The organism is Phenylobacterium sp. NIBR 498073 (assembly GCF_027286305.1).
In the GTDB taxonomy this organism is placed as follows: Bacteria; Pseudomonadota; Alphaproteobacteria; order Caulobacterales; family Caulobacteraceae; genus Phenylobacterium.
In genome coordinates, this window is sequence record NZ_CP114599.1 from 108,518 (window position 1) to 164,659 (window position 56,142).

The 56,142-nt window shown below is 69.2% G+C and carries 52 protein-coding genes and 1 pseudogene (2 of these 53 only partly in view); 40 read left to right on the top strand and 13 right to left on the bottom strand.

The window, feature by feature from the left end; all coding sequences use genetic code 11:
• Positions 1-117, top strand: the 3' portion of a protein-coding gene (locus O4N75_RS00585; RefSeq protein WP_269627478.1) for a serine hydrolase domain-containing protein. The gene continues 1,026 nt to the left of window position 1, outside the view; 117 of the gene's 1,143 nt are visible here — the last part of the coding sequence; the start codon falls outside the window, past its left edge; it ends in the stop codon at positions 115-117.
• Positions 118-157: 40 nt separating this feature from the next.
• Here the strand turns inward: O4N75_RS00585 and O4N75_RS00590 are convergent, their stop codons facing one another.
• On the bottom strand, positions 158-2,557 hold the full coding sequence (locus O4N75_RS00590) for a DNA translocase FtsK 4TM domain-containing protein (protein ID WP_269627479.1): 2,400 nt from the start codon (positions 2,555-2,557) through the stop codon (positions 158-160).
• Positions 2,558-2,701: 144 nt separating this feature from the next.
• On the opposite strand from O4N75_RS00590, the gene O4N75_RS00595 reads away from it, so the two are divergent.
• Positions 2,702-3,082 (top strand): hypothetical protein, encoded by a 381-nt coding sequence (locus O4N75_RS00595; protein WP_269627480.1) that lies wholly within the window; start codon positions 2,702-2,704, stop codon positions 3,080-3,082.
• A gap of 11 nt (positions 3,083-3,093) precedes the next feature.
• Here the strand turns inward: O4N75_RS00595 and O4N75_RS00600 are convergent, their stop codons facing one another.
• Positions 3,094-3,705 (bottom strand): alpha-ketoglutarate-dependent dioxygenase AlkB, encoded by a 612-nt coding sequence (locus O4N75_RS00600; RefSeq protein ID WP_269627481.1) that lies wholly within the window; start codon positions 3,703-3,705, stop codon positions 3,094-3,096.
• A 19-nt stretch (positions 3,706-3,724) separates the two neighbouring features.
• On the opposite strand from O4N75_RS00600, the gene O4N75_RS00605 reads away from it, so the two are divergent.
• The 4 genes from O4N75_RS00605 to O4N75_RS00620 all read left to right on the top strand — a co-directional run bounded on the left by O4N75_RS00605 (position 3,725) and on the right by O4N75_RS00620 (position 8,273).
• Entirely contained in the window at positions 3,725-4,237 is a 513-nt protein-coding gene (locus O4N75_RS00605; RefSeq protein WP_269627482.1) for a hypothetical protein, read from the top strand.
• Between the two features lie 177 nt (positions 4,238-4,414).
• The gene (dnaK, locus tag O4N75_RS00610) at positions 4,415-6,319 is read left to right on the top strand and encodes a molecular chaperone DnaK (protein ID WP_269627483.1); all 1,905 of its coding nucleotides are present in this window, start codon (positions 4,415-4,417) and stop codon (positions 6,317-6,319) included.
• Positions 6,320-6,484: 165 nt separating this feature from the next.
• The gene (gene dnaJ, locus O4N75_RS00615) at positions 6,485-7,636 is read left to right on the top strand and encodes a molecular chaperone DnaJ (protein WP_269627484.1); all 1,152 of its coding nucleotides are present in this window, start codon (positions 6,485-6,487) and stop codon (positions 7,634-7,636) included.
• A 40-nt stretch (positions 7,637-7,676) separates the two neighbouring features.
• Positions 7,677-8,273, top strand: coding sequence for a TetR/AcrR family transcriptional regulator (locus tag O4N75_RS00620; RefSeq protein WP_269627485.1), 597 nt, complete (start codon positions 7,677-7,679; stop codon positions 8,271-8,273).
• Here the strand turns inward: O4N75_RS00620 and O4N75_RS00625 are convergent.
• Entirely contained in the window at positions 8,270-8,785 is a 516-nt protein-coding gene (locus O4N75_RS00625; RefSeq protein ID WP_269629410.1) for a GNAT family N-acetyltransferase, read from the bottom strand. The two genes, O4N75_RS00620 and O4N75_RS00625, sit on opposite strands and share 4 nt — an antisense overlap.
• A 122-nt stretch (positions 8,786-8,907) precedes the next feature.
• On the opposite strand from O4N75_RS00625, the gene mutS reads away from it, so the two are divergent.
• Positions 8,908-11,592 carry a DNA mismatch repair protein MutS gene (gene mutS, locus O4N75_RS00630; RefSeq protein ID WP_269627486.1) on the top strand — a complete coding sequence of 895 codons (2,685 nt, stop codon included), beginning with the start codon at positions 8,908-8,910 and terminating at the stop codon, positions 11,590-11,592.
• Between the two features lie 8 nt (positions 11,593-11,600).
• Positions 11,601-12,182, top strand: a complete 582-nt coding sequence (locus tag O4N75_RS00635; protein WP_269627487.1) for an HAD-IA family hydrolase — start codon at positions 11,601-11,603, stop codon at positions 12,180-12,182.
• On the opposite strand, the gene O4N75_RS00640 is transcribed toward O4N75_RS00635, so the two are convergent.
• Positions 12,179-13,660, bottom strand: coding sequence for a globin-coupled sensor protein (locus tag O4N75_RS00640; protein ID WP_269627489.1), 1,482 nt, complete (start codon positions 13,658-13,660; stop codon positions 12,179-12,181). The genes O4N75_RS00635 and O4N75_RS00640 overlap by 4 nt on opposite strands.
• Positions 13,661-13,921: 261 nt before the next feature.
• On the opposite strand from O4N75_RS00640, the gene O4N75_RS00645 reads away from it, so the two are divergent.
• From O4N75_RS00645 to O4N75_RS00725, 17 genes and pseudogenes are all read left to right on the top strand, one after another.
• Complete coding sequence (locus tag O4N75_RS00645; RefSeq protein WP_269627490.1) at positions 13,922-16,741, top strand: [protein-PII] uridylyltransferase; 2,820 nt, start codon at positions 13,922-13,924, stop codon at positions 16,739-16,741.
• Between the two features lie 82 nt (positions 16,742-16,823).
• The gene (gene murJ, locus O4N75_RS00650) at positions 16,824-18,413 is read left to right on the top strand and encodes a murein biosynthesis integral membrane protein MurJ (protein WP_269627491.1); all 1,590 of its coding nucleotides are present in this window, start codon (positions 16,824-16,826) and stop codon (positions 18,411-18,413) included.
• A 146-nt stretch (positions 18,414-18,559) separates the two neighbouring features.
• Positions 18,560-19,594 (top strand): tryptophan--tRNA ligase, encoded by a 1,035-nt coding sequence (gene trpS / locus O4N75_RS00655; RefSeq protein ID WP_269627492.1) that lies wholly within the window; start codon positions 18,560-18,562, stop codon positions 19,592-19,594.
• A 62-nt stretch (positions 19,595-19,656) separates the two neighbouring features.
• On the top strand, positions 19,657-20,130 hold the full coding sequence (locus O4N75_RS00660; protein WP_269627493.1) for a universal stress protein: 474 nt from the start codon (positions 19,657-19,659) through the stop codon (positions 20,128-20,130).
• 80 nt (positions 20,131-20,210) lie between these two features.
• Positions 20,211-20,968, top strand: a pseudogene (locus O4N75_RS00665) (IS5 family transposase).
• A gap of 132 nt (positions 20,969-21,100) precedes the next feature.
• The gene (locus tag O4N75_RS00670; protein ID WP_269627494.1) at positions 21,101-21,448 is read left to right on the top strand and encodes a hypothetical protein; all 348 of its coding nucleotides are present in this window, start codon (positions 21,101-21,103) and stop codon (positions 21,446-21,448) included.
• Positions 21,449-21,495: 47 nt separating this feature from the next.
• The gene (locus tag O4N75_RS00675; protein ID WP_269627495.1) at positions 21,496-22,068 is read left to right on the top strand and encodes a NifU family protein; all 573 of its coding nucleotides are present in this window, start codon (positions 21,496-21,498) and stop codon (positions 22,066-22,068) included.
• A gap of 10 nt (positions 22,069-22,078) precedes the next feature.
• Positions 22,079-22,609: a hypothetical protein gene (locus O4N75_RS00680; RefSeq protein WP_269627496.1), complete on the top strand. Its 531-nt coding sequence runs from the start codon at positions 22,079-22,081 to the stop codon at positions 22,607-22,609.
• The gene (gene tsaB, locus O4N75_RS00685; RefSeq protein ID WP_269627497.1) at positions 22,609-23,244 is read left to right on the top strand and encodes a tRNA (adenosine(37)-N6)-threonylcarbamoyltransferase complex dimerization subunit type 1 TsaB; all 636 of its coding nucleotides are present in this window, start codon (positions 22,609-22,611) and stop codon (positions 23,242-23,244) included. The genes O4N75_RS00680 and tsaB overlap by 1 nt, the downstream gene beginning before the upstream one ends.
• Positions 23,241-23,693, top strand: a complete 453-nt coding sequence (rimI, locus tag O4N75_RS00690) for a ribosomal protein S18-alanine N-acetyltransferase (RefSeq protein WP_269627498.1) — start codon at positions 23,241-23,243, stop codon at positions 23,691-23,693. Before tsaB ends, rimI begins: the two co-directional genes overlap by 4 nt.
• A 42-nt stretch (positions 23,694-23,735) precedes the next feature.
• A complete protein-coding gene (locus O4N75_RS00695) occupies positions 23,736-24,143 on the top strand; it encodes a Fur family transcriptional regulator (RefSeq protein ID WP_269627499.1) in 408 nt (135 codons plus the stop codon).
• 73 nt (positions 24,144-24,216) lie between these two features.
• Positions 24,217-25,557, top strand: coding sequence for a tRNA (N6-isopentenyl adenosine(37)-C2)-methylthiotransferase MiaB (gene miaB / locus O4N75_RS00700; protein ID WP_269627500.1), 1,341 nt, complete (start codon positions 24,217-24,219; stop codon positions 25,555-25,557).
• The gene (locus tag O4N75_RS00705; protein WP_269627501.1) at positions 25,554-26,507 is read left to right on the top strand and encodes a PhoH family protein; all 954 of its coding nucleotides are present in this window, start codon (positions 25,554-25,556) and stop codon (positions 26,505-26,507) included. The genes miaB and O4N75_RS00705 overlap by 4 nt, the downstream gene beginning before the upstream one ends.
• Positions 26,504-26,968: an rRNA maturation RNase YbeY gene (gene ybeY, locus O4N75_RS00710; RefSeq protein ID WP_269627502.1), complete on the top strand. Its 465-nt coding sequence runs from the start codon at positions 26,504-26,506 to the stop codon at positions 26,966-26,968. The genes O4N75_RS00705 and ybeY overlap by 4 nt, the downstream gene beginning before the upstream one ends.
• Entirely contained in the window at positions 26,961-27,833 is an 873-nt protein-coding gene (locus tag O4N75_RS00715; RefSeq protein ID WP_269627503.1) for a hemolysin family protein, read from the top strand. The genes ybeY and O4N75_RS00715 overlap by 8 nt, the downstream gene beginning before the upstream one ends.
• 40 nt (positions 27,834-27,873) lie before the next feature.
• A complete protein-coding gene (gene lnt / locus O4N75_RS00720; protein ID WP_269629411.1) occupies positions 27,874-29,418 on the top strand; it encodes an apolipoprotein N-acyltransferase in 1,545 nt (514 codons plus the stop codon).
• Positions 29,419-29,470: 52 nt separating this feature from the next.
• Positions 29,471-29,896 (top strand): helix-turn-helix transcriptional regulator, encoded by a 426-nt coding sequence (locus O4N75_RS00725; RefSeq protein ID WP_269627505.1) that lies wholly within the window; start codon positions 29,471-29,473, stop codon positions 29,894-29,896.
• Positions 29,897-29,905: 9 nt separating this feature from the next.
• On the opposite strand, the gene O4N75_RS00730 is transcribed toward O4N75_RS00725, so the two are convergent.
• Both O4N75_RS00730 and O4N75_RS00735 read right to left on the bottom strand, forming a co-directional pair.
• Complete coding sequence (locus O4N75_RS00730) at positions 29,906-31,444, bottom strand: hypothetical protein (RefSeq protein ID WP_269627506.1); 1,539 nt, start codon at positions 31,442-31,444, stop codon at positions 29,906-29,908.
• Position 31,445: 1 nt separating this feature from the next.
• Positions 31,446-32,885 carry an MBOAT family protein gene (locus tag O4N75_RS00735; RefSeq protein ID WP_269627507.1) on the bottom strand — a complete coding sequence of 480 codons (1,440 nt, stop codon included), beginning with the start codon at positions 32,883-32,885 and terminating at the stop codon, positions 31,446-31,448.
• Between the two features lie 218 nt (positions 32,886-33,103).
• Here O4N75_RS00735 and metK point away from each other — a divergent pair, with 218 nt between their 5' ends.
• On the top strand, positions 33,104-34,324 hold the full coding sequence (metK, locus tag O4N75_RS00740; RefSeq protein WP_269627508.1) for a methionine adenosyltransferase: 1,221 nt from the start codon (positions 33,104-33,106) through the stop codon (positions 34,322-34,324).
• Between the two features lie 74 nt (positions 34,325-34,398).
• Positions 34,399-35,076 (top strand): tRNA (guanosine(46)-N7)-methyltransferase TrmB, encoded by a 678-nt coding sequence (gene trmB / locus O4N75_RS00745; protein ID WP_269627509.1) that lies wholly within the window; start codon positions 34,399-34,401, stop codon positions 35,074-35,076.
• Positions 35,077-35,119: 43 nt separating this feature from the next.
• Here trmB and ppa read toward each other — a convergent pair whose 3' ends face one another.
• The gene (gene ppa / locus O4N75_RS00750) at positions 35,120-35,671 is read right to left on the bottom strand and encodes an inorganic diphosphatase (RefSeq protein WP_267233587.1); all 552 of its coding nucleotides are present in this window, start codon (positions 35,669-35,671) and stop codon (positions 35,120-35,122) included.
• Positions 35,672-35,930: 259 nt separating this feature from the next.
• Between ppa and rimP the strand changes: the two genes are divergently transcribed.
• The 12 genes from rimP (at position 35,931) to O4N75_RS00810 (ending at position 48,930) form a co-directional block, all read left to right on the top strand.
• Positions 35,931-36,476, top strand: a complete 546-nt coding sequence (gene rimP, locus O4N75_RS00755) for a ribosome maturation factor RimP (RefSeq protein ID WP_269627510.1) — start codon at positions 35,931-35,933, stop codon at positions 36,474-36,476.
• A 14-nt stretch (positions 36,477-36,490) separates the two neighbouring features.
• Entirely contained in the window at positions 36,491-38,179 is a 1,689-nt protein-coding gene (gene nusA / locus O4N75_RS00760; protein WP_269627511.1) for a transcription termination factor NusA, read from the top strand.
• 6 nt (positions 38,180-38,185) lie between these two features.
• Complete coding sequence (locus tag O4N75_RS00765; protein WP_269627512.1) at positions 38,186-38,866, top strand: RNA-binding protein; 681 nt, start codon at positions 38,186-38,188, stop codon at positions 38,864-38,866.
• Positions 38,867-38,940: 74 nt separating this feature from the next.
• Positions 38,941-41,997 carry a translation initiation factor IF-2 gene (gene infB, locus O4N75_RS00770; RefSeq protein ID WP_269627513.1) on the top strand — a complete coding sequence of 1,019 codons (3,057 nt, stop codon included), beginning with the start codon at positions 38,941-38,943 and terminating at the stop codon, positions 41,995-41,997.
• Between the two features lie 111 nt (positions 41,998-42,108).
• Positions 42,109-42,651 carry a lipocalin family protein gene (locus O4N75_RS00775; protein WP_269627514.1) on the top strand — a complete coding sequence of 181 codons (543 nt, stop codon included), beginning with the start codon at positions 42,109-42,111 and terminating at the stop codon, positions 42,649-42,651.
• Entirely contained in the window at positions 42,651-43,160 is a 510-nt protein-coding gene (locus tag O4N75_RS00780) for a DUF2939 domain-containing protein (protein ID WP_269627515.1), read from the top strand. The genes O4N75_RS00775 and O4N75_RS00780 overlap by 1 nt, the downstream gene beginning before the upstream one ends.
• Before the next feature lie 42 nt (positions 43,161-43,202).
• Positions 43,203-44,000 carry a dienelactone hydrolase family protein gene (locus tag O4N75_RS00785; protein ID WP_269627516.1) on the top strand — a complete coding sequence of 266 codons (798 nt, stop codon included), beginning with the start codon at positions 43,203-43,205 and terminating at the stop codon, positions 43,998-44,000.
• Positions 44,001-44,086: 86 nt separating this feature from the next.
• The gene (rbfA, locus tag O4N75_RS00790; protein ID WP_267234277.1) at positions 44,087-44,524 is read left to right on the top strand and encodes a 30S ribosome-binding factor RbfA; all 438 of its coding nucleotides are present in this window, start codon (positions 44,087-44,089) and stop codon (positions 44,522-44,524) included.
• On the top strand, positions 44,524-45,468 hold the full coding sequence (gene truB / locus O4N75_RS00795; protein WP_269627517.1) for a tRNA pseudouridine(55) synthase TruB: 945 nt from the start codon (positions 44,524-44,526) through the stop codon (positions 45,466-45,468). Before rbfA ends, truB begins: the two co-directional genes overlap by 1 nt.
• Positions 45,469-45,471: 3 nt before the next feature.
• Positions 45,472-45,741, top strand: a complete 270-nt coding sequence (rpsO, locus tag O4N75_RS00800; protein ID WP_267234279.1) for a 30S ribosomal protein S15 — start codon at positions 45,472-45,474, stop codon at positions 45,739-45,741.
• A 246-nt stretch (positions 45,742-45,987) separates the two neighbouring features.
• A complete protein-coding gene (gene pnp / locus O4N75_RS00805) occupies positions 45,988-48,132 on the top strand; it encodes a polyribonucleotide nucleotidyltransferase (protein ID WP_269627518.1) in 2,145 nt (714 codons plus the stop codon).
• 198 nt (positions 48,133-48,330) lie between these two features.
• Positions 48,331-48,930, top strand: coding sequence for an SOS response-associated peptidase family protein (locus tag O4N75_RS00810; protein ID WP_269627519.1), 600 nt, complete (start codon positions 48,331-48,333; stop codon positions 48,928-48,930).
• A 4-nt stretch (positions 48,931-48,934) separates the two neighbouring features.
• Here O4N75_RS00810 and O4N75_RS00815 read toward each other — a convergent pair whose 3' ends face one another.
• Complete coding sequence (locus O4N75_RS00815; protein ID WP_269627520.1) at positions 48,935-51,253, bottom strand: PAS domain-containing sensor histidine kinase; 2,319 nt, start codon at positions 51,251-51,253, stop codon at positions 48,935-48,937.
• Positions 51,254-51,371: 118 nt separating this feature from the next.
• Entirely contained in the window at positions 51,372-52,151 is a 780-nt protein-coding gene (locus O4N75_RS00820) for an SDR family NAD(P)-dependent oxidoreductase (protein ID WP_267232175.1), read from the bottom strand.
• Between the two features lie 57 nt (positions 52,152-52,208).
• Here O4N75_RS00820 and O4N75_RS00825 point away from each other — a divergent pair, with 57 nt between their 5' ends.
• The gene (locus O4N75_RS00825; RefSeq protein WP_269627521.1) at positions 52,209-52,637 is read left to right on the top strand and encodes a YkvA family protein; all 429 of its coding nucleotides are present in this window, start codon (positions 52,209-52,211) and stop codon (positions 52,635-52,637) included.
• On the opposite strand, the gene O4N75_RS00830 is transcribed toward O4N75_RS00825, so the two are convergent.
• The 4 genes from O4N75_RS00830 to O4N75_RS00845 form a co-directional block, all read right to left on the bottom strand.
• A complete protein-coding gene (locus O4N75_RS00830; RefSeq protein WP_269629412.1) occupies positions 52,634-53,506 on the bottom strand; it encodes a DMT family transporter in 873 nt (290 codons plus the stop codon). The genes O4N75_RS00825 and O4N75_RS00830 overlap by 4 nt on opposite strands.
• A gap of 53 nt (positions 53,507-53,559) precedes the next feature.
• The gene (locus tag O4N75_RS00835) at positions 53,560-54,414 is read right to left on the bottom strand and encodes an SDR family oxidoreductase (RefSeq protein ID WP_269627522.1); all 855 of its coding nucleotides are present in this window, start codon (positions 54,412-54,414) and stop codon (positions 53,560-53,562) included.
• Positions 54,415-54,507: 93 nt separating this feature from the next.
• Positions 54,508-55,509 carry an NADPH:quinone oxidoreductase family protein gene (locus tag O4N75_RS00840; protein ID WP_269627523.1) on the bottom strand — a complete coding sequence of 334 codons (1,002 nt, stop codon included), beginning with the start codon at positions 55,507-55,509 and terminating at the stop codon, positions 54,508-54,510.
• Between the two features lie 104 nt (positions 55,510-55,613).
• On the bottom strand, positions 55,614-56,142 hold the 3' portion of the coding sequence (locus tag O4N75_RS00845; protein WP_269627524.1) for a hypothetical protein. 2 nt of this gene lie beyond the right edge of the window; only the last 529 of its 531 coding nucleotides appear in the window; only part of the start codon is in view: it crosses the right edge, with 1 base visible at position 56,142; the stop codon is at positions 55,614-55,616.

The following is a 56,142-nucleotide window of genomic DNA, read 5'->3' on the forward strand; positions in this document are numbered from 1 at the left end:
CAGATCGTCCCGGACCGGGAGACGACGGTCGTGGCCCTGACCAACACCGCCATCGAGGGCATGAGCGGGGTGTTCCCCGGCGAGCTCGGCGCGGCGGTGGCGCAGGCTGTGGGTTGAGGACCGTCATTTCCCCTCTCCCTTGTGGGGAGGGAGAAGTCTACGGCGGCGCGCCGACCAGGACCTCGCGCTTGCCGGCGTGGTTGGCCGGGCTGACCACGCCCTCGTTCTCCATCCGCTCGATCAGCGAGGCGGCGCGGTTGTAGCCGATCTGCAGCCGGCGCTGGACGTAGCTGGTCGAGGCCTTGCGATCGCGGGTGACCACGGCCACGGCGCGGTCGTAGAGGTCGTCGCCCGACCCGCCACCCTCGTCGCCGAAGGCCTCGCCGCCGCCGTCCTCGTCGTCGCCGCCGGCGGTGACGTCCTCGAGGTACTGCGGCTCGCCCTGGTCGCGCAGGAACTTGGCCACCGCCTCGACCTCGCCGTCGGACACGAACGGCCCGTGCAGGCGGGTGATGCGGCCGCCGCCGGCCATGTAGAGCATGTCGCCCTGGCCCAACAGCTGCTCGGCGCCCTGCTCGCCCAGGATGGTGCGGCTGTCGATCTTCGAGGTGACCTGGAAGGAGATCCGGGTCGGGAAGTTGGCCTTGATGGTGCCGGTGATGACGTCGACCGACGGGCGTTGCGTCGCCATGACCAGGTGGATACCGGCGGCGCGGGCCATCTGGGCCAGGCGCTGCACCGCGCCTTCCACGTCCTTGCCGGCGACCAGCATCAGGTCGGCGACCTCGTCGATCACCACCACCAGGTAGGGCATCGGCTTGGGGTCGATCCGCTCGCTCTCGTAGATCGGCCGGCCGCTGTCGTCGAAGCCGGTCTGCACGGTGCGCTCGAAGTGCTCGCCCTTGGCGGCCGCCTCCTTGGCGCGCTCGTTGTAGGAGGCGACGTTGCGCACCCCGATCTTCGACATCAGCCGGTAGCGGTCCTCCATCTCGCGCACCGTCCACTTCAGCGCGACAATGGCCTTCTTCGGGTCGGTGACGACCGGGGCCAGCAGGTGCGGGATGCCGTCATAGACCGACAGTTCCAGCATCTTCGGGTCGATCATGATGAACCGGCACTGATCCGGCGGCAGCCGGTACAGGATCGACAGGATCATCGCGTTGACGCCGACCGACTTGCCCGAGCCGGTGGTGCCGGCGATCAGCAGGTGGGGCATCTTCGACAGGTCGGCGATGTAGGGCTCGCCGCCGATGTTCTCGCCCAGCGCCATCGGCAGGGCCTGGGTCGAGCGCTCGTACTCCGAACTGGCCAGCAGGTCGCGCAGATAGACGGTCTCGCGCCGCGCGTTCGGCAGCTCGATGCCGATGGCGTTGCGGCCCGGCACGACGCTGACTCGGCAGGCGGCGACCGACATCGAGCGGGCGATGTCGTCGGCCAGGGCCACGACGCGGGCCGACTTCACGCCGGCCGCCGGCACCAGTTCGTAGAGCGTGACCACCGGGCCGGGGCGGATCTGGTCGATGGCGCCGCGCACGCCGAATTCGGCCAGCACGCTTTCCAGCAGCTGGGCGTTCTGGCGCAGGGCGCCTTCGTCGAACATCGAGGCGCGCGGCTTGGGCTTGGCCAGCATGGCCAGTTCGGGCAGCGCGAAGCCGCCGGACTTCACGAAGTCGAACGCGCCCTGGGCCTCGCGCTGCTCGCGGCCGGATTCCTTCGGCGCGGGCTTGGGTTGCTTGATCGCCACCGGGCTGGCGACGGTGTCGCCGTCGTCGAGATCGTCGGCGTCGTCGGCATAGGCCATGGGTTCCACGGTCGGCGCGGGCTGCGCCGGGCGCTGGGCGGGAGCCGCCGCCGGTTCGGCCGCGGGGGTGCGGCGCGCAGTCGGCGCGCGGGCCGGCTTGGTGGGCGGGGCGGGGGCCTGCGGCGCCTGCTGAAGGGCGTTGCGGACCCACTCGATGCTGGCGGCCAGCTCCGAGCGGCGCACGCCGATGGCGAAGCCCAGGCCGGCTGCGGCGGCGGCCAGCAGCAGCAGCGAGGCGATGAGCACGCCGCCTGGAATGTGGGCGTAGGCGAACAGGCCGGCGATCGCGTGCAGCAGGCCGTCGCCCCAGAACCCGCCCAGGCCCTTGGCCAGCGGCCAGGCTGCAGGTGCGGGGGGCGCGCTCAGCAGGCCGGCCAACGCCATCACGCCGAGCAGGCCGATGGCGGCGCGCAGGCGCACCTTGCGGCGGGTCAGGTCCGGTTGCGGGGTGGTGGCGCGGCCCAGCCCGAACACCACCATCAAGAGCGCCCCGACGCCGGCGGCCAGGCCCAGCGACTGGATCCCGACGTCGGCGGCGGTCGCCCCGGGCGCGCCCAGGGCGTTGGTCGGCGACAGGGCCGAGGCGGCGTTGAGGCTCGGATCGGCGGCGTTGTAGGTCGCCAGCGCGATGATCAGGGCGATGCCGGCCGCCGCGACGATGCCGCCGCGCAGCCGCGCCGTGGCTGGATGCGACCAGGCCAGGCCGGCAATGTGCATCCCCAGCTCGACACCCGTCTTTCGCGCCGCCCGCGCCATCCCGAACTCCTGATTTCAGAGACCCCTTGTTTGCCCGGACGAGGGTTAAGAGGCGTTTACCAAGCCCGGCCGTAAGCGCCGCCGTACCCGCAAAATCCCGTTTCCGTTTTGGCCAAGCCCATCTAGGTTCGCCGCATGTGGAGCATGCCTCGAAGCGTCCTGCGGTTCGTCGCCGTCATCCTCGGCCTCTGCGCCGTGGGCGGGTTCATCCTCGGCGTGCGCGGCGCTCCGGAACGAGCTCGGCTGCCCGGCGAGGCGGCCGGCGGCGGCGCGCCGATCCAGGCCAGCGACGCTCAGCCGCTCGACGACCTGGTGCTGACCCCTTCCGAACTCGCCCCCGAACCGAAGAAGGAAGAGGAAAAGCCCGCCGAAGAGGCCGAACAGGCCCCGACTCCAGTGGAGAAGGCGCCTGAGCCCAAGGCCGCGCCGGCGCCCAAGGCGCCGACCTCGCCGCCGCCCGAGGAAGACCGGGTCGGCGACCTGATCGACGGCCTGACCCCGCCGCCCGAGCAGCCGCCGTACTAGGCGGTTATGCACTAGGCTGGCGCGGCCCGCCGCAGGGTCAGGTTGAACCGACCGCCGCCCGGCACCAGCCGCGAGGATCCCGGCAGGATGCGGTCGACCCCGTGATGATAGAGCCGCGCCTCGCCGGCCAGCAGGCAGACGTCGCCTGACGACAGCCGCACCGAGGTGGTCGGATCGCTGCGCTTGAGACCGCCGACGCGGAACACCGCCGTGTCGCCGAGCGAGACCGACAGCACTGGAAACCGGAAGTCGGCCTCGTCCTTGTCCTGATGCAGGCCCATCTTCGCCTGTGCGTTATAAAAGTTGATCAGGCACGCGTCGGGCGGAACCTCAGGGTCGGCCAGTTCGCGCCAGAGCTCCGTCAGGATGGTGGGCATCGGCGGCCAGAACCTGCCGGTGGTCGGGTGCCGCGGCTCGTAGCGATAGCCCTTGGCGTCGGTGGTCCAGCCGAGCGCGCCGAAGCTGCTCATCGCCACGCTCATCGGCTTGCCGCCGGGCGTCGACTGGTGGACCAGCGGCGCATCGGTCAGGCCGGCGGTGATCTGCGCCAGCAGCTCGGCCTGGGCGGCGGGCGACAGCCGGCCAGGCAGCAGGCGAAATCCACTGGTCGTCGAAATGCTCATCGGTGCTCATATAGGCGCAATGACGATCCGCGCCGCCAGCGACCTGTGCATGCCGCCCCTGCGCGCGCGCCGGCTGACCTCCGGCGAGCGGGGCCTGTGCGGGCAGGTGTTCGGCGACGGGCTCGACCCCGCGCGGGTGCGGATCCTCAGCCTGCCGGTCTGGCCGCGACCTTTCGTCCCGTCGGCCGGGCTGGTGGTCTGGCCGGCGGCCTCGGCCCTGGCCGATTTTTCGACCGCGCCGCTCTGGTTGCGCTCGGTGCTGGTGCACGAACTGGTCCACGTCTGGCAGGCCCAGCAAGGGGTTTTCCTGCCCTTCGCCAAGCTTCGCGCCGGGGATGGCCGGGCCGCCTACGCATATGATTTGGCGGACGGCCGGTCATTTTCTCAGCTCAACATCGAGCAGCAGGCGATGGTCGTCCAGCATGCCTACCTGGCCGCCGGCGGGGGCGCGAGCCCTTACGACAGCAAAGCCTATGCAGGCATATTAGAGGCTTGGCCCGGGCCGCTGGGGCGAAGACCCCGCAAGTTATAGGGTCATTACGCACTTGCGGCGGGTGCATGTGATCCCATATCGCGACTCGACGCTGGTTGCCCCATGGGTTAACCGGCCGAGCCCTTATTCGAACCGGGGATGCCGAGAAGAACCGGGGTGCTTCAAACGAAGGCCCTCAAACCGGCGTCCGCCATTCAGGAGCGAGCAAGACTCGATATGAGCAAGATCATCGGCATCGACTTGGGCACGACCAACTCGTGCGTCGCCATCATGGACGGCAAAGCGCCGAAAGTGATTGAGAACGCCGAGGGCGTGCGGACCACTCCGTCTGTCGTCGCCATCCTCGACGACGGCGAGCGCCTCGTCGGCCAGCCGGCCAAGCGGCAGGCTGTCACCAACCCCGCCAACACCCTGTTCGCGATCAAGCGTTTGATCGGTCGTCAGTACAACGATCCGCTGGTGGAGAAGGACAAGGGCATGGTGCCCTACGAGATCGTCAAGGGCCCGAACGGCGACGCCTGGGTGAAGGCCCACGGCAAGGACTATTCGCCCCAGCAGGTCTCGGCCTTCATCCTGCAGAAGATGAAGGAAGCCGCCGAGCAGCACCTCGGCGAGAAGGTCGAGAAGGCGGTCATCACCGTCCCGGCCTACTTCAACGACGCCCAGCGTCAGGCGACCAAGGACGCCGGCAAGATCGCCGGCCTGGAAGTCCTGCGCATCATCAACGAACCGACCGCGGCGGCGCTGGCCTACGGCCTTGAGAAGAACGACGGCAAGAAGATCGCCGTCTACGACCTCGGCGGCGGCACCTTCGACGTCTCGATCCTGGAGATCGGCGACGGCGTGTTCGAGGTGAAGGCCACCAACGGCGACACCTTCCTCGGCGGTGAAGACTTCGACATGCGCATCGTCGAGTACCTCGCCGACGAGTTCAAAAAGGAAACCGGCGTCGATCTGCGGAACGACAAGCTGGCCCTGCAGCGCCTGAAGGAAGAAGGCGAAAAGGCCAAGAAGGAGCTGTCCTCGGTCGCCCAGTACGAGGTCAACCTGCCGTTCATCTCGATGAACGCCTCGGGCCCGCTGCACCTGAACATCAAGCTCTCGCGTGCCAAGCTCGAAGCCCTGGTCGAAGACCTGGTCGCCCGCACCGTCGGCCCCTGCGAGCAGGCGCTGAAGGACGCCGGCCTGAAGAAGACCGACATCGACGAAGTGATCCTGGTCGGCGGCATGACCCGCATGCCCAAGGTCGTCGAGACCGTGAAGGAGTTCTTCGGCCGCGAGCCCCACAAGGGCGTGAACCCGGACGAAGTCGTGGCGCTTGGCGCTGCGGTGCAGGCCGGCGTGCTGCAAGGCGACGTCAAGGACGTGCTGCTGCTGGACGTCACCCCGCTGACCCTGGGCATCGAAACCCTGGGCGGCGTGTTCACTCCGCTGATCGAACGCAACACCACGATCCCGACCAAGCGTTCGCAGACCTTCTCGACCGCTGACGACAACCAGTCGGCCGTGACCATCCGCGTGTTCCAGGGCGAACGCCCGATGGCGCACGACAACAAGATGCTGGGTCAGTTCGACCTGGTCGGCATTCCGCCGGCCCCGCGTGGCGTGCCGCAGGTCGAGGTCACCTTCGACATCGACGCCAACGGCATCGTCAACGTGTCGGCCCGCGACAAGGCGACCAGCAAGGAGCAGTCGATCCGCATCCAGGCCAATGGCGGCCTCTCGGACGCGGACATCGACAAGATGGTCCAGGAAGCCGAGGCCAACAAAGCCGAGGACGAAAAGCGCAAGGCCGTCGTCGAGGCCAAGAACCAGGCCGAGGCGGTGGTGCACTCCACCGAAAAGGCTTTGGCCGAGCACGGCGACAAGATCTCGGGCGACGACAAGTCGGCCATCGAGACGGCGCTGGCTGACGCCAAGTCCGCGCTGGACGGTGACGACGCCGAGGCGATCTCGGCCAAGACCCAGACCCTCATCCAGGCTTCGATGAAGCTGGGCGAGGCGATGTATGCGGCCCAGCAAGGCGGCTCGGAAGAGCAGCCCCAGGGCGCGGCGGCGGACGACGACGTGGTCGACGCCGAATTCGAAGAAGTGGCCGACGACGACAAGAAGTCGGCGTGACGTTCCGCCCGATGGCGGTCATCCGCAAATTCTGCGAGACGACCGCCATCGGTTCGGGCGCCCCCCAGTGGAAATCTCCGCCTGCTCCGGTTTGGAATAAGCCTTGCAGTCGGGCGGGGATCATCCCACCTCAATTCTCAGATCAATTTGAACCTCTGACATAGCATGCGGGATTATTACGATATCCTCGGCGTGGAACGGAGCGCGGACGAAGCTGCGCTGAAGTCGTCGTTCCGCAAGCTCGCCATGGAACACCACCCCGACCGTAACGGCGGGTGCGAGGAAGCGGCCGGCCGGTTCAAGGAGATCAACGAGGCCTATTCGGTCCTCTCCGATCCCCAGAAGCGCGCGGCCTACGATCGTTTCGGCCATGCCGGCGTCAACGGCGCGGCGGGCGGCGGCGGAGGCGGCCAGTTCCACGACGTCAACGACATCTTCAACGAGGTGTTCGGCGACGTCTTCGGCGACATGTTCGGCGGTCGCGGCCGCCAGCGCTCGGGCCCGGCCCGCGGCCAGGACCTGCGCTACGACCTGGAGATCACCCTGGAGCAGGCCTATGCCGGCTCCGAGGTCGAGATCACCGTGCCGGCCTCGATCAACTGCGAAACCTGCGACGGCTCGGGCGCGCGTCCGGGCACCAGCCCGACCGTCTGCGGCGGCTGCGGCGGCGCGGGCCGCGTGCGCGCCAGCCAGGGCTTCTTCTCGATCGAGCGAGCCTGTCCGCGCTGCGGCGGTTCCGGCCGCTTGGTGCTGGACCCCTGCGAGGATTGTCACGGCCACGGCCAGGTGCGCAAGCAGCGCACCCTACAGGTCCGCATCCCGGCCGGCGTCGACGACGGCGCGCGCATCCGCCTGGCCGGCGAGGGCGACGCCGGGGCGCGCGGCGGGCCGCGCGGCGACCTCTACATCTTCCTGTCCGTGCGCCCGCACGACCTGTTCGACCGCGACGGCCTGGATCTGCTCTGCACCGTGCCGGTGCCGATGGCGGTGGCCGCCTTGGGCGGGGAGATCGAAGCGCCCTGCCTGATGGGCGGCGACAACTGCGACGGCGCCTGCCGCATCGAGGTCAAGGTGCCGGAAGGCTCGCAGACCGGCCGCACCGTGCGCCTGAAGGGCAAGGGCATGCCGTCGCTGCGCTCGCGCGATCGCGGCGACCTGGTGGTCGAACTGTTCGTCGAGACTCCGACCAAACTCACCGCCCGCCAGAAGGAGCTGATGCGCGAATTCGTCGAAATCTGCGGCGAGCAACAGCATCCGAAATCGGCCAACTTCATCGGCAAGGCCAAACAGTTCTGGGACGACGTCACCGGCGGCTGACCCCGTCGCGCGCGCGTCCGGCTCGGGCTATCAACGGCAGATGAGCGGCACAGTCGAAGCTATCGAAAAACGTGACGGCCGCCGTGAGCGCGCCGTCGCCAGCCGTGCGCGCATCCTCGAGGCGATGGTCGACCTGATCCAGGCCGGCGAGGTGCAGCCGTCGGCCGAGGCGGTGGCGATCCGCGCCGGGGTCGGCGTGCGCACGGTCTTCCGGCTGTTCAACGACGTCGAAGGTCTGCACCGCGGCCTGCAGCAGGTCATGGACGAGCGCCTGGCCCCGATCTACGACGAGCCAGTCCACGGGACCCTGGCCGAGCGTCTCGACCAGCTGGTCGCGCGCCGCGCCGTGGTGTTCGAAAAGCTCGCTCGGCCGAAGGCTTTCGCCGACGCCAATCGCGCGCGTTCGCCCAGCCTGACCGCCGGTCACCAGGCCTTCGTGCGCCGCCAGCGCGAGCTGCTGCTGCGCCACCTGGACGGGGTCGCTGTGGTCGACGGTGATCTGCTGGAGGCGCTCGATCTGGCGCTCAGCTTCGACGTCTGGCGTCGCCTGCGCGAGGACCAGGGCCTGACGGTCGCCGACGCTCAGCGGGTCGTCGGGGTCATGGCCCGGGCCGTGGTGGCGGTCTCGGCGGCCTAGCAGGTCAGGCTGCGGATGTCGGGCCAGCGATAGCTGACCTCGTGGGTGACGCCGCCGGGCCCCGGCTCCCGCCGCGGCGCCTCGGCCAAGCCGCCCAGATGCTCATAAAACTGCCGGGCTGGAATGTTGTCGCGCAGCACCGAGAGCATCAGGCTGGTCGCGCCGTTGGCGGCGAACACGCGGGCCAGGCCCGTCATCAGCTCGCGTCCGAGGCCGTGGCCCTGGGCTGCCCTCAGCACGTACAGCGTCATGATCTCGGCCTCGCCCGGGCGCCGCGACCGCGACGGGCCGCCCGAGGCGTAGCCCACGAGCCGCGTGCGATCGGCCGCCGCCAGGGTCGCCTCGCGCTCGCCCGGCTGCAGCAGTCCGGCCCGAAAGCGCCGCGCATAGACCGGGATCGACATGCGGGCCAGGTAGGAGTCTGGCAGCAGTCCCTGATAGGTCTCACGCCACGACGTGATGTGGACGCGCGCGAGATCTTCGGCGTCGTCGGGTCCTGCGGGAAAGATCACGTGCGGCAAGGGCGGCTCCTCACTTAGCCACAGCTTGGAAGTCGCAGGCCCTTGTTCAAGGGGCCTCACGCGGCTGTCAGGGGCTGACGGATCGCGCGGACCCCATTAGCTTCCGCGGGCTCATGAACGCTCCGACCTCCGCCATTCCCGACCCGACCGGCGCCACCCCGGTCATGGCCCAGTTCTTCGAGGCCAAGGCCCGCCAGCCCGATGCGCTGGTGTTCTTCCGCATGGGCGACTTCTACGAGCTGTTCTTCGAAGACGCCGAAAAGGCCGCCGCGGCGCTGAGCATCACCCTGACCGCCCGCGGCAATCACGGAGGCGCGCCGATCCCGATGTGCGGCGTGCCAGTGCATGCGGCCGAGGCCTATCTCGCCAAGCTGGTCCGCTCGGGCTTCAAGGTCGCTCTCTGCGAGCAGATGGAAGACCCGGCTGAGGCCAAGAAGCGCGGCTCCAAGTCCGTGGTCCGCCGCGACGTCGTGCGCGTCGTCACCCCCGGCACCCTGACCGAAGACGGCCTGCTCGACGCCCGCGGCGCCAACCGTCTGGCCGCCGTCGCCGTGCGCGCCGGCGCCGCGGCCGTGGCCAGCGTCGAGCTGTCCACCGGCGAGGTGGAGTGCATGGCGCTGTCGCGCGACAGCCTGGCCTCGGCCCTGGCCGCGCTCGGCCCGTCCGAGACCCTGGTCCCCGACCGCCTGTTCGCCGACGAGACCCTGGCGGCGACCTTCAAATCGGCCGGCGGGCTGATCCAGCCGATGCCCTCGGCGCTGTCCGAGCCGTCGGCTTCCGAGGCGCGGCTGAAGCGGCTCTACGGGGTCGAGACCCTCGACGGCTTCGGCGAGCTGACCGGCGCGGAGATCTCGGCGCTGGGCCTGATCGCCGCCCACCTGGAAACCACCCAAGCCGGCCGCCTGCCGGCGCTCACCGCGCCGCGGCGGGCGGGCGAGGCCGACGTCATGGCCATCGACCCGGCCACGCGATCCAGCCTGGAGATCGAGAAGTCGACCTCCGGCTCGCGTGACGGCTCGCTGCTCGGGGCCATCGATCGCACCATCACCGCGCCCGGCGCGCGCCTGCTGGCCTCGCGGCTGGCCCGGCCGCTGCTCGACCCGGCCGCCATCGATGCGCGCCTGGACGCCATCGAGTGGTTCTGCGAGCGCCGCCCGCTGCGGGCCAAGCTGCGTGACCAGCTGCGCGGCATGGGCGACATGGCCCGCGCCCTGTCCCGCCTGGCGCTCGGCCGCGGCGGCCCGCGCGATCTCGGCTCTTTGAAGGCCGGCTTGGCCGGCGGCGAGGCGATCTTCAGCCTGTTCGCCGCGCCCGAGCCGTTGGATCCGGCCCCGGCCGAAATCGCCGGCGCCCTGGCCGCGCTGCATCCGACCGCCGATCTCGAGCTGGCCGACTTCCGCCGCATGCTGGCCGAGGGGCTGGGCGAGGAGCTGCCGGCCCAGGCTCGCGACGGCGGCTTCGTGGCTGCCGGGGTCCGCGCCGAGCTGGACCAGGCCCGCGCCCTGCGCGACGACAGCCGCAAGGTGATCCTGCAACTGGAGGCCAAGCTGGCGGCCGAGAGCGGCGTGGCGCTGAAGATCCGTCACAACGCAGTCCTCGGCTACTTCGTCGAGGCTACCGCCAAGGCGGCCGAGCCGCTGATGAGCGCGCCGCTCAACACCACATTCATCCACCGCCAGACCCTGGCCAACCAGGTCCGCTTCACCACCGTCGAGCTGGCCGAGCTGGACGCCCGCATCGCCCAGGCGGCCGAGCGCGCCCTGGCCATGGAGGTCGCCACCTTCGAGGCCTGGCGCGAGGCGGCGATCCGCATCGCGCCCGCGATCCAGGCCGCCGCTGAAGGCGCAGCGCGCCTCGACGTCGCCGCGGGGCTCGCCGAGTGGGCCGACGACGTCGGCGCCGCCCGGCCGGTGGTCGACCGCTCGACGGTGTTCGAGGCCCAGGCCGCCCGCCATCCGGTCGTCGAGGCCGCCGTAAAGCGGGCCGGCGATCCCTACACCCCCAATGACTGCGCGCTCGACGGGGCGGGCGCGGCCGCCGCGCGGCTGTCGATCGTCACCGGTCCGAACATGGCCGGTAAGTCGACCTTCCTGCGCCAGAATGCGCTGCTGGCGGTTCTGGCCCAGGCCGGCTGCTACGTGCCGGCCAAGGCGCTGCGCATCGGCGTCGTCGACCGCCTGTTCAGCCGGGTGGGGGCGGGGGACGACCTGGCCCGCGGCCGCTCGACCTTCATGGCCGAGATGGTCGAGACCGCGGCGATCCTGACCCAGGCGACGCCGCGCTCGCTGGTCATCCTCGACGAGATCGGTCGCGGCACCGCCACCTATGACGGCCTGGCCATCGCCTGGGCCTGCGCCGAGGCGCTGCATGAGACCAACCGCTGCCGCGGCCTGTTCGCCACCCATTATCACGAGCTGGCGGTGCTCGAGGACCGGCTGGCCCATGTCTCCAACCTGTCGCTCAAGGCCAAGGAATGGAACGGCGACCTGATCTTCCTGCATGAGGCCGGCCCCGGCCCGGCGGACCGCTCCTACGGCGTGCAGGTCGCCAAGCTGGCCGGCGTGCCGCCGGCGGTGGTGGTCCGCGCCCGCGAGGTGCTGGACCGGTTGGAGCGCGAGGCCGGGGCCCCGACGCATCTGGAAGACCTGCCGCTGTTCGCCGCCCACGCCGCCGAACCGGAAGCCCCCGCGTTCGCGCCCAGCGAGGTCGAGGCGCAGCTCAAGACCCTGGACCTCGACGGCATGAGTCCGCGCGAGGCGATGGCCGCGCTCTATCGGCTCAAGGAACTGATGGGATGAAGGCGCTGATGGTCGACGTCGATGGGGTGATCGTCGTCCATCCGGATCCCGCCGGCTGGTCGACGAACCTCAAGCGCGATCTAGGCCTGGCGATCGAGCTGCTGCAGGAGAAGTTCTTCGCTCCGAACTTCCACGACATCGTCCATGGCCGCGCGGCGCTGCGCGAGCGGCTGGCGCCGGTACTCGCCGACATCGCGCCGCACCTGACTTGCGACCAGCTCTGCGCCTACTGGTTCGAGAACGACAGTCATCTCGACCATGATCTGCTGGACCAGCTCGCCGCGTTCCGCGCCCGGGGCTACGCCCTGCATCTGGCCACCGTGCAGGAACACGAGCGCGCCGCCTATCTCTGGAACGACATGGGCCTGAAGGACCGCTTCGACGCGATCCACTACGCGGCTGACCTTGGCCATGCAAAACCGGCCGACGGGTTCTATGCCGCGATCGAGGCGCGCACGGGCTATGCGCCCAGCGACCTGTTCTTCATCGACGACAAGGCCGCCAATGTGCTGGCGGCCCAGGCGCGCGGCTGGAAGGCGGCGGTCTGGACCGGCCAGGACCGCCTCGCAGATCTGATCGCGCGGGCCTAGGCGGCTCGCCTTGCGACCGCTGCTGCGCCGGTCGCCAACCGGAAGCGGCCGATCAACTGGGACAGGTTCTGGGCCTCGCGCGCCAGGTCGGCCGCCGCGTGCGCGGTCTCCAGCACCATGCCGGCATTCTGCTGGGTGACGCGGTCCATCTCATTGACGGCGCTGTTGACTTGGCCGAGGCCGACGGCCTGTTCCTGGGCCGAGCTGGAGATGTCGGCCACCAGGCCGTGCACCTCGGTCACGCGGCCGACGATGCGCCCCAAGGCCTGGCCGGTCTCGCCGACCAGATTGACCCCCTGGCTGACCTGCTCGCTCGAGGCGCTGATCAGGGTCTTGATCTCCTTGGCGGCGTCAGCCGAGCGTTGGGCCAGGGCCCGGACCTCGGAGGCGACGACGGCGAAGCCGCGCCCGGCCTCGCCCGCCCGGGCCGCCTCGACCCCGGCGTTCAGCGCCAGCAGGTTGGTCTGGAAGGCGATCTCGTCGATCACCCCGATGATCTGGCTGATCTGCTTGGACGAGTCCTCGATCTGGCCCATGGCCGAGATCGCGGCCTCGACCACCGGGGCGCTGGTCTCGGCTTCCTTGCGGGCGTCGGCCACCGCGCCGGAAGTCTGGCGGGCGGTCTCGGCGGCGCGCTGGACGGTGACGGTGATCTCTTCGACCGCGGCGGCGGTCTCCTCCAGGCTGGCGGCCTGGTTTTCGGTGCGCCGCGCCAGGTCGTCGCCCGAGCTCTTCATCTGGCCGACCGTGGCGGTCACCGCCGAGACGGAGTCCACCACCGCGGCGATCGCGCCGTGCAGCTCGCCGACCGCGCCGTTGAAATCGTCGCGCAGCTGGGCGTAGTCGCCCGACAGCGGGGTCTCGATGCGGCTGGTCAGGTCGCCGCGGGCCAGACCCGACAGCGCCGCGGCCAGGCTGCGCACCACTGTCGCCTGCTCGGCGGCCGAGCGGGCCTTCTCGGCCTCGGCCTTGGCGCGGTCGGCCTCGGCGGCCTCGAAATAGACGTCCAGCACCAGGCTCATGTCGAGCATGGCGCCCTTGATCAGCGCTGACAGCGTTTCGGCCACCTCGGCGTTCTTGGCCTTGGCGCCGAAGCCCTTGGCGCCCTTCTCGGCGACCACCGCGCGGACAAGCTGCTCGAGCACAAGCGCATAGCCGCCGATGTACCAGCGCGGCTCCAGCCCGATCTTGGCGTGCACCGCCCCGATGGTCTGGACTGACTTGGCGTAGTCGGCGGTGAATTCTCCCGAGGCGATGCCCTGCCAATGGCGCAGCTGGGCGTTCTGGGCCTTGGTGATGTGGCCGTCATCGCGGAAGTGCACCTTGGTTTCGGGCGTCGCGCGGACCTGGGCGTAGAAGTGGTCGAGCGCGCCGGGCAGCTTCTCGGAGATCAGCGGCTGGGCCGCGCGCAACGTCTTACGGGTCTGCGGCGTCACCTGCATGAACTCCAGGCGATCGTCCAGGCTCTTACCCGTCATAATCCACTCCACCATAACCCGCTTCCAGCAGTCCTTGAGCGGCCGTGGTTAAGGATGGGTAAGCAGTTCCCCAATCGACCGAAGTCTTGGCGAACAAAGACTACAAACTGAAGCTTGAGCCGCGGCCCACAGCGCCGCCAGGACGTTTTTCAGGCGCCGCCGGTATTCTGAAGGCCGGCCTGCGGGTTTCGGTTTGGCCCCGGCCTGCTCCCCGACAGAGGAGAGGATGCCGCAGCTTCGCGAAGTGATTATATCCACACTATGCCGCCTCGCCTCCGACCCACCCGCCTGGAATACGTCGTCGACGGCGTACGCTTGCGCGCCCAGCTGTCCGCCGCCGCCCTCGACGCCGCCGGCGACGAACAGGAACAGCGCCGCCGGGCGCTGGAGATCCTCAAACAGGCCCTGTTCCGCGGCCGCATGATCGCCAAGGAGCGGCTCGAGAACGGCGCCGGCGGCATCGAGACCGCGCGGCTGCTGTCGGGCGTGACCGACGAGGTGGTCACCGCCCTCTATGACTTCACCACCGTCCACGTGTTCCGGGCCCGCAACCCGACCGAGGGCGAGCGCCTGGCGCTGATGGCGGTCGGCGGCTACGGCCGCGGCACCCTGGCCCCGTTCTCCGACCTCGATCTGCTGTTCCTGCGGCCCTACAAGCAGACCGCCCACACCGAGAGCGTGATCGAGTACATGCTCTACGCGCTCTGGGACCTCGGCTTCAAAGTCGGCCACGCTTCGCGCACGGTCGAGGAGTGCCTGAAGCTCAGCCGCGAGGACTACACGATCCGCACCTCGATCCTGGAGGCGCGCCAGCTGAGCGGCGACGCCGCCCTGGCCGAGGAGCTGGTCCAGCGGTTCCGGGCCGAGGTGGTCAAGGGCACCGCCGCCCAGTTCGTCGCCGCCAAGCTCAAGGAACGGGACATCCGCCAGGAGCGCGCCGGCGCCAGCCGCTATCTGGTCGAGCCGAACGTCAAGGAGGGCAAGGGCGGCCTGCGCGACCTCAACACCCTGTTCTGGATCGCCCAGTACCTGCACCCGGTCAGCCACGTCGACGGCTTCGTCCAGCTCGACATGTTTGACCGCAAGGAGGTCACGGCCTTCATCAAGGCGTTCGACTTCCTCTGGGCGGTGCGCAGCCACCTGCACTTCGCCACCGGCCGGCCCGAGGAGCGGCTGACCTTCGACCTCCAGCCGGAAATCGCCCGGCGGATGGGCTATGGCGACCGCGGCGACGCGCCGGCCGTCGAGCGGTTCATGCGCCGCTACTTCCTGATCGCCAAGGAGGTCGGCGCCCTGACCCGGGTGTTCGCCGCCAAACTCGAGGCCGAGCAGATCAAGCAGCAGCCCAAGGGGCTGTCGCGGCTGATCCCCGGACGCGGCCGGGCCAAGCGCAAGAAGCTGGATCCCGGCTTCCACGAGGAGGGCGGGCGCCTGAACGTCGACGGGCCAAAGGTGTTCGAGACCGACCCGGTTAACCTGTTGCGTCTGTTCCGGCTGGCTGACCAGCGCGATCTCGACCTGCACCCGGACGCCTTCACCGCCGCCAGCCGCTGCGCCAGCATCATCGGCTCCAAGGTCCGCCGCGACCCCGCCGCGGCCAAGGTGTTCCTCGATATTCTGGCTCACGGCCGCGATCCGCAGCGGGCGCTGTCGATGATGAACGACGCCGACGTGCTCGGCCGGTTCATTCCGGAGTGGGGCCGCATCGTCGCCCAGATGCAGTTCAACATGTACCACTCGTACACGGTGGACGAGCACACCCTGCGGGCCGTCGGCGTCATCGCCGACATCGCCAACGGCCGCTTCGCCGAGGACCATCCGCTGTCGACCGCGGTCATGCCGCTGATCGACGACCGCGAGGCGCTGTTCCTGGCCATGCTGCTGCATGACACCGGCAAGGGCGGAGCGGGGGGCCAGGAGAAGGCCGGCGCCCGCGCCGCGCGGTCGGCCTGCGAGCGGCTCGGGCTGGATCGCAAGCGCATCGAGATGGTCGCCTGGTTGGTCGAGCATCACCTGGTGATGAGCGACTACGCCCAGAAGCGCGACGTCTCCGACCCGCGCACGGTCGCCGACTTCGCCCGCATCGTGGAGACGCCGGAACGCCTACGCCTGCTGCTGGTGCTGACCGTGGCGGACATCCGCGCTGTCGGCCCGGGGGTCTGGAACGGCTGGAAGGGCCAGTTGATGCGCGAACTCTACGGCGCCACCGAGGCGGTGTTCCGCGGCGGGCGCGGCTCCGACGCCGCCGCCGCCATCCGCCGCTATCACGAGAACGCCGCCTATGACGCCCGCGTGCGGCTGATCGCGGCCGACCCCGCGGCCACCGACTGGGTGCAGGCCATGGAGGACGCCTACTTCACCTCGTTCTCCGACGCGGAGATCCTGGTCCATGCCGGCCTAGCGCGCCGCGCCGCCGAGAGCGGGGCGGCCGCCGAAGGCCACATCCGCAGCGGCCTCAACGCCTCGGAGGTGGTGATCGCCGCGCCCGACCGCTCGCGCCTGTTCGTCGACCTCGCCGCCGCGGTCACCGCCGCCGGCGCCAACATCGTCGGGGCGCGGGTGTTCACGTCACGCCAGGGCCAGGCGCTGGACGTGTTCTACGTGCAGGACGCCACCGGCGCGGCCTACGGCGCCGACAATCCGCGCGTACTGGCCAAGCTGGCCGACTCGCTGGCGGCGGCCGGCCGTGGCGAGCTGACCAAGTCCGAACCGCGCCGGGTGACCGACTTCGGCCGCGCAGCGGCGTTCACCATCACCCCGACGGTGATGCTCGACAACGAAGCGTCCGAGGTCTCGACCGTGGTCGAGGCGTCCGGCCGCGACCGCCCCGGCCTGCTGGTGGCTCTGGCCCGCAACCTCGCCGATGCGGGACTGTCGATCCTTTCGGCGCACATCGACGGCTATGGCGAACGGGCGGTCGACGCCTTCTACGTGACCGAGCGCGACGGCGGAAAACTGACCGATCCCAAGCGGATGGCGGCCTTGAAGTCCCACCTGATGAAGGTGCTGGAGGAGGTCGAGGCCGCCGCCCCGAAGCCGCGGGCCAACCTGCAGAAGGCGCGCGCAAGCGTCGCGCGCTGACGGGGCGGCTTGACCGGTGCGGCCGCATAAGCGCACACCAACGCCCGTGACCGCAGCCGCAACTCCTGCCGCCAAGAGCGGATTGATCCGCTCGTCCCTGCTGCTGTCGGGCTTGACCCTGATCAGCAGGTTCATGGGGCTTGCGCGGGATCTCGTGCTGACCGCGCGGCTGGGCGCCAGCGCAACCATCGCCGCCGACGCCTATTATACGGCCCTGGCCTTCCCGAACCTGTTCCGGCGGATCTTCGCCGAGGGGGCGTTCTCCTCGGCCTTCATCCCGTCCTACACCAAGACCCTGACCGGCGAAGGCCAGGTCGAGGCCGACCGCATCGCCTCCGACGCCCTGGCCACCCTGGCGGCGGCCACCATCGCCATCACGCTGGCCGCGCAGCTGGCCATGCCGTGGCTGATGTACGTGATCAATCCGGGCTACGCCTCGGATCCGGCCAAGTTCAAGCTGGCCATCGTGCTGACCCAGATCAGCATGCCCTACCTGCCGTGCATGGCGATCGGGGCGCTGTTGTCGGGGGTGCTCAACGCCCATCGCCGCTTCATCATCACCGGCATCTTTCCGACCATTCTCAACCTGGTGATGCTGATCGCGGTGATCCCGCAGGACGATCCCATCCTGGCCGCCTACGCCGCCTCCATCGCCATTCCGATCGCCGGCGTCTTCCAGGCGGCCCTGCTGTGGTGGGGCGCGCGCAAGTGCGGCGCTCACATCCGCCTGCGCTGGCCGTCGCTGACGCCCGAGATCAAGGCGCTGATCGCGCTCGCCGTGCCCGGGGCGATCGCCGCCAGCGCCGTGCAGATCAACATCTTCATCTCCGGCATCCTCGCCTCGCAGGTCGCCGGCGGCCGGGCCTGGACGGAAGTCGCCGCGCGGCTCTACCAGCTGCCGCTCGGACTGATCGGGGTGGCGGTCAGCGTCGCCCTGCTGCCGCGGCTGTCCAGCGCCATCCAGGCGAAGGACCACGACGACGCCCAGGCCGCCACCGATCAGGCGGTGATCTTTTCGCTGGCCCTGACCGCCCCGGCCGCCGCGGCCTTGATCGCCATGCCGTTCTTCCTGATCGACGGGCTGTTCACGCGGGGGGTCTTCACGGTCGAGGACGCCCGCCAGACTGGCTGGATCCTGCTCAACTACGGCTGGGGCGTCCCGGCCTTCGTGCTCGCCCGCGTGCTGCAGCCGGCCTTTTTCGCCCGCTCGGACACCAAGGCGCCGATGCGTTTCGGCCTGATCTCGGTGGCGGTGAACATCGTGCTGGGTCTGGCGCTGTTCCAGATCGTCGGGGTCAAGGGCATCGCCGCGGCGACCAGCGCGGCGGCCTGGATCAACGTCGCCCAGATGGTGCTGCTGCTGGCCAAGCGCGGCGACTATTCGCCGACCAAGGCGGCCTGGAGCCGCATCGGCCGCATCGTCGCGGCCAGCACCGTCTTCGGCGCGCTGCTGGCCTTCGCGTCTCACGAGCGCGCCTGGCTGGAGGCGCCGCTGCGCAGCTTCCACCTCATCGGACTGGGGGCCAAGGAGATCGCGGTCCTCGGCGTCGCCGCCGTCGGCGTGGCGGTCTACGGCCTGCTGCTGCTCGCCTTCCGCGGCATCACGCCCAGCGAGATCAAGACCGCGCTGCGCCGGCGGCCCGGCGATGCGGCGGTCGCGGCCGACCTCTGACGGGCTTGCGATCTGCGGCTGCAGGCCTTATTCGCTCAGGCATGGCTTGCGGACGAAACACATGGCGATGGCGTAGCGCCTGATTCCCGTCTTTCCCGGCGCGATCCTGCGCGCCTGCCTGTCCTCTTCCCTCGGAAGCCGATCCCATGACTGACCAAGCTCCCCCCGCCTACAGCGGTCCCCAACGCGTGCTGTCCGGCGTCCAGCCGTCCGGCGCCCTGCATCTCGGCAACTATCTCGGCGCGCTCGTGAAGTTCGCCCGCCTGCAGCACGAGGTCGAAACCTTCATCTTCGTCGCCGACATGCACGCGATCACCGTGTGGCAGGACCCCAAGCTGCTGGCCGGCCAGGTGCGCGAGATCACCGCCGCCTATCTCGCCTCGGGCCTGGATCCCAAGGTCGCGACGATCTTCCCGCAGTCGGCTGTGCCCCAGCACGCCGAACTGGCCTGGATCTTCAACTGCGTGGCCCGCCTCGGCTGGCTCGACCGGATGACCCAGTTCAAGGAGAAGTCGGGCAAGCACAAGGAGCGCTCGAGCGTCGGCCTCTACACCTACCCGGTGCTGCAGGCGGCCGACATCCTGCTCTACAAGGCGACCCAGGTGCCGGTCGGCGACGACCAGCGCCAGCATCTCGAACTGACCCGCGACGTTGCCGCGAAGTTCAACCACGACTTCGAGGTCCCGGGCTATTTCCCGCTGCCCGACGCCCTGACCCAGGGTCCGGGCGCGCGGATCATGTCGCTGCGGGACGGCGCGGCGAAGATGAGCAAGTCGGACCCGTCCGACAACTCGCGGCTCAACCTGCTCGACGACGCCGAGACCATCGCCCAGAAGGTCCGCAAGGCCAAGACCGACCCGGAACCGCTGCCGGAAACCCTGGACGAGCTCAAAGCCCGTCCGGAGGCCGAGAACCTGGTCGGCATCTACGCCGCCCTCGACGGCCGCACGTCGGCGCAGGTGCTGGCCGAGTTCGCCGGTCAGGGCTTCGGCGCCTTCAAGCCCAAGCTGGCTGATCTGGCGGTGGCCAAGCTCGGTCCCGTCGGCGACGAGATGCGCCGCCTGATGGCCGATCCGGCCGAAATCGACCGCGTCTTGGCGGCCGGCGCCGAGCGCGCCCGCGCCGCCGCGGCCCCGACCCTGGCCGAGGTCCGCAAGATCGTCGGCTTCTGGGGTGCCTGACCTGAATCCCTAGTGCTTAAGGTGGCTTGCGCAGAACCGCTGCGCAGGCCACCGTCCGGCCCATGAGCCAGCGCAAGTTCCTCGTCATCGCCGACGACAGCCCGGAGTTCCAGGCGGCGCTCCGCTTCGCCTGCCGGCGCGCACGCTCGACCGGCGGCCATGTGGCCCTGCTGCGGGTCATCGAGCCGGCCGTGTTCGAGCACTGGAGCGGCGTGCGCGAGGAGATCGAGCGCCAGGCCCGCGAGGAAGCCGAGGCGGTGCTGCACAAGATGGCCGAGTTCGTCATCGCCGAGACCGGCATGGCGCCCGAGTTCATCATCATGCACGCCGAGAGCACCCGCGCGGCGCTGCGCAAGGTCATTTCCGAGGACCCCGACATCAAGATCCTGGTGCTGGCCTCCTCGGTCGGCGGCCGCGGCCCTGGCCCGCTGGTCTCCTCGATCGCCAAGGACGGTGTGAAGTGGGGAACCCGCAAGCTGCCGGTAACGGTGGTGCCCGGCGACCTCACCGACGACGAAATCGCCGACCTGGCGTGATGGCCCTAGGGTCTGTACTCAATAGGGTCTAGCGCGGCGTTGGCGTTGCTGATTCAAGGATTCCGGAAGGAGCCTTGGATATGGCGAAGCAGGTTCAGTGGCTTAGCGACGAAGAATGGGCTCGGATCGAGCCGTTGCTTCCGCGAGGTCGTAAGGGCGCCCATCGGGTGGATGATCGCCGGGTGATCTCGGGCATTGTCCATATGCTGAAGAGCGGAGCTCGCTGGCGCGATTGCCCACCGGAGTTCGGGCCCTACACGACCGTCTACAACCGTTTCAACCGCTGGAGCCGCCAGGGGCTCTGGCTGCAGATGTTTGAGGCGCTGACGGGCCACACCGGCATCTATGGCGCGGCGATCGACGCTACCCACGTCAGGGCGCACCGGTCGGCGGCGGGCGCAAAAGGGGGGCCTTCCTCCAAGCCATAGGCCGCTCGCGTGGGGGCCGCACCACCAAGATCCATGGCCTGGTCGACGAGCGCGGCCGGCCCAGGGTGCTGCTGCTCAGCGCCGGAAACATCAACGACATCAGCATGGCCCACGCCCTGATCCAGGCCACAGGCCCCTTCCAGAAGCTCCTGGCTGACAAAGGCTACGACGCCGACCATCTGCGCAGGCGGCTCGCCGAGCGCGGGGCCGAGGCGGTGATCCCTTCCACCACCTCTCGCCGAATTCCAATCCCCTACGACGCCAACGCCTATAAGGACCGAAACCGCGTCGAGCGCATGTGGTGCAGGCTAAAAGACTTCCGACGCATCGCTACCCGCTACGACAAGCTCGCAAGGAACTACCTCTCGGCCGTCCTGCTCGCCGCAACCTACGCATACTGGCTCAATTGAGTCCGGACCCTAGCGAGCCTGGCCGCCGCCGCGGCGCTCGCCGCCGAGCCGCGGATCTCCTATTGGCGGCTCTCGGATGATGATCGGCGCCTGGAGCTGCTCACCGCGCCTGCCGCGTCGCCAGGCCTTGGATTGCAGCGCCTGACGCTCGACTGTCGCAAGCCCGGCGCGCTGCGCGTCGAGGCGCCGGGGATCGAATACGTCGCGCCGGGCGCAAGCCCGCCGATCCGCACGCCGCTGGTCTTGGAATTCGGATCGGCAGGCGCCAGGCCCGAGATGTTCCAGGCGCCGGTGCTGTCCTGGCGCGTTCGCGCCGACGCCAGATCGCCGCAGACCGCCGTCTTCGCGCCGTCCTACAAATATCGCCGGCTCGGCGACATGACGTCGGTCACCGCGCGCTTCGGCCGGGACGCCTTCACCGCGCCCCTTCCTGAGCAGGGCCTTTGGCGCCGGTTCGTGTCGCGCTGCGCGGCCGTGTAGCAGCGACAAAACTTGCGATTCCGCGTCCAAAGCGCCACATCTGCCTCATGTTCATCCAGACCGAAGCCACCCCGAACCCCGAGGTTCTGAAGTTCCTCCCCGGCCGCGAAGTTCTCGCCGAGGGTTCGCGCGATTTCCGGGACATGGACGCGGCCCAGGTCTCGCCGCTGGCGGCGGACCTGTTCGACATCGAGGGCGTCACCCGGGTGTTCTTCGGCGCCGACTTCGTCACCGTCGGCAAGGACGCCCATCACGACTGGCCGCACCTGAAGGCGCCGGTGCTGGCCGCGATCATGGACCACTTCACCTCCGGCCGGCCGCTGTTCGTCGAGAGCGCCGCCGAGGCCGGCGGTCATGACGAGGCGGTCTATGAAGGCGAGACCGCCCAGGTGGTCGCCGAGATCAAGGAGCTGCTCGACACCCGTATCCGTCCGGCCGTGGCCCAGGACGGCGGCGACATCCTGTTCAACCGCTTCGACGCCGACACCGGCGTGGTCTGGCTGCACATGCGCGGCGCCTGCTCGGGCTGCCCCTCGTCGTCGGCGACGCTCAAGGCGGGCGTCGAGAACATGCTCAAGCATTACGTGCCCGAAGTCACCCGCGTCGAGCAGACGCTCTAGGGCGTACGTCGTGGGGGCGATCCGAACCTTGCTCCTGGCCCTGGCCGGGGCCGGCGTGCTGGCCGCGCCCGCCGCCGCCAGCGAGGATGACTGGCCAGTGCTCAAGGGCGCGCGCCTCGAGGGCCTGCGTCCCTGGGGCGCCTTCGCCGTCTACCGCGCCGACCGCAGCGTCACCGGCGTCTCGCTCTACCTGCGCGAGGGCCAGACCATCGCGCGCCGGGTCCAGACCCGCGACGGGGCTGACGCCGTCGTCACCTGGGCCACGGCGCGGTCCTGCCCCGCCCTGACCGCCGCCGTGGCCGGTCTGGAGAAGCTGCCGGCTCCGCGCATCGAGGTTCCCGGCGTCGGGACCAAGCCGCTGCCGCCCGCCGCCGCCGCCAACGCCGACAGCTACCTGCTCTGGGCCGAGGACGCCCGCTTCGCGGCCGCGCCCTATCCGGTGCAGCTGGAGGTGCGCGGCGAGGGCGGCTCGCCCATGGCCGCCTGGGTCGACGCCAGCCTGCGTCGCCTGGCGTCCTGCTGGGGCCCGTCCCAGCCGTGATGATCCTGGCCATCGACACCTGCCTGTTCGCCTGCTCGGCGGCGGTGGTCCACGACGGCGCGGTGCTCGCCGCGCGCGTCGAGCCGATGAGCCGCGGCCACCAGGAGCGTCTGGCCCCGCTGGTCGCGCAGCTGATGGGCGAGGCCGGCGTCGCCTTCGACCAACTTGACCGCATCGCCGTCACCGTGGGCCCGGGCTCGTTCACCGGCCTGCGCGTCGGCCTGGCCTTCGCCAAGGGTCTGTCGGCCGCGCTGGGAATCCCGGCGGTGGGGGTCGGCTCCCTGGAGGCCTTGGCCCAGCCGTACAAGGGCCGGGTGTTCGCGGTCCTCGACGCCAAACGCGGCCAAGTCTACCTGCAGGCGTTCGCTGATGGCGCGGCGGTCAGCGCCCCCGACGCCCTGCCGATCGAGACCGCCGCTGCGCGGGTCGCCGAACTGGCCCCCGACATCCTGGTCGGCACCGGCGCGGCGCTGCTCGCCGAGATGCGGCCCTCGGCCCAGGCGATCGTCATCGACTATGCCGATCCCGCGGCGATCGCCGCCATCGGCGCCGCCCGCGCCCCGATCCCGCCGCGCCCGCTCTACCTGCGTGCGCCGGACGCCAAACTGCCGGGCGGCAAGAGCCTTTCCGAATGAAGCTGCGCGGCGCCTGGGGGCACGAGGCGCAGGCGCTGGCGCAGATCCACGCCGCCGCCTTCGACCATGCCTGGTCCGCCGCCGAGATCGCCCAGCTGCTGGACGGGCCGGGCGGCTTTGCGCTGTTGATCGAGACCGAGGCCCCGCTGGCCTTCATCCTCTGCCGCGCCGTGGCCGGCGAGGCGGAGATCCTGACCCTGGCCGTCGATCCCGCCGCCCGCCGCCGCGGCCTGGCTCGCGCCCTGGTCGAGGCCGCCGCCGGCGCCGCGCGCATGGCCGGGGCCGACGTCATGTTCCTGGAGGTCGCGCACGACAACCTGCCGGCCCTGGGCCTCTATGAAGCGGCCGGCTTCGAACGGGCCGGACTGCGCCGCGGCTACTATGATCGCGGCGCTGCCGGGAGCGCAGATGCCGTTGTTATGCGTCTCGACCTTGGCCGCGAGACCTAGTCGCCCTATCCTTGCGGCGAGTTGATTTCCGAGGAGACTGTCGTGGATCGCATCGAAAGCCTCTGCGTCGAGAAGGGCATGCGGATGACCGAGCAGCGTCGCGTCATCGCGCGCGTGCTGTCGGCCGCCCATGACCACCCCGATGTGGAAGAGCTGTACCGCCGCGCTCACGAGGTCGATCCCCACATCTCGATCGCCACGGTCTACCGGACGGTGCGCCTGTTCGAGGAGGCCGGCATCATCGCCCGGCACGACTTCCGCGACGGCCGCTCGCGCTACGAAGAGGCGACCGAGGTCCACCATGACCACCTGATCGACATGAAGACCGGCAAGGTCGTCGAGTTCGTCGACGAGGAGATCGAGGCCCTGCAGGAGGCCATCGCCCGCAAGCTCGGCTACAAGCTGGTCGACCACCGGCTCGAGCTCTACGGCATGCCGCTCGAAGACTGAGCCGCGATGGCGGGCGGCCCCTGCGTCAGGTGGAAAACTTGCGTGGGGGCGCTCGCAACCCCATAACGCCGGCATGACCGGTTCTGCGCCTGCAAAGCGCCTCTTCATCAAGACCTACGGCTGTCAGATGAACGTCTATGACAGCGAGCGCATGGCCGACGTGCTGGCGCCGCTGGGCTACGGCGTGACTTCGACCCCGGAGGACGCCGACCTCGTCGTCCTCAACACCTGCCACATCCGCGAGAAGGCCACCGAGAAGGTCTATTCCGAGCTCGGCCAGATCAAGCTGATGAAGCAGGCGAAGGCCGAGGCCGGCGGCAAGATGACCATCGCCGTCGCCGGCTGCGTCGCCCAGGCCGAGGGCGAGCAGATCATGCTGCGCCAGCCGGCCGTCGACCTGGTGGTCGGGCCGCAGGCCTATCATCAGCTGCCCGAGCTGATCGCCCGCGCCCACCGGGCCCGCGGCGAGCGCCTGGCCGCCGACTTCGCCGCCGACGAGAAGTTCGACGCCCTGCCGGTCGAACGCAATCCGGAGGGCGTCACCGCCTTCCTCACGGTGCAGGAAGGCTGCGACAAGTTCTGCACCTTCTGCGTCGTGCCCTACACCCGCGGCGGGGAGTGGTCGCGCCCGGTCGAGACCATCCTGGCCGAGGCCCGCGATCTGGCCGCCAAGGGCGTTCGCGAGGTCACCCTGCTGGGCCAGAACGTCAACGCCTACGCCGGTGAAGGCGGCCTGGCGGGCCTGGCGCGCCAGTTGGCGCAGATCGAGGGCCTGGACCGCATCCGCTACACCACCAGCCACCCGGCCGACATGGACGAGGCGCTGATCGCCGCCCACGCCGAGCTGCCGCAGTTGATGCCCTATCTGCACCTGCCGGTGCAGGCCGGCTCGGACAAGATCCTCAAGGCGATGAACCGCGCCCACACCGCGGAAAGCTACCTGCGGCTGGTCGAGAAGATCCGCGCCGCGCGGCCCGACATCGCCATGTCCGGCGACTTCATCGTCGGCTTCCCGGGCGAGCGCGACGCCGACTTCGAGGCGACCCTGCAGCTGGTGCGCGAGGTCGGTTACGCCGCCTCTTTCACCTTCAAGTACTCGCGCCGTCCTGGCACCCCGGCCGCCGCCCTGCCGGGCCAGGTGGCCGAGGAGGTCAAGGACGAGCGGCTGGCCCGCCTCAACGCCCTGATCGACGAGCAGCAGCGCGCCTTCAACGCCGCTCAGGTCGGCAAGGTGCTGCCGGTGCTGTTCGAAAAGCCCGGCCGCCATCCGGGCCAGCTCTCGGGCCGCAGCCCTTATCTGCAGGCCGTCCACGTCGAAGGCCCCGAGCGGCTGATCGGCCAGATCGTGCCTGTGCGCATCGAGACGGCCCACAAGATGAGCCTGGCCGGCGTGCTCGAGATGGAGACCGCGTGAGCCGCCCCGAGTACATCCCGCTTTCGGACGAGGCCGCCCGTGCGGTGGCCGGCGCCGCCAGCCGCCATGCGGCGCTGATCGAGGACGCCTTCAACGTCCTGATCGAGACCCCCGGCGGCGGGGTGTCGATCAATGGCGACGCCAAGTCCCGCGCCGGGGCCAAGCAGGTGGTCGCCGCCCTGGCCGCCCAGGCCGACTCCGGCCGCGAGGTCACCGAGGCCGACGTCCGGGTCGCCATCGGCGCCGCCCGCGCCGGGACCGGCAAGTCGCCGGCCGGCGGCCTGCCCAGCGGCCGTCGCGGCCAGGTCGCGCCGCGCACCCCGGGCCAGGCCCGCTATCTCGACTCGCTCAACAAGTGCGAACTGGTCTTCGGTCTCGGCCCGGCCGGCACCGGCAAGACCTTCCTGGCCGTGGCCCACGGCGCGGGCCTGCTGCTGCGCGGCGAGGTCGACCGCTTGATCGTCAGCCGTCCGGCGGTGGAGGCGGGCGAGCGGCTCGGCTTCCTGCCCGGCGACATGAACGAGAAGGTCGACCCCTACATGGCCCCGGTCTGGGAGGCGCTGACCGACATCATCGGCGCCGAGCAGCTGCGCCGGCGGCGGGAGAAGGGCGAGATCGAGGTCGCGCCGATCGCCTTCCTGCGCGGCCGCACGCTCAGCCACGCCTTCATCATCATCGACGAGGCTCAGAACACCACCCGGCTGCAGATGAAGATGGTCCTGACCCGCATCGGCGAGGGCTCGCGCATGGCGGTCACCGGCGACCCCAGCCAGATCGACCTGGTCAACGCCGCCGATTCCGGCCTCGCCCACGCGGTCGGCCTGTTGGAGGGCGTCCAAGGGGTCGGGGTCAACCGGTTCTCGGTCGAGGACGTGGTGCGCCACCCGATGGTCGAACGCATCGTGCGCGCCTACGACGCCGATGCGGCCAAGAGCGGACGCGCGATTTGATCGATATCGAGATCGAGGACGAAGCCTGGGTCGCCGCCGCGCCGCAGGCGCAGGATCTCGTGCAGGCCGCCGCCGCCGCGGCCTTGCGGCAGGCCGAGTTCGACGGTGACGCAGTCACCATCCTGCTGACCGACGACGACAGCGTGCGCGACCTCAACGCCCGGTTCCGCGGCAAGGACTATGCGACCAATGTCCTGTCCTTCCTCGCGCCGCAGAACCCGGAGGGACACCTGGGCGACATCGCCCTGGCGTTCGGCGTCTGCGCCCGCGAAGCCGCCGAACAGGGCAAGCCGCTCGCGCACCACCTGCAGCATCTGGTGGCGCATGGCGTGCTGCATCTTTTAGGATACGATCACGAGACCGACGCCGAGGCCGAACACATGGAAGGTCTAGAGCGCGTCATCCTGGCCGGGCTCGGGGTTCCTGACCCCTACGCGGCTGAGCAGGGAGACCATGGCTAACTCTTCGGACGGGATATCCAGTCCGCCCGAACCTCCCAGTCGAAGCCGGGGGATTCGGGCGTTCTTTCGCAAACTTCGGGCCGGCCGGGCCGAGGCGCCGCCGCCGGGCCCGACGTCGGGCGCCAACGGCCTCGTAGAACAGGCGGCCGCCTTCCAGACCCTGCGGGTCTCCGACGTGATGACGCCGCGCGTCGACATCGTCGCGGTCGAGCTGTCGACGTCGTTCTCCGAAGTGGTCGACCTGTTCGCGGAGTCCGAGCACAGCCGGATGCCGATCTACCGCGAGACCCTGGACGATCCCGTGGGGGTCATCCACGTCAAGGACATCTTCAAGCTGCTGGCCGGGCGCGGCCGACGGCCCGGCCCGTCCGACCTGGTGCTCCAGAAGCTGCGCCGCGACGCGCTCTACGTGCCCGGATCTATGCGCGCCGCCGACCTGTTGCTGCGCATGCAGGCCGAGCGCACTCACATGGCCATGGTCATCGACGAGTTCGGCGGCACCGACGGCCTGGTGACCATGGAGGACCTGGTCGAGGCCGTGGTCGGCGAGATCGACGACGAGCACGACGAGGCCGCGGTCGCCTCCATCACGCCGCGGGCAGGGGGCGTCTACGAGGTCGACGCCCGCGCGCCGCTGGAGAAGCTGGAGGCGGCCCTGGGCGAGCATCTGGCGCCCGGCGAACTGGACGAGGAGATCGACACCGTCGGCGGGCTCGTCTCGGCCCTCGCCGGCCGCGTGCCGCAGCGCGGGGAGGTCATCGCCCATCCCGCAGGCTTCGAAATCCAGGTGCTGGATTCCGACGCCAGACGTGTAAAGCGGGTGCGGTTCGCGCCCGTGACGGCGCCGTCCGGCGAAGAGGTCTGATCTGAAAACGCCGTCTCCCTGGCTCGCGCGGCTGCTGGCGCTGGGCGCCGGCGTCGCGGCCGGCCTAGCGCATCCGCCGTTCGGCGTGCTGCCGGGCCTGCTCGGCTACGCCCTGATGATGCGGATGGCGGAGACGACCGGCGCCCGGCCGCGGCGCTCGGCCTTTTTCCGCGGTTGGCTGGCGGGTGTCGGCTACTTCGCGGTCGGCGTCTGGTGGATCACCGAGGCGTTCCTGGTCGACGCTGCGGCCCACGGTTGGATGGCGCCGTTCGCCTTGCTGTTCATGGCCGGCGGGCTGGCCCTGTTCTGGGGGCTGGCCGCGCTGCTCTATCGCATCGCCGATGTTCGCGGCCCGGGCCGGGTGCTGGTGTTCGCCGGCGCCCTGGCGTTGCTCGAATGGGTGCGCTCGCACATCTTCACCGGGTTCCCGTGGAATCTGCCCGGCGAGAGCTGGACCGCCGGCGGGGCGGTGTCGCAGGTCGCTTCGCTGATCGGGCCCTACGCCCTCAGCTGGGTGACCATCGCGCTGGCGGCGAGCTTCGCCCTGGCGCTGGACGCCGGCTCGCCGCGCCGCCGGTTCGCCGGTCCGCTGCTGGCGGCGCTTGTGCTGGCGGGCATGTTCGCCTTCGGGACCGTGCGCCTGTCGACCGCCCCGCCCGTCCGCGCCGACGCGCCGATGGTGCGCATCGTCCAGGCCGATATCGACCAGAAGGACAAGTGGAAGCCCGAGAACCTCGACGCCATCGTCGAGGCCTATGTCGAGCTGTCGCGCGGCAAGCCCGGCGACCCGGTCCCGCAGATCATCGTCTGGCCCGAGGGCGCGTTGCCGGCGGTCATCGATGACCTGCTCGCGCCGGGCAGCCCCTATGTCGCCCGCTTCGCCCAGGCGGTCGCGCCGGGCCAGACCCTGCTGTTGGGCGCTAATCGCGTGCAGTTCGACGCCCAGGGGCAGCCCGACTATTTCAACAGCCTCGTCGCCCTGCGCGGCGAACCCGAGGGCCTGAAGGTCACGGGCGTCTACGACAAGCACCGGCTGGTGCCGTTCGGCGAGTTCCTGCCCTTCGGCGACCTGGCGACCCGGCTCGGCATCCGCAGCCTGGTGCATATGCCCGAGGACTTCACCGCCGGTCCGGCGCCCAGGCCGATCTCGCCTCAGGGCCTGCCGCCGCTGCAGCCGCTGATCTGCTACGAGGCGCTGTTTCCGCGCTTCGCCGAAGCCGCCGCGACGCGCGCCGGCCTGCGGCCCCAGTGGCTGCTGAACGTCTCCAACGACGCCTGGTTCGGGGCCACCAGCGGCCCCTGGCAGCATCTCAACATCGCTAGCTATCGCGCGATCGAGAGTGGCCTGCCGATCATTCGGGCGACCCCTACCGGCGTTTCGGCGGTCATCGACGCCCAGGGTCGGATCGTCCCGGGGGCCGAACTCGGACTCGGAAAAACGGGCGTGATCGACGCTCGGTTGCCCGCTCCGCGGGCTAGGACAATCTACAGTGTAATCAGCGAAGCAGGCTTCGCCATGATGTTGCTCCTTTCGCTGGCCATGGTCGGATTTCGACAGTTACATCGGCGAATAGAGCGGAATTGACGAATTGGTCAGGTTTTTGACGCGTCAGTCGAGGCTCGTCTAAGGTGAGCCCATGTCCAAGGACCTCGATAGCGTTCCCAATCCAATCGACGTGCATGTCGGCCTGCGCATCAGGCTTCGTCGTAAGGAACTGGGGGTCAGCCAGGAAAAACTCGCCGAGGCGATCGGCCTGACCTTTCAGCAGGTCCAGAAGTACGAGCGGGCGGCGAACCGGGTTTCGGCCTCCAAGCTCTACGAGATGGCCCGCGCGCTCGAAACCTCGACGGCCTACTTCTTCGAGGGGCTGGCCGACACCGCCACCATCGGCGCCGACGGCTCGCCCGGCGGCCAAGCTCACCTGCAAGCCTTCCTGCTGACGCCCGAGGGCGTCGAATTGGCCAGCGCCTTCCCGCGGATCACCCCGCCGCGCGTGCGTCGGCGGATCCTCGATCTCGTCCGCGCCATGGTCGAAGAAGACCCCTCGATCCTCGACGACTGAGGCGGCCGCTCAGCCGATCTGGACCTTGGGGCCAGGACAGGCGAGCCACCCCCCGGACGAGGCCCGATAGATGGTCATGCCGTAGCTTCCGCTCGGTGCGGGCGTGGAGATCAGGCGGGCGTCGAAGCCGTTGGGTTCTCCGACCGGCCGCTTGAACGCAATCCGCAGGTCCGGTCGGGGGCGGTCCACCGCAATCTCCTGAATGAAGTCGCCGGCAGGACCGCTCAAACGCACCGCGGCCCGGCCAAGGCCGGCTTCCGCACGCAGGTCGGAAATCCAACCCGTGATCTGCAGGTCGCCGCCGCGGGACTCGACCCTGTCGACCGCGCAGCCTGGGGCCTTCCGGGCGCTGGCCAGTTCCCGCCGCTCTGAGGCCAGCACCGGCCGCAGGCTTCTCGCCTTGTCGATGGCCGCCTCGATCGACGGTCCGGCGGGGGGGCTCGATCCAGGCGCCGTCGAAAGCACGGTGCCCAGGCCCGCCTCCTGCACTTCGAGGATTACGAAGTCGGGCTTGAACCGCTCGATCAGGTCGGACCGCCAATATCCGTCGTCGATATGCGTCAGGATCACCTTGCTGAAGTGTCCGGTCAGGAACGGCAGCAGGGCGATGGAGAACGAGTCGCGCTGCATCAGCAGGACGGGCTTGTCCGGCGCTCCGGTGTCGATCACCTGGGGCGCGGTGAAGTCGCGGCGGCCGCCGCCCAGCCAGGTCGTCCTCCAGTTGGCGGCGGCGGGATCCTCATAGGTCCGGTAGCGGATGGGCACGAAGCTGGCGACGCCGATCATCCGGGCGAGGTCGCGGGGGCGTTTGGGGTCGGTGTCGTTCGGCCTGAAGTCGCTGAGCGGCCGGGTCGTTTCAGCCAGGCCCTGGGCCCGCAGCGCCTGCATGATGGCGCCATAGCCGGCATAGGCGCCGTCGCCGGTCCAATGGGTGTCGTGTTTGCTGAACGTTGTGACGCCGGCGGTCTTCGCTGCGGTGACCGCGGCCTCCAGATAGAGCAGGCGGCCGGGCGTCGCCTCGTTCGCCAGCGCTTCGGCGGCCCGGCTGTATCGGCTCGGATCCAGGTGGAACCAGGACGGTGCGAACTCCGGATAGATCGCCTCCCGCACGGGCGCGGCGACGACGAGATAGCTGGCGCCCCGGGCCTGCAGGTAGTCCGAGCGGGCTTCCAGGTTCGCCAGTAGGGACCGGGCTTCGTCGGCGCCGAGCCGGTACGCGCCGCGCGCCGCCCCAAGCAGGCTGCCGTCGTTGTAGAACAGCCAGCCGTCCCGGCCGATCAGCACCTTGTCCGAGCCGCTCACCCCTAGTTTCAGGCGCGCGAGGTTGAGGGTCGAGATCAGCAGGGGGCGAGCTGGGAAGTTGTCGGCGACATAGGCGTCCGTCTGGCGCCGCGCCTCCGTGATCCCAGAGGAAAGCGCTGGCGGCGGCGCGAGCTTGCGGCCTTCCCGCAGGTCCGGCTTGGGCAGGACTGCCGGCAGGCAGAACGCCGCGACCATCAGCGCGACAGCGCCGGCGATCAATCCGGGACGGGGGAGGGGGGCGCTCATCCTAGAACCGGAAATAGAGGAACGGGTTGAGCGTCGTCCCAGCCAGCACCGCGACGCTGAGCGTCAGGCCGGCGAGCAGCAGCGGGGTCGGCACCGCATGCGCCGAGCGCGTGTCCAGGCGCGACGGAAGGTCGGGCGACGGCGCGTCGGATCTGGGCGCCCGCAGGCGCTGGAGCAGGGCCGGCAGGACCGGAAACGACAGGATCGAACCGGCGACGAGCGTCACGACCACCTCGATGTCGGCGAGGCGCGCCAGCTCTAGGCGCGGCGTCTGGAAGCTGCGCAGGTTGGCCATGGCGCCCAGATAGTCTCCCGCCTGGCCGAGGCTTTCGGCTCGGAAGATCACCCAGCCGGCGATGACCACGATCAGGACATAGGCGTGCCGGACCACGCCGGGCGCGCGCGCCAGCAGGCGACCCAGGCCGATCCGCTCGAGGATCAGGAAGGCGCCGTGGAACAGTCCCCAGACGACGAACGTCCAGGCCGCGCCGTGCCACAGGCCGGTCAGCAGGAAGACGATGAGCAGGTTGCGGAGCGTTCGCAACTTGCCCCCGCGGTTTCCGCCCAGGGGGATGTAGAGGTAGTCGCGGAACCAGGACGAGAGCGAGATGTGCCAGCGCCGCCAGAAGTCGGTGATCGAGGCGGCGGCGTACGGGTAGTCGAAGTTCCGCGGGAAGGTGAAGCCGAGCATGAAGGCCAGGCCGATCGCCATGTTCGAGTAGCCGCAGAAGTCGAAGTAGATCTGCAGGGCGTAGGCGACGGCGCCCAGCCAGGCGGTGGTGGCGTCGAGCGTATCCGCCGGCAGGCCGAAGGCGAAATCGGCGAGCGGCGCGACCGCGTTGGCGACCAGCACTTTCTGGCACAGGCCGACGATGAAGTACTGGACGCCCAGCCCGATCCGGCCGGACCGGCGGCGGTCGGAATGCAGCTCGTCGGCGATGTGCGCGTAGCGCACGATCGGGCCGGCGATCAGGTGCGGGAACATCAGCACGTAGGTCGCGAACCGGACCAGCGACCGCTCGGCCGGCAGGGTGCGCCGATAGATGTCGACCGCATAGCTGATCAGCTGGAACGTGAAGAACGAAATACCCAGCAACAGGTGGTGCGAGGCTTCTGGGAAGGGGGCGCCGGTCAGCAGCCTGTTCAGCGACGCGCCGATGAAGCCGGCGTACTTGAACCAGCCGAGCACCGCGAGGTCAGTGATGATGATGCCCGCCAGCAGGGCTTGCCGCGCCCGGCCGCGGCTTCGATCCATGGCGCCGACGCCGATATGGTTGGCGACAATCAGCGCGCCAAGAAGCGCGAGAAACGCCCCCTCGCCCCAGGCGTAGAATAGCGCGCTCCCCGCCAGCAGCACGGCCGTCCGCCAGCCGCTGAGATAGTAGGCGAGCAGGAACGCCGGCAGGAAGTAGAAGATGAAGATGATGGATGAGAAAACCATCCGCCCCCACGGAACCAGCGTCCGCGCCTTCACAGCGCGGCGGGCGTGATCACGTCAAGCAATTCTCATGGGCCGCTCTGGCTTCGCTGCGTCGCCCCGCGACGTCGGATCGCGTGGACGTCGCTTGCGGGATATAAGGATTTCTTTATAGGTTTTCGCCGACGACGTCCAAATGGGGCCGCCCTGCGCGGCGGCCTGCCCGATTCCGGAGCTACCTCTTGAGCCGTTCCTCTTACATCTTCACCAGCGAAAGCGTTTCCGAAGGCCATCCGGACAAGGTCGCTGACCGTATCTCCGACACGGTGGTCGACGCCTTCCTGTCGGTGGAGCCCGAGGCCCGCGTGGCCTGCGAGACCCTGGTCACCACCAACCGCATCGTGCTGGCCGGTGAAGTCCGGGCCGGCAAGCCGGGCGCCTCGAAGGCCGAGAACAAGGCGATGACCAAGGAGATCCTCGCCGGTCTCGAGCCCAAGGTCCGCGCCGCGGTGAAGGACATCGGCTACGCCCAGAAGGGCTTCCACTGGGAAAAGGCGAAGTTCGCCAACTTCCTGCACCCGCAGTCCGCCGACATCGCCGTCGGCGTCGACTCGACCGAGAAGAAGGAAGAGGGCGCGGGCGACCAAGGGATCATGTTCGGCTACGCCTGCGACGAGACCCCGTCGCTGATGCCGGCGACCCTGCAGTACTCGCACGACATCCTGCGCAAGCTGGCCGAGGTCCGTCACTCGGGCGAGGCCGACTTCCTTGAGCCGGACGCCAAGAGCCAAGTCACGGTGCTCTACCAGGACGGCCGCCCGGTCGAGATCCTGAAGATCGTCGTCTCGACCCAGCACAAGAAAAAGATCGGCGACCAGACCGTCAATTCGAAGCGCCTGGCCGCGGCCATCAAGCCGTACGTCGAGAGCGTCCTGCCGAGCGGCCTGATCACCAAGAAGACCAAGTGGCACGTCAACCCGACCGGCCGCTTCCTGATCGGCGGCCCGGACGGCGACGCCGGCCTCACCGGCCGCAAGATCATCGTCGACACCTATGGCGGCGCGGCCCCGCACGGCGGCGGCGCCTTCTCCGGCAAGGATCCGACCAAGGTCGATCGCTCGGCCGCCTACGCCTGCCGCTACCTGGCCAAGAACGTCGTGGCCGCCGGCCTGGCGCGCAAGTGCACCATTCAGATCAGCTACGCGATCGGTGTGTCCGACCCGCTCAGCTTCTATGTCGACCTGCACGACACCGGTCAGGTCGACCCGGCCAAGCTGGAGTTGGCCCTGCCGCAGATGATCGGCGGCGCCACGCCGCGCGCGATCCGCGAGCACCTCGGCCTCAACCGCCCGGTCTACGCCCGCACCGCCGCCTACGGCCACTTCGGCCGCACCCCGGACAACGAGGGCGGCTTCTCCTGGGAAAAGACCGATCTGGTCGATCAGCTGAAGGCCCTGGCCTGATCCACATCGGGTTTGGAACATTCGAAGGCCGTCGCGCACTCGCGCGGCGGCCTTCGTCGTTGTAGAGCGCGCGCATGGAAGAAAACTCTCACCCGCTGATGCGGTCCTATGGCCGGATCAAGTCGCGGCCGATCAAGCCGCGCCAGGCCGCCCTGGTCGAGGAGCTGCTGCCGTCGCTGCGGCCGCCGCAGGGTCCGTTCGACCCGCGCGCGTTGATGGCCGGGACGCGCGAGGCCTGGCTCGAGATCGGCTTCGGCGGCGGCGAACACATGGCCAGCCAGGCCGCCCGCGCGCCCGACGTGCTGATCGTCGGCTGCGAGCCGTTCCTGAACGGCGTCGCCAGCGCCGTACGCCACGTGGCTGAACAAGATTTGAAGAACGTCCGCATCCACGACGGCGACGCCCGCGAGCTGGCCGCCCGCCTGCCGGACGCCAGCCTCGATCGGGTGTTCATCCTGTTCCCGGACCCCTGGCCCAAGGCGCGCCATCACAAGCGCCGGATCGTGCAGAGCGACATGGTGGCTGAATTGGCGCGGGTGTTGAAGCCGGGCGGACGGCTGCGCTTCGCCACCGACGTGGCGGGATACGCCGACTGGGCGCTGGAGCGGATTTTGGCTTCGCCGGAGTTCGATTGGCCGGCGCAGAAGGCCGACGATTGGCGCATCGCGCCTGCCGACCACATCACCACGCGCTACGAGGAAAAGCGTCTGGGCGACTGCGAGCCGGTCTTTTTCGACTTCATCAGACGGTAGCTGGAAGGTCGCCGCCGAAACCTGTCGACGGCGACCCCTATCGTCACGTTCCGGGCTGGCCCTTGCCGGCGGCCTTGGCGCGCTCGATGCCCTGGCGGATCAGCTCGCCGGTTTCTTCCGGATCGGCCCAGCGCACGATCTCGACGCTCTTGCCCTTCTCCAGGTCTTTGTAATGCTGGAAGAAGTGGGCGATCTGTTCGGTCAGGATGGCCGGCAGGCCGCGCCAGGAGTCCACGCCGGCATAGAACGGGTGCAGCTTGTCGACCGGCACCGCGAGGATCTTCTCGTCGCCGCCCGCTTCGTCGACCATCATTAGGGTCCCGATCGGCCGCACGCGGATCACCGCGCCCGGGACCACCGGGGTCGGGCCGACGACCAGCACGTCCATCGGGTCGCCGTCGTCCGACAGCGTGTGCGGGATGAAGCCGTAGTTGCCCGGATAGTACATGGCGGTGTGGAGGAAGCGGTCGACCATGATGGCCCCGCTGTCCTTGTCGAGCTCGTACTTAACCGGCTCGCCGCCCTGCGGGATCTCGATGATGGCGTTGACGTCGTAGGGCGGGTTCACGCCGGTGGGGATCTTGGAGATGTCCATAGGGAAGAAGGACCTTGGCGACACAAGAGTTGAGGGCGCCGTCTGTGGACCAATAAGGCCCCCGCGAAAAGGGGCCGCGCGCCGATTGCCGCCCGAAAAGCTGTAAAAGACGTCGAAATGGAGCCTGTGCGGCTGGGGGCTGACAAACCGGCGGTCGCGCGCTATATAGCCGTTACATCGTCCGTTAGCGCTGGATAGCGCATACGAGCGGCAGGCTTCGGCCCGGCCGCTTTTTTGTTGCCGGAGAGCAGCCAAGCTTATGCGTGGCAAGACCGCTGAAGACCGCCGCCTCCTGGAGCTCCTCGACCCTGTCGCGGAAGCTGCAGGCTACGAGATCGTCCGGCTGCGCCTGATGGGCGGCGAGGAAGCCCGGCGGCTGCAGATCATGGCCGAGACGCCGGAGGGCGAAATGGTGGTCGAGGACTGCGCCCGACTGTCGCGCGCGATCTCCGAGGTGATGGACGCCGCCGATCCGATCGCCGGCGAGTACACGCTGGAAGTCTCCTCGCCCGGCGTCGACCGGCCGCTGACCCGGCTGAAGGACTTCGAGAATTACGACGGCTTCGAGGCGCGGATCGAGCTCGACCGCGTCGCCGAGGGCCGCAAGCGCTTCCGCGGCGTGCTGGCCGGTGTCGAGGGCGACGCCATCGGCATCGACCTGGAAGGCGAAGACTCCACGGCCATGATCCCGTTCGAGTGGATCGTGGACGCCAAACTTATCCTGACCGACGCGCTGATGAAGCGCGGCGCGGACGAACGCGCCGCCCGCCTGAGCGCCGAGGCCGACCAAGACACCCCCGAGTAAGAGGACGCAAACCGATGAGCCTGACCGGCATTTCCGCCAACCGGCTTGAGTTGTTGCAGATCGCCGAGGCCGTGGCCCGCGAGAAGTCGATCGACAAGGAAGTCGTGATCGAGGCGATCGAGGAAGCGATCCAGAAGGGCGCCCGCGCCCGGTACGGCGCCGAGCACGACATCCGCGTGCGCATCGACCCGAAGACCGGCGAAACCACGGTCAAGCGCGTGATCACCGTCATCGACGACGAGGCGGTGTTCGAATCCGAGGACGGCATCCCGGAAGAGCCGGTCGGCGTGCGTCGCCTGGCCGACGCCCTGCGCAGCGACAAGGACGCCTTCGTCGGCAAGGTCTACGAAGAAATCCTGCCGCCGTTCGAGTTCGGCCGCGTGCAGACCCAGATGGCCCGCCAGGTGGTGACCGGCAAGGTCCGCGAAGCCGAGCGCGAGCGCCAGTACGAAGAGTTCAAGGATCGCGTCGGCGAGATCGTCAACGGCGTGGTCAAGCGCGTCGAGTACGGCAACACCGTCGTCGACCTGGGCCGCGGCGAAGGCATCATGCGCCGCGACCAGTCGATCCCGCGCGAGAACTTCAATATCGGCGACCGGATCCGCTGCTACATCTACGACGTTCGCCGCGAGACCAAGGGCCCGCAGATCCTGCTCAGCCGCGCCCACGGCGGCTTCATGGCCAAGCTGTTCGCGCAGGAAGTGCCGGAAGTCTATGACGGCGTCATCGAGATCCGCGCGGTCGCTCGCGACCCGGGCTCGCGCGCCAAGATGGCCGTCGTCTCCAACGACAGCTCGATCGACCCGGTCGGCGCCTGCGTCGGCATGCGCGGCTCGCGCGTGCAGGCGGTGGTCGCCGAGCTGCAGGGCGAGAAGATCGACATCATCCAGTGGAGCCCGGACGAGGCGACCTTCATCGTCAACGGCCTGGCCCCGGCGGAAGTCTCCAAGGTCGTCATGGACGAGGAGGACGAGCGCGTCGAAGTGGTGGTGCCGGACGAACAGCTGTCGCTGGCCATCGGCCGCCGCGGCCAGAACGTGCGCCTCGCCAGCCAGCTGACCGGGTGGCAGATCGACATCATGACCGAGAGCCAGGAGAGCGAGCGCCGCCAGCGCGAGTTCACCGAGCGCACCGCCCTGTTCCAGGAAGCTCTGGACGTCGACGAGGTCATCGCCCAGCTGCTGGTCACTGAGGGCTTCGCCTCGGTCGAGGACGTGGCCTATGTCGACGCCTCGGAAGTCGCGGCCATCGAAGGCTTCGACGAGGACACGGCCGAAGAAATCCAGACCCGCGCTCGCGAGTACCTGGACAAGGAAGCCGCCGAGTACGACGCCAAGCGCAAGGCGCTCGGCGTCGAGGACGGCCTGCTCGAGATCGAGGGCGTCACCCTGCCGATGGCGGTGGCGCTGGGCGAGGGCGACGTGAAGAACGTCGAGGACCTGGCCGGCCTGATCCCGGACGATCTGCGCGGCTGGTTCGAGAACCGCGACGGCGAGCGCGTGCGCGAGCCGGGCATCCTCGAGAGCTTCAACCTCGACGCTGCCGAGGCCGAGGCCCTGATCATGCGCGCGCGCATCGTGATGGGCTGGGTCGAGGCGCCGCCCGAGCCGGAAGTTGAGGAAGAGTACGCCGACGAGGCCGACGCTGACCCCGAAGCCGGGGTCGAAGTCGAAGCTGCGGCCGAAGAGACCCCGGAGGCCTAATCCCAGGTGAGCGCGCCCGCTTCCATCACGGCCGGAACGAAGGCCCCTCGAACCCTCGCGCAGGTCGCGCGGGAACGGCGGGATATCGTCTCGGGCCAGGTGATGGACGAGGGCGCGCTTGTCCGCTTCGTCGCCGGCCCGGGCGGTCTGGTGGTTCCCGACCTGGCGCGCAAGCTGCCGGGGCGGGGGCTCTGGGTCGCCGCCGACCGCGCGTCGGTGGAGACGGCGGTCAAGAAGGGGGCGTTTTCCCGCGCCGCCAAGGCCAAGCTCGCCGCCTCGGCCGATCTCGCCGACCAGGTCGAGTCCCTGCTCCGCCGACGGCTGTTGGACGGTCTTGGGCTTGCGAAACGGGCCGGCGAACTTATCTCCGGTTTCGAGAAAGTCGCTTCGACCCTGAACGCCGGCAAGGCCGCGTGGCTGATCGAGGCGTCCGACGGCGCCGCGGACGGCCGCCGCAAGATTCTGAATGTGGCCCGCAAGTCACCCAAACCGCCGCAGCTTTGCGGACTCTTCGACGCTGAGGAATTGGGTTTGGCCTTGGGGGCCGAGAATGTGATACACACCGCCTTCCTTGCGGGGCGCGGCGCCGATCGCTGGACGAATGACGTCCGGAGACTATCTGGCTTCCGCCCGCTCCTTCCCGAGAGTTGGCGCGAGGAAAAGCCTCCTGAGGCGGGCGGAACCTAAGACGGTTTCGCGCGCCTAGAGCTATTGGAATGTCCGTGGTCGGGACCGTCCCGGCCGATATGTAAAGCGAGCGCATGAGCGACGAGAACGACAACGGCCGGGCCCCTGGTGGGCGAGCTCCCCTGACCCTCAAGCCCCGTGGGGCTGGATCGGTCAGCGCGGGCACGGTGAAGCAGAGCTTCAGCCACGGTCGCTCCAAGACTGTGGTCGTGGAGACCAAGCGCCAGCGCACGCATTCCGCGCCGGCGGGAAATCTTGCTGCGCCGTCCTCGGCCGAAAAGCGTGCTCACTCGCCGCAGCCCTCGTCGCCGCGCCCGTCACAAGGCGGACCGTCGAACGACGGATCGGGGCTGTCGGCCGACGAGCAACGCGCCCGTCAACGCGCGATCGAGCTGGCCCGCGAGCATCAGGCCCGCCAGGCCGCCGAGCAGCGCGCCCGCGAGGACCGCGCCCGCGCCGAGGCTGAAGCGGCCCGCGCCGCTGCGGCCGCCGCAGCCGCCGCGGCGGCGAAGCCCGTTGAAGCGCCGCCCGCGCCGCCGCCTGCCGCGGCTGCGCCGAGCGTTGAAGCGCCTGCTGCTGCGCCGCCTGCGCCTGCGCCCACGCCCGCTGCTCCGGCGCCCCAGGCGCCTGTGGCCCGGGCCCCGGCTCCGCGCCCGGAAGCGCCCCGCAGCGAAGGTTCCCGTTCGGACGCTCCGCGCTCGGATGGTCATCGCGCCGCGCCGGGCCAGACCCGCACCTACGAACCCTCGCGCGAACGCCGCGATGATCGCCCGACGACGACGACCTATCGTCCCGAGCGTGCGCCGGGTCGCTACGAGAATATGAATTTCGGCCAACGGGCCCCGCGCGCCGACGCCCCGCGTCCGCCGCGCGACGACCGTGGCCCGCCGCGTGGCGATCGTCCGCAGGGCGCCCGCCCGCAGGGTGATCGGCCGCAAGGCGACCGTCCGCGTCCCAGCGGCGAGCCGGTCCGCTACTCGGCGCTCGCGCCGCGCCCGGCGCCCGGCGCCGGCCGTCCCGGCGATCGTCCCGGCGGCCCGCGTCCGCCGCGCGGCGCTGCGCCGAACGCTCCGCCCGCAACGCCTGAAATCCAGCGCGCCACCCGCCAGGCCCCGCGGCCCGGCGAGGCCGGCCGCCGGCCCGACGACGACGAGGACACCCGCCGCAAGGCCGCGGCGAACGCCCCGAACAAGGCGATCAGCCGTGTGAAGGGCGCCGCCCAGCGTCGCGAGGGTCGTCTGACAATTCAGGCCGTCGCCGGTGACGATGAGGGCGCCGTCGAACGGATGCGTTCGCTGGCCTCGGTCCGCCGGGCGCGCGAACGTGAACGCGAAAAGCGCAAGGGCGGTAGCCAGGAGCAGGCCCGTGCGGCCCGTGAAGTGGTCATCCCCGACGTCATCACCGTGGCGGAACTCGCCAACCGGATGGCGACCCGCGGCGTCGAGATCATCAAGTTCCTGATGCGTCAGGGCGTGATGCTCAAGATCAACGACGTCATCGACAACGACACCGCCGAGCTGGTGGCCACCGAATTCGGCCACACCGTGAAGCGCGTCTCGGAAGCCGACGTCGAAGAAGGCTTCATCGGCGAAGAGGATATCGACGACAACCTGGTTCCGCGGCCCCCGGTCGTGGCGGTCATGGGCCACGTCGACCACGGCAAGACCTCGCTGCTGGACGCCCTGCGCTCGGCCGACGTCGCCGGCGGCGAGCATGGCGGCATCACCCAGCACATCGGCGCCTATCAGGTGCGTCTGGCCGACGGCCAGGCCGTGACCTTCCTCGACACGCCCGGCCACGCCGCCTTCTCGGCGATGCGCGCTCGCGGCGCTGACGTGACGGACATCGTGGTGCTGGTCGTGGCCGCCGACGACGGCGTCATGCCGCAGACGGCCGAAGCCATCCAGCACGCCAAGGCGGCCGGCGCGCCGATCATCGTGGCGATCAACAAGATCGATAAGCCCGATGCCAATCCGCAGCGGGTGATCAACGAGCTGCTGCAGCACGAGATCGTGGTCGAAAGCCTCGGTGGCGACACCCAGGTGATCGAAGTCTCGGCCCTGAAGAAGACCGGCCTGGAGAACCTCATCGAGGCGATCCTGGTGCAGGCCGAGATGATGGACCTGAAGGCCAACCCGGACCGCACCGCGGACGGCACGGTCATCGAGGCCAAGCTCGATCGCGGTCGCGGCGCGGTTTCGACCGTGCTGGTCAAGCGCGGCACCCTGAAGCGCGGCGACATCGTCGTGGCCGGGGCCAACTTCGGCCGCGTCCGCGCCCTGCTCAACGAACGCGACGAGCAACTCGACTCGGCCGGTCCGTCCGTGCCGGTGGAGATCCTCGGCCTGGACGGCACGCCCAGCCCGGGCGAGCCCTTCGCGGTCGTGGAGAACGAGGCCCGCGCCCGTGAGCTGACCGAGTATCGGACCCGTGTGAAGCGCGAGAAGGCCGGTTCGCCGGTCGCTGGCGGCGTCACCATGGCCGACTTCATGGCCAAGCTTCAGGACAAGAAGATCTCGGAGCTGCCGGTCATCATCAAGGCGGACGTGCAGGGTTCGGCTGAAGCCATCGTCGGATCGCTCGACAAGCTGGCCACCGACGAGGTCCGTGCGCGGATCATCCTGCAGGGCGCCGGCGCGATCAGCGAAAGCGACGTCATGCTGGCCAAGGGTTCGGGCGCGCCGATCATCGGCTTCAACGTCCGCGCCTCGAAGCAGGCTCAGACCCTGGCCGAACGTGAAGGCGTCGAGATCCGCTACTACGCGATCATCTACGACCTGATCGACGACATCAAAGGCGTGCTCTCGGGCATGCTGGCGCCGGAGCAACGCGAAACCTTCCTGGGCAACGCGCGCGTCCTGCAGGTGTTCGACATCACCAAGGTCGGCCGGGTCGCCGGTTGCCGGGTCACCGAGGGCGTGGTTCGCCGCGGCGCTCGCGTTCGGATCATCCGCGAGGACATCGTCGTTCTCGAACTCGGCACGCTCAAGACCCTCAAGCGCTTCAAGGACGAAGTCGCCGAGGTCGGGTCCGGCGTCGAGTGCGGGATGTTCTTCGAGGGATTCCAGGACATCAAGGAAGGCGACGTCATCGAGTGCTTCAACCTCGAAGAGGTCGCGCGCAGCCTCTAGGCCGCTCCGCATCCAAGTCATCAGGCCCCCGGGAAACCGGGGGCCTTTTGCGTTTCGGAGCCAATCGCCGCGGCAGGCATTCCCCAGGAGGAGCGCAACCCAGGAGGCGTCATGCGTCCGTGTCTCGCCGCCGCCCTCGGGGCGCTGGTCATCGCCGCCTGCGCCGCCGGGCCGGTCGGCAACCGCGATGTCCCGGAGCCGGCCAAGCCCGTCGAGATGAGCCGCTATCTCGGCCGCTGGTACGAGTTCGCTCGCTACGAGAACGGCTTCGAGCGCGGCTGCGAGGCGGTCACCGCCGAGTACGCCGCCCTGCCTGACGGCGAGGTGTCGGTGAAAAACACCTGCCGCGAGGCATCGGTCGGCGGCCCGATCAAGGTGTCGGAGGGCAAGGCGCGACCGGCCGGCGATCGCCTGGGGGCGAAGTTCAAGGTGTCATTCTTCGGCCCAGCTTTGCTGACCAACTACTGGGTGCTCGACCGCGGCGAAAACTATGAGTGGGCGATCGTCGGCGAGGGCTCGGGCCGATTCCTCTGGCTGCTGACACGTGAGCCGCGGCCTTCGCAAGCCGAACGCATCGCGCTGTTGGCGCGGGTGGAGGCCCTGGGATACGACACCGACATGCTGCGCTACACCCAACATATGGCGACCCCCTGATGAGAGTTCTGATCCTGGCGCTGGCTGCGCTTGTCCTTTCGGGCTGCGCCACGGCCCAACGCTACGACGCCGCCGCCGACGTGCACGCGCTGCTGGTGTCGATCCGCGACAACGACAAGGCCGCCTTCGAGGCGCATGTCGACCGCCCGGCGCTGAAGCGCCAGATCGAGGGCCGGATGATGGCCGAGGCGCGCAAGTCCGGTGCGAACGACGGGCTGGCCGCCCTGGGAGCGCTGATCGCCCCGACCCTAGCCGACCTCGCCGGCGAGGCCTTGATCCAGCCGAACGTGTTCCGCTCGGTCGCAGCCTACTACGGCTATGACGCGGCCCAGCCGCTGCCCGGCCCCATGGTGATCGGCGGCCAGCTTATAGCTGTCGGCGAGGGGCAGGTCTGCGTGCCGCGCAAGAAGGACGGGCCTTGCCTGCTGAATTTCACCGAGCAGCAGGGGACCTGGCGGCTGTCGGGCTTCGAAGGCGATCTTTCGATGCTGCGAACCAAGGCTCGATAGGGCTAAGCTCCCCTCGCCGAACGGCGTTAGGGGGAGGGTGCGATGGGCTACGAAGCGGCGCTGGCGCAGTACGAGAAGTTCGCATTCGACGACGGGCGCTGGACGCGCAACGTCTACAAGCGCGGCTCGGGGCCGGCGGTGATCGTCATCCACGAGATGCCAGGCCTGCATCCGCTGGTGATCCGCTTCGCCGACCGCGTCGCCGCGGCCGGCATGACCGTCTACTGCCCGCACCTGTTCGGCGAGCGGGGCCGCCCGGCCAACCACCCGCTCGGCGCCTTGACCATGCTCGGCGGCATCTGCATTCGGCGCGAGTTCAACGTCTGGGCCGCCGACAAGTCGAGCCCGATCGTCGAGTGGCTGAAGGCGCTGTCGCGCAAGGCGCATGCCGAATGCGGCGGCAAGGGCGTTGGCGCCGTCGGCATGTGCTTCACCGGCGGCTTCGCCTTGGCGATGATGACCGAGCCGTCGGTCGTCGCCCCGGTGCTGTCGCAGCCCTCGTTGCCACTGGGGATCAGCAAGCCGCAGCGGGCCGCCGGGATCGGCGCCTCGCCGGCCGAGGTCTCCTGCGCGCGCAAGCGGTTCAACGAGGAGGGGCTGTCGATGATCGGCCTGCGTTTCTACGGCGACCCGTTCGTGCCGGACGCGCGGTTCGACACCTACCGACGCGAGTTCGGCGACAAGTTCGAGGCGATCGAGATCGACCCGAAGGACGCCGTCCCCGGCGGCCTGAAGCATCCCCATTCGGTGCTGACCATCAATCTGGCCGAAGACGGTCCGACCAAGGAAGCCGAACGCCGGGTCCTTGCGTTCTTCCGGGAGCGGACCGGCGCGGGCTAGACTTCTTGACCTCGCGCGCCTAGAAGCGCGCCCTTCTCCTGAGCCGCCGCGTCCGATCCGCGCGCCAGGTCGTTAGAGGCAAGTCCATGAAACGCTCTTCCCCCAAGGGCCGCGCCGCCCCGGCGGGCCCTTCCCAGCGCCAGCTTCGCGCCGGCGAACTGATGCGCCACGCCCTGGTCGAGATCCTCCGCGAAGAGGACTTCAACGACGAGGCCCTCACCGGCGTGTCGGTCACGGTCACCGAAGTGCGGATGAGCCCGGACCTGCGCCATGCGGTCTGCTTCATCGAACCGCTGGGCGGCGAGCACGCCGACGACGTGGTCAAGGCGCTGAACCGCCATGCCAAGTTCCTGCGCGGTCGGCTGGGTCGCTCGATCGACATGAAGTTCACGCCGGACCTGAAGTTCCTGCATGACGAGAGCTTCGACGAGGCGGCCCGCATCGGCCGGCTGTTCGATGATCCGCGCGTGGCCCAGGACCTGACGCCGCAGCCGCCGTCGGATTCCTGGAAGGACGAAGACTGATGGCGCGCCGCAAGAAGGGCGATGCGATCTCGGGCTGGGTCAATCTGGATAAGCCTTACGACTTCGGTTCGACCCAGGCCGTGGGCCGGGTGCGGCGGATCTTCAACGCCCAGAAGGCCGGTCACGCCGGAACCCTCGATCCCCTGGCCACCGGCATCTTGCCGATCGCGCTGGGCGAGGCGACCAAGACCGTCTCGTTCCTGATGGACGCGGACAAGGCCTACCGCTTCACCATCGAATGGGGCCGCACGACCGCCAGCTTCGACCGCGAGGGCGCCACGACCGCGACCTCCGACGTGCGCCCGACCCCGGAACAGGTGGCGGCCGTGCTGCCGGAGTTCATCGGCGACATCCTGCAGATACCGCCCGCCTTCTCGGCGGTGAAGGTCGACGGTGAGCGCGCCTACGACCTGGCTCGCGCCGGCGAGACGGTGGAGCTGAAGGCGCGCGAGATTTCCATCTACAGCGCCCGGGTGGTCGACGCGCCCGACGCCGACCACGTCGAGATCGCTGTCGAATGCGGCAAGGGCACCTATGTCCGCGCCATCGTCCGCGACATCGCCGAACGGCTGGGGGCCTGCGCCCATGTCAGCGCGCTGCGCCGCACCCGCGTCGGCCCGTTCGACGAAGACTCCGCGATAACGCTGGAATTGTTGGAAGATTTGGGCCATAAGGCCCGCTGCTTGGAGGCATTGCTTCCGGTCGAGACCGCCCTGGACGACATCCCGGAGCTGGCCGTGACCACCGAAGACGCCTTCAAGCTGAAGCAGGGACGGCCGATCGTTCTCGTTCCCCGACAGGTCGAAGCGCTGAAGGCCCGGCTAAGCCCCGGGACCCGAACCGTTTCAGCCATGGAGGGCGGATCGATCGTGGCGCTCTGCGAGATGCGTGCGGGCAAGCTCGAGCCCTCGCGGGTCTTTCATCTGGAAAAGAGCGGAGACTAACCGATGTCGATCACGCTTGAGCGTAAAGCTGAGCTCATCAAGACCCACGGCCGCACCGAAGGCGACACCGGCAGCGCCGAGGTCCAGGTGGCCATTCTCTCGGAACGGATTTCGAACCTGACCGAGCACTTCAAGACCCACAAGAAAGACAACCACTCGCGTCGTGGCCTGCTGAAGCTGGTCTCCGCGCGTCGTTCGCTGCTCGACCACCTGAAGAAGTCCGACGAGGGCCGCTATCAGGCGCTGATCGAAAAGCTGGGCCTGCGCCGCTAAGGACCGAGAGGTCAGCCCCCGGGAAACCGGGGGCTTTGCGTATCAGGTCAACACTACTGCGCCGCTTCCTTCGCGACAGGCCGAAGGGAACAAAGCGGCGATCCGGGCGGTCCAAGTCAGGGGCGCCCGCTACACGCCGAGGGTTCCACAGCAATCCTCATCGCCTGATCGTCTGGAGAGGATTTCGGAACCCCGACCCTGTCCGCCCCCGTTGGGAATACGCCCGCGGGATGAGAAAGAAGCGAAATGTTCGATATCAAACGCAAGACCATCGAGTGGGGCGGCAAGACGCTGACCCTCGAAACCGGCCGCATGGCCCGTCAGGCCGACGGTTCGGTGCTGGCCACCTACGGCGAGACCATGGTGCTGGCCACCGCCGTCTTCGCCAAGAGCGCCAAGCCGGGTCAGGACTTCTTCCCCCTGACCGTCAACTACCAGGAAAAGTTCTACGCCGCGGGCAAGATCCCCGGCTCCTTCCCCCGTCGCGAAGGCGCGCCGAGCCAGAAGGAAACCCTCACCTCGCGCCTGATCGACCGTCCGATCCGCCCGCTGTTCGTCAAGGGCTTCAAGAACGAAGTCCAGGTCGTCACCACCGTGCTGGCGCATGACCTCGAGAACGACCCGGACGTGGTCGCCATGGTCGCGGCCTCGGCCGCCCTGGTGATCTCCGGCGCCCCGTTCATGGGCCCGATCGGCGCCGCCCGCGTCGGCTACATCAACGGCGAGTACGTCCTCAACCCGACCCTCGACGAGATGAAAGAGTCGGCCATGGACCTGGTCGTCGCTTCGACCAGCGACGCGGTCATGATGGTCGAGTCGGAAATCCAGGAGCTCAGCGAAGATGAGGTCCTGAAGGGCGTCATGTTCGCCCACAACGGCATCCAGCCGGTGATCGACGCGATCATCGAACTGGCCGAGCACTCCGCCAAGGAGCCCTTCGAGTTCACCCCGGACGACACCGACGCCATCAAGGCCGACGTGAAGAAGCTGATCGGCAAGGATCTGGCCGCGGCCTACAAGATCGTCGCCAAAGGCCAGCGTCACGACGCCGTCTCGGCCGCCAAGGCCAAGGCGACTGAGAAGTTCGGCAAGTCCGACGCCAACCCGACCGGCGTCGACCCGGCCAAGCTGGGCGGCGTGTTCAAGGAACTGGAAGCCGACGTCGTCCGTCGCAACATCCTGGACACCGGGATCCGCATCGACGGCCGCACCGTCGACAAGGTCCGTCAGATCGTCTCGGAAGTCGGCGTGCTGCCGCGCGCTCACGGCTCGGCCCTGTTCACCCGTGGCGAGACCCAGGCCCTGGTGGTCGCCACCCTGGGCACCGGCGACGACGAGCAGCTGATCGACGCGCTGGAAGGCAAGTACTACGAGAAGTTCATGCTGCACTATAACTTCCCGCCGTTCTCGGTCGGGGAGACGGGCCGCATGGGCGCTCCGGGCCGCCGCGAAGTCGGCCACGGCAAGCTGGCCTGGCGCGCGATCCGCCCGATGCTGCCGAAGAACGAGGACTTCCCCTACACGATCCGCCTGGTCTCCGAGATCCTGGAGTCCAACGGTTCGTCGTCGATGGCCTCGGTCTGCGGCTCGTCGCTGGCGCTGATGGACGCGGGTGTTCCGCTGAAGAAGCCGGTCTCCGGCATCGCCATGGGCCTGATCCTGGAATCGGACGGCTTCGCGGTCCTGTCGGACATCCTGGGTGACGAAGATCACCTGGGCGACATGGACTTCAAGGTCGCCGGCACCGAGGACGGCATCACCTCGCTGCAGATGGACATCAAGATCGCCGGCATCACCGAAGCGATCATGAAGCAGGCGCTGGAGCAGGCGAAGGGTGGCCGCAAGCACATCCTCGACGAAATGGCCAAGGCCATGGAAGCTCCGCGCGCCGAGCTGGGCGAGTTCGCCCCGAAGATCGAAACCATGAAGATCGCGGTCGACAAGATCCGTGAAGTGATCGGTTCGGGCGGCAAGGTCATCCGTGAAATCGTGGAAAAGACCGGCGCCAAGGTCGACATCGGCGACGACGGCACCATCAAGATCGCGGCCGCCGAGCAGGCCAAGATCGATGCGGCCCGCGAGTGGATCAAGTCGATCGCTTCGGAGCCGGAAATCGGCGCCATCTACACCGGCAAGGTCGTGAAGATCGTCGACTTCGGCGCCTTCGTGAACTTCTTCGGCGCCAAGGATGGCCTGGTGCACGTCTCGCAGATCTCCAGCGACCGCGTCGCCAAGGTCTCGGACGTGCTGCAGGAAGGCCAATCCGTGAAGGTCAAGCTCCTGGGCTTCGACGATCGCGGCAAGACCCGCCTGAGCATGAAGATCGTCGACCAGGAAACCGGCGAAGACCTGTCCAAGAAGGACGAGCCGGCCGACGCTGAAGAAGCCTAAGGCTTCTGGTCGGAACGAAATCGGGAAGGGCGGTCGCGGCGACGCGGCCGCCCTTTTCGTTTGTCGCTGGGGCGCTAGAGCCCTTCCCGCTCACGATGGATCATCGTGAGTGGGTAAGCAGGGCTCCAAACTCAAAGAATCGACCCTGTCCCGGTTAGCTTGTTTCAAGCCAACCGGGACAGGGTCTAGGTTGGCGGCATGTGCAATGAATTCCAGCGCCACAAGCTGCTCAAGGACGCCATCGAGGAGTTCGATCGCCGTGGCCTGCCGTTGTTCCGATGGAAGGACGGCATGATTCCCAACATGCTGGACGCCCAGCCGGCGATCCGCATCCGTGACAGCGCCTTCGTCGTCGGTGGGACGGGCGAGGGGCTGGAGGGCGCGATGATGACCTGGGCCTGGCCGGGTCCGCGCGGCGCGCCGGTATTCAACTTCCGCTCGGAGGGCCGCGATTTTTCGCGCAGCGACCGGGTGCTGGTGCTCGCCGATGGGTTCATCGAGTACACGGCCCCCGCCGCCCCTGTGAAACTCAAGGACCGCCACCTGTTCACCATGGCCGGCGAGCCCTGGTTCTGGATCGCCGGGATCGTCAAGGAGGGCTGCTTCACCCTGTTGACCACCGCGCCAGGTTCCGACGTCGCGCCCTATCACGACCGCCAGATCGTCACCTTGGCGCCGGACCAGGGCATGGCGTGGCTCAATCTCTCGCAGCCGGAGCAAGCGATCCTTCGGGCCCCGCCGGCGGGCGCCTTCCAGGTCCGCACGCTGCGCAAGGACGGCGTCGTTCAGGCAGCCTGAGGTCTCAGACGCTCACCGGTCCGCGTTCCAACGCCTCGCGGACGGCCATGCCCAACTGCTCGGCGCGGAACGGCTTACGCAGCAGCGGCCAGGTCAGGGCTTCGGCCCCCTCGCCGAGCCGCTCGCCGGCATAGCCGCTGGTCAGCACGATCGGCAGCCGGGCGTCGCGGGCGCGCGCGGCCCGCGCCAATTCGACGCCGCTCATGCCGCCCGGCATGACGATGTCGGAGATCAGCAGGTCGAAGCGCTCGCCCGCCTGTAGACGGCCCAGCGCCGTGGGGCCGTCCGGCGCGCCCTCCACCCGGCAGCCGAAATCGGTCAGCAGGCTCTCGGTCACCGCCCGCACGGCCGCATCGTCCTCGACCAGCAGCACCCGTGCGCCCCGCGCCCATTCGCCCTCGTCGGGCGCGGCAGGGGCGGCATGGCTGCCGGCCTCGGCCGCCGCGGCCGGCAGGTAGAGGGTGACCGTGGAGCCGAAGCCGATGGACGACGAGATCGCCGCGGCCCCGCCGACCTGCTTGATGAAGCCGTAGACCTGGGCCAGCCCAAGCCCGGTGCCCTTGCCCACGTCCTTGGTGGTGAAGAACGGCTCGAAGGCCCGGGCCAGGATTTCCGGGGTCATGCCCGCGCCATTGTCCGAGACGGCCACTGTCACATAGTCGCCAGCCGCGGCCCCCGCGACCTCGCCGTCGGCCAGTCGCCGCTGCTGCAGGGCTATCTCGATATCGCCGCCGTGCAGCGGCGCGGCGTCGGCGGCGTTGACCACCAAGTTGAGCAGGGCGGCCTCGAACTGGGCCGGGTCGAGCCGGCTCCAGCCGACCGGGCCGTGTTGGCGGATGGTCAGGTTCACGTCCTCGCCGATCGCACGGCGCACCAGCGGCTCGATCTCCTCGATCAGCCCGGGCACGTCGACGAGTTCGAGCTTCAGTTCCTGCCGGCGCGAAAACGCCATCAGCTGGCGGACGAGCTGCTCGCCCCGCCGCCCGGCGGCGAGCGCCGCCTCGGCCAGCCGGGTGACCCGCGAGCGATCGTCCGGATGCTGCAGGATCATGTCCAGCCCGCCGATGACCACGGTCAGCAGGTTGTTGAAATCGTGCGCGACGCCGCCAGTCAGCCGCCCGACGGTCTCCAGCCGCTGGGCCTGGGCCAGGGCCGCCTCGGTCTCGGCGCGCTCGGCCAGGCTGCGCTCCAGTTCGCGAGAGCGGACCGCGACCCGCTCCTCCAGTTCCGCGCGGGCCTGCACGACCTCGGTGATGTCGCTGCTGGTGCCGAACCAGCGGGTGACGCGACCATCCTCGCCGCGAACGGCCGAGGCGCGGGCGCCCATCCAGCGCCAAACTCCGTCATGCCGCCGCAACCTGTACTCGACATCGTAGGGCAGGCCGCCGTTCACCGCCTGGACCCAGGCCTGAGCGACGGCGTCGCGATCCTCCGGATGGATCGAGTCCTGCCAGCCGGTGTCGAATTGGCGTTCGGCGGGGATGCCGGTGAACTCGACCCATTGCGGGCTGAGATAGTCGCAATAGCCGTCGCCACGGGTCGACCAGATCAGTTGCGGCAGGCTGTCGAGCAGGGCGCGGACCCGCGCCTCGCCGGTGCGCAAAGCCTGCTCGGACTGGCGCTGGGCGGTCACGTCGCGGAACGTGACCGCCAGTCCCCCGGGCAGCCGCACGCCGCTCGAGGCGATGAACACCGCGCGCCCGCCGACGATGCGACGCACCTCGATGTCGTCGGAGCCACCCGTTTGATAGAGGGCCGCCATGCGCTCGACCATCATCCGCCCGTTGTCGCCAGGCAGGGCCTCCAGGATCCGCCGGCCCTTCAGGCCGCGGCCGTCCGCCAGGGCCATCTTCTCAGCGGCCCGGTTGGAGTAGGTGCAGTAGAAGTCGACGACCTGTCCGTTCTCGCGGGCTGGCTCGACGATGACGAAGCCGTCGCGGGCCTGCTCTTGGAAGATGCGGAAGCGTTCCTCGGCCTCGACGCCGCGCAGGACCGCAGTGCGGATCGCGCGGCCGATCAGCACCGTCGTGGCCGCGGTGACGATGAAGATCGCCGTGAACAGGCCCTGCTGTGCGTCGAGCCACAGGCCCGCCACCAGCAAGGCGCTGACCAGGGTCGCGGCCAGTCCGCCGCGCGCGCCGGCCACCAGGGTGGCGAACAGCACGGCCGGATAGAAGGTCATGTAGTTGGGGGGATCGGCCATCACCGCGCCGCAGGCGACGCGCAACAGGGCCGCGCCGACGACGGCGCCGAGCGCTGCTCCATAAGCGATGACGGGGCGCTCAATCGCGGTGGCGAACCGCTGCGCCCATCGACCCATCATGGCGCTTTCTAAGCCCCCCACGAAGTTCCGGGCGATACGGAACGCCTAAAAGGCCGCGAGGTAAAGCGTCACTGAAAGGTCACGAGGGCCGCCGGGTCGGCGGCCCTCGCCGGGAAGCTTAGCGGGGCGCCATCCGGATGGCGCCGTCGAGACGGACGTCTTCGCCGTTGAAGTAACCGTTGGTGATCATCTCCAGGGCCAGCGAGGCGTAGTCCTCGGCGTTGCCGAGCCGCTTCGGGAACGGCACCGACTGGGCCAGGGCTTCCTTCACCTGCGGCGGAGCGGCGTTCATCAGCGGGGTGTTGAAGATCCCCGGCAAGATGGTGTTGACCCGGATGCCGTCGCCGGACAGGTCGCGGGCGATCGGCAGGGTCATGCCGACCACGCCGCCCTTGGACGCCGAATAGGCCGCCTGGCCCATCTGGCCGTCCTCGGCCGCGACCGAGGCGGTGTTGACGATCGCGCCGCGCTCGCCGTCGATCGGCTCCAGGTCCAGCATGCCCTTCGCCGACTTGGCGATGCAGCGGAAGGTGCCGACCAGGTTGATCTGGATGATCAGGTTGAAGGCGTCGAGCGGGAAGTGCTTGGCCTCGCCGGTCTGCTTGTCGCGGCTGGCGGTCTTGATCGCGTTGCCGGTGCCGGCGCAGTTGACCAGGATGCGCTCCTGGCCGTGAGCGGCGCGGGCCTTGGCGAAGGCCGCGTCGACTTCTTCCTCGGAGGTCACATTGACCTTGCAGAAGACGCCGCCCACTTCCTTGGCCACGGCTTCGCCCTTGGCTTCGTTCATGTCGAAGATGGCGCACTTCACGCCCTGGGCGGCGAGGGCGCGGACGGTGGCCTCGCCGAGGCCGGAGGCGCCGCCGGTGACGACCGCAGCGATGGAGGAATCGAGTTTCATGGACGCTTGGCTCCCGTTCACGTCTAATAGGGTCTCGTTATCCGAGGCTTTAGCCCGATGAGCGCGGACTCAAAAGCGTCACCCCACGTCAACGACGAGGCTTTCGACGCCAAGCAGGCCTTGGACCCGTCGCGGGCGCTGACGCCGGCCGTGGCGCGGGTCAACGAGCGCCGCGTGGCCCGCGGCTTTTGGCCGAAGATCCGGCGGGTGGCGGCCAAGGTTCCGTTCGCCGGCGACGCCCTGTCGGTATGGTTCTGCGCCAAGGATCCGACCACCCCGACCACGGCCAAGGCGATGATGATGGCGGGCCTCGCCTATTTCGTGCTGCCGACCGACGCCATTCCCGACGTGCTGGCGGTGGTCGGGTTCACCGATGACGCGGCGGTGTTCGCCGCCCTGCTGGCCGTTGTCGGCCGCCACCTGAAGCCGAGGCACAAGGCCGAGGCGATGGAGGTGCTGGAGCGCATGAAGCGCCAGGACGACTAGCCGGCGGCCTCGTCTCCGGCGCTGGCCCGGCGTGCGGCCCGGCTGAGCGCGGCCTCGCGCCAGGTGATCAGCAGGGTCGAGGCGACCACCACTCCGGCGCCGGCGATGGTCCAGATGGTCGGGATTTCGTGAAACAGGGTCACCCCGACGATCACCGTGAACACCAGGCGGATGTAGTCGATCGGGGCCATGGCCGCGGCGTCGCCGATGGCCATGCCCTTGATGTAGCAGCCCTGGGTGATGGTCCCGAGCACGCCCATCGCCGCCAGCAGCGCCAGGTCCACAGGCTCAGGCCAGCGCCATGTGAAGATCGCCCCGGGAATGCCCATGACCAGGCCAAGCGTCGCGGCCCAGACCAGCAGCACGGTCGGCGAGTGGTCGCGGGTCATCACCTTCATGCCGGTGATGGTCAGGGCGAACAGGAACGACGAGGCCAGCATCGCCGCGGCCGGCCAGCCGATGGCGAAATCGCCCCCGACCCCGGGCCGCAGCATGATCAGCACGCCGATGAAGCCGATCACCGCCGCGCCGATGCGCAGCGGCCCGACCGTCTCGCGCACCACCAGCGCGGCCAGCGGCACCAGCCAGAGGGTGCGGGTGAACGACAGCGCATTGGCGTCGGCCAGCGGCATCTTCTGGAAGGCGTAGAATGACAAGATCATCCCCAGCGTGCCGGCGGCCGAGCGGAAGATCAGGATGCCCGGCCGCGTGGTGGCGAAGGCCGCCCCGCGCCGCTTGAGGATGATCGGCAGCAGAACGATGAAGCCGGCCAGTTGCCGATAGAAGGTCTGCAGCGCGGCCGGATAGTCGTCGCCCAGATACTTGATCAGGGTGGTCATCGCCGTGAAGCCGACCGCCGAGGCGACCATCCAGAGGGCCCCCTCGACGTTATGGTCGAGCCGCGGCTTGCTGGAGCTCTCGCTCAAGACTGGGCCGGCGGCGTCAGGTCGCCAAGGATGGTGGCGAACGGCGAGACCATGCTGGCGTCCCACGAATGGCGACCGCCGACGGTGATGCCGCCATCGACGACGATGTGGGTGCCGGACACGAAGGCCGCGGCGTCCGAGGCCAGGTAGAGCGCGGCCTGGGCGATGTCGTCGGGCAGACCGGCCTTCGGCACCGGCTGGGCGGCGGCCGCGTTCTCCGCGACGCGGGCGGCCATCTGGTCGGCGACCTCGCGAGGCAGGCCGAAGGAGGCGCCGAAGATCGAGGTGGCGATCAGGCCCGGGCAGATCGCGTTGACGCGGATCTTCTGCGGCGACAGCTGGGCGGCGGCCACGCGGCTCATGTGGATGACGCCGGCCTTGGCGGTCGAATAGGCGATGGGGCCGAAGCCGGCCTGCAGCCCGGCGATCGAGGCGGTGTTGATGATCGATCCGCCGCCGCGCTCCAGCATCAGCGGAACGGCGTGCTTCATACCTAGGGCCGGGCCGCGCACGAGGATGTCGAAGATCCAGCTCCAGCCGTCGGCGGTGATCTCGCCGATCGACGTCATGCGGTCGGAGATGCCGGCGTTGTTGAACAGGATGTCGAGGCCGCCGAATTCGGTCTTGGCCTTCTGCAGCGCGGCCTCGATCTCGGCCTCGCTGGTGACGTCGCAGTGGGCGTAGGCGACCTGGCCGGGGAAGCGCTTCTCCAGCATCGCGCCCTTTTCGTCCTGGATGTCGGCCGCCACGACCTTGGCGCCTTCGGCGACGAACAATTCGACCGCGCCGAGCCCGATCCCCGATGCGCCGCCGGTGATCAGCGCCACCTTGCCGTCCAGACGTCCCGCCATGTTTGCCTCCCGATCTTTTTTATGTGATCGGCGATAACTAGAGCGGGGCAGGGGAAAGTGGAAGCCGTTTCGGCGGCTTCCACTCCAGCTTCGTCAGTCGACGGTGACGACGACCTTGCCCATGGCCTTGCGGCTGCCCAGGTGGGCGATGGCGTCGGCGCCGCGCTCGAGCGGGAAGCGCTCGGAGACGTGCGGCTTGACCTTGCCCTGGGCGTAGAGCTCGAGCAACTCGTCGATGCTCTTGGCGAACAGCGCGGGATTGCGCGCCGCCCAGGTGCCCCAGAACACGCCGACGATCTGGCAGCCCTTCAGCAGCGCCAGGTTCAACGGGATCTTCGGAATGTCGCCGGCCGCGAAGCCGACCACCAGGTAGCGGCCTTCCCAGGCGATCGCGCGCAGGGCCGGCTCGGCGTAGTCGCCGCCGATGGCGTCATAGATCACGTCGAAGCCCTGCTCGCCGCCGGCTTCCTTGAACAGCTGCCCGAGCGCCTTCTGGCCGTCGCGGTCGAACGGGCCGCGACCGTAGACGATCCCGGAGTCGGCGCCGTGCTTGATGGCCAGGTCGACCTTTTCCTGGCTGGAGCAGGCCGCGATGACGCGCGCGCCCATCGCCTTGCCCAGCTCGACGGCCGCCAGGCCGACGCCGCCGGCCGCGCCGAGCACCAACAGGGTTTCACCGGCCTTCAGGTTGGCGCGGTCCTTCAGTGCGTGCCACGAGGTGCCGTAGGTCAGGATGAACGCGGCGGCGATGTCGTGCGGCATGGAGTCGGGGATGTGCCACAGGCGGTTGGCCGGCAGCAGGACTTCCTCGGCCATGCCGCCCGAGCCGGTGTTGGCCAGGATGCGATCGCCGACCTTGACGTTGGTGACGCCTTCGCCGACCGCCTTGACCACGCCCGAAAGCTCGCCGCCGGGCGAGAACGGACGCGGCGGCTTGGCCTGGTACTTGTCCTCGATCATCAGCACGTCGGGGAAGTTCACGCCCACGGCCTTCACCGAGATCACCGCATGGCCGGGCTTGGCCTCCGGCGCGGGAACGTCCTCGTAGACCAGGGTTTCGGGTCCGCCCGTCACCTTGCTGAGCACCGCTTTCATGTCCGTCTCCCGCGTCTGCAATTGCTGGGCGCGGACGCTAGCGCAGGGGGGGAAGCGGCGAAAGAGGCGGTTCGAACATTTGTTTGATTGCCGCCTCCCGGCCGTCAGCTTTCGCCGTTGTCCTCGCTGCGGCGGGTGGCCTGCCGCGCCAGGCGGGATTTCTGCTCGTCCCAATAGGCCGCGCCCTCGTCGGGCTTGAACATGGTGCGCGGTGCGCCGTCCTTGCTGGCGACGGCGAAGACGTTGCCCTTGGGATCGTAGAGGAGGACATCGCCGTTGGCGCGGGTCAGGCGCTGGGTCCCGGCCGGCGGCGTCTCGATAAAGGCGTGGGCCTTGCGCACGAAGTCGTCGAGGTCGCGGGCGCCGAAGGCCTCGCCGTTGCGGTCGAAGGCGCGCTGGGCGTTCTCCTCTGCGGTGCCGCGGCGGCTGGCCGACCAGATGGGGCGGCCGTCGAGCTCGCGCACCGGCGCATTGCGACTCTCGGTCTGCCGAGACGCGGACGGCGCGGCGGCGAACTGACGCGCTTCCGACGCCGGCGGCGCCTCGTCCTTCTGGGCCACCGCGGAGGGCCGCTCGCAGGCGGCGGTCAGGATCAGGGCCAGGCCCAGGCTCAACGCAATCTTGTACTCAGCC

Excerpts from the sequence above, each read along its gene's own strand:
- miaB (WP_269627500.1), top strand. The coding sequence starts at position 24,217 with ATGACCGGTTCTGCGCCTGCAAAGCGCCTCTTCATCAAGACCTACGGC.
- O4N75_RS00605 (WP_269627482.1), top strand. The coding sequence starts at position 3,725 with ATGACGATCCGCGCCGCCAGCGACCTGTGCATGCCGCCCCTGCGCGCG.
- truB (WP_269627517.1), top strand. The coding sequence starts at position 44,524 with ATGGCGCGCCGCAAGAAGGGCGATGCGATCTCGGGCTGGGTCAATCTG.
- O4N75_RS00735 (WP_269627507.1), bottom strand. The coding sequence starts at position 32,885 with ATGGTTTTCTCATCCATCATCTTCATCTTCTACTTCCTGCCGGCGTTC.
- O4N75_RS00640 (WP_269627489.1), bottom strand. The coding sequence starts at position 13,660 with ATGACGGGTAAGAGCCTGGACGATCGCCTGGAGTTCATGCAGGTGACG.
- O4N75_RS00815 (WP_269627520.1), bottom strand. The coding sequence starts at position 51,253 with ATGATGGGTCGATGGGCGCAGCGGTTCGCCACCGCGATTGAGCGCCCC.
- rimP (WP_269627510.1), top strand. The coding sequence starts at position 35,931 with ATGCGTGGCAAGACCGCTGAAGACCGCCGCCTCCTGGAGCTCCTCGAC.
- O4N75_RS00725 (WP_269627505.1), top strand. The coding sequence starts at position 29,471 with ATGTCCAAGGACCTCGATAGCGTTCCCAATCCAATCGACGTGCATGTC.
- trpS (WP_269627492.1), top strand. The coding sequence starts at position 18,560 with ATGACTGACCAAGCTCCCCCCGCCTACAGCGGTCCCCAACGCGTGCTG.
- nusA (WP_269627511.1), top strand. The coding sequence starts at position 36,491 with ATGAGCCTGACCGGCATTTCCGCCAACCGGCTTGAGTTGTTGCAGATC.
- O4N75_RS00595 (WP_269627480.1), top strand. The coding sequence starts at position 2,702 with ATGCCTCGAAGCGTCCTGCGGTTCGTCGCCGTCATCCTCGGCCTCTGC.
- dnaK (WP_269627483.1), top strand. The coding sequence starts at position 4,415 with ATGAGCAAGATCATCGGCATCGACTTGGGCACGACCAACTCGTGCGTC.
- rbfA (WP_267234277.1), top strand. The coding sequence starts at position 44,087 with ATGAAACGCTCTTCCCCCAAGGGCCGCGCCGCCCCGGCGGGCCCTTCC.
- O4N75_RS00775 (WP_269627514.1), top strand. The coding sequence starts at position 42,109 with ATGCGTCCGTGTCTCGCCGCCGCCCTCGGGGCGCTGGTCATCGCCGCC.
- O4N75_RS00600 (WP_269627481.1), bottom strand. The coding sequence starts at position 3,705 with ATGAGCATTTCGACGACCAGTGGATTTCGCCTGCTGCCTGGCCGGCTG.
- trmB (WP_269627509.1), top strand. The coding sequence starts at position 34,399 with ATGGAAGAAAACTCTCACCCGCTGATGCGGTCCTATGGCCGGATCAAG.
- dnaJ (WP_269627484.1), top strand. The coding sequence starts at position 6,485 with ATGCGGGATTATTACGATATCCTCGGCGTGGAACGGAGCGCGGACGAA.
- O4N75_RS00780 (WP_269627515.1), top strand. The coding sequence starts at position 42,651 with ATGAGAGTTCTGATCCTGGCGCTGGCTGCGCTTGTCCTTTCGGGCTGC.
- O4N75_RS00785 (WP_269627516.1), top strand. The coding sequence starts at position 43,203 with ATGGGCTACGAAGCGGCGCTGGCGCAGTACGAGAAGTTCGCATTCGAC.
- pnp (WP_269627518.1), top strand. The coding sequence starts at position 45,988 with ATGTTCGATATCAAACGCAAGACCATCGAGTGGGGCGGCAAGACGCTG.
- O4N75_RS00715 (WP_269627503.1), top strand. The coding sequence starts at position 26,961 with ATGGCTAACTCTTCGGACGGGATATCCAGTCCGCCCGAACCTCCCAGT.
- O4N75_RS00835 (WP_269627522.1), bottom strand. The coding sequence starts at position 54,414 with ATGGCGGGACGTCTGGACGGCAAGGTGGCGCTGATCACCGGCGGCGCA.
- O4N75_RS00660 (WP_269627493.1), top strand. The coding sequence starts at position 19,657 with ATGAGCCAGCGCAAGTTCCTCGTCATCGCCGACGACAGCCCGGAGTTC.
- tsaB (WP_269627497.1), top strand. The coding sequence starts at position 22,609 with ATGATCCTGGCCATCGACACCTGCCTGTTCGCCTGCTCGGCGGCGGTG.
- O4N75_RS00830 (WP_269629412.1), bottom strand. The coding sequence starts at position 53,506 with ATGGTCGCCTCGGCGGTCGGCTTCACGGCGATGACCACCCTGATCAAG.
- O4N75_RS00645 (WP_269627490.1), top strand. The coding sequence starts at position 13,922 with ATGCCGCCTCGCCTCCGACCCACCCGCCTGGAATACGTCGTCGACGGC.
- O4N75_RS00620 (WP_269627485.1), top strand. The coding sequence starts at position 7,677 with ATGAGCGGCACAGTCGAAGCTATCGAAAAACGTGACGGCCGCCGTGAG.
- rimI (WP_269627498.1), top strand. The coding sequence starts at position 23,241 with ATGAAGCTGCGCGGCGCCTGGGGGCACGAGGCGCAGGCGCTGGCGCAG.
- rpsO (WP_267234279.1), top strand. The coding sequence starts at position 45,472 with ATGTCGATCACGCTTGAGCGTAAAGCTGAGCTCATCAAGACCCACGGC.
- O4N75_RS00810 (WP_269627519.1), top strand. The coding sequence starts at position 48,331 with ATGTGCAATGAATTCCAGCGCCACAAGCTGCTCAAGGACGCCATCGAG.
- O4N75_RS00675 (WP_269627495.1), top strand. The coding sequence starts at position 21,496 with ATGTTCATCCAGACCGAAGCCACCCCGAACCCCGAGGTTCTGAAGTTC.
- infB (WP_269627513.1), top strand. The coding sequence starts at position 38,941 with ATGAGCGACGAGAACGACAACGGCCGGGCCCCTGGTGGGCGAGCTCCC.
- mutS (WP_269627486.1), top strand. The coding sequence starts at position 8,908 with ATGAACGCTCCGACCTCCGCCATTCCCGACCCGACCGGCGCCACCCCG.
- O4N75_RS00820 (WP_267232175.1), bottom strand. The coding sequence starts at position 52,151 with ATGAAACTCGATTCCTCCATCGCTGCGGTCGTCACCGGCGGCGCCTCC.
- O4N75_RS00840 (WP_269627523.1), bottom strand. The coding sequence starts at position 55,509 with ATGAAAGCGGTGCTCAGCAAGGTGACGGGCGGACCCGAAACCCTGGTC.
- O4N75_RS00825 (WP_269627521.1), top strand. The coding sequence starts at position 52,209 with ATGAGCGCGGACTCAAAAGCGTCACCCCACGTCAACGACGAGGCTTTC.
- ppa (WP_267233587.1), bottom strand. The coding sequence starts at position 35,671 with ATGGACATCTCCAAGATCCCCACCGGCGTGAACCCGCCCTACGACGTC.
- O4N75_RS00730 (WP_269627506.1), bottom strand. The coding sequence starts at position 31,444 with ATGAGCGCCCCCCTCCCCCGTCCCGGATTGATCGCCGGCGCTGTCGCG.
- O4N75_RS00635 (WP_269627487.1), top strand. The coding sequence starts at position 11,601 with ATGGTCGACGTCGATGGGGTGATCGTCGTCCATCCGGATCCCGCCGGC.
- O4N75_RS00590 (WP_269627479.1), bottom strand. The coding sequence starts at position 2,557 with ATGGCGCGGGCGGCGCGAAAGACGGGTGTCGAGCTGGGGATGCACATT.